The sequence below is a fragment of the Natrinema hispanicum genome (assembly GCF_004217335.1).
GTDB lineage: Archaea > Halobacteriota > Halobacteria > Halobacteriales > Natrialbaceae > Natrinema > Natrinema hispanicum.
Genome location: NZ_SHMP01000003.1, coordinates 1115013 through 1170763, shown reverse-complemented (window position 1 = coordinate 1170763; position 55751 = coordinate 1115013). Strand labels below are relative to the sequence as shown.

Below are 55751 nucleotides of genomic sequence, written 5' to 3'. Positions count from 1 at the left end.
CCGCCGAGTGGGCGATGGAGCGAACCGGAACTAACAGCGTGATGATCGACACGCAGGCGGGCACGCTGCGGGCCGACCGCGACGGCGAGAACGTCGTCGTGGAGATGACCGACCTCACGTTCGACCCCGACGAGGTACCGGTCGAGGCCGACGAACCGGTCCTCGAGGAGGAGATCGAAGGACTCGAGGTCTCGGTCGTCAACACCGGCGTCCCCCACGCCGTGAGTTTCGTCGACGACGTCGACGAGGTCGATCTCGAGGCGGTCGCGCCGCCGGTACGCCACGCCGACGTCTTCCCGGAGGGGACGAACGTCACGATCGCCAGCCCCGACGGCGATGGTGGCTTCGACCAGCGAACCTACGAGCGCGGCGTCGAGGGCGAGACCGACTCCTGTGGCACCGGTGCGGTCGCCATCGCCGTCGTGGCGCGCCGACTCGGGCTCACCGATGCCGATCCGGTCGACGTCCATCCGCCGGGCGGTGACCTGCAGGTGAGCTTCAACGAGCGCGGCCGGCCGACACTCGCCGGGCCAGTCGAGCACGAGTTCGACGGCGAAGTGACTCTCGAGTCGCCGGTCGAATCGTGACGGGCGACGAGTCTTCCGCCGACGCGTTCGATCCGGTCGCGTTTCTCGAGACTGCCGTTCAGCACGCGTCTCACGAAGACGTCGGGCCGATGCGGGAGTATCTCTGTGAGACGCTCGAGACCCACGGCGTCGATCCTCGCGTCGACGATGCCGGGAACGTGCTGGCGAGTCGCGGACAGCCAAGAGCCGAGGCCGAGACGCACGTCGTCTTGAATACCCACATCGACACGGTGTCACCGCACGTCCCGTTCGAACGCGACGGGGACGCTTCCGAAGCGAACGGTGGCGACGTGATCCGCGGCCGCGGCTCATGTGACGCGAAGGGACCGCTCGCGGCGCTGCTCGCTGCCTTCTTCGCGGTCGAGCCGACTGACAGCCGCGTCACGCTTGCAGTCACCCCCGACGAAGAGGTGCTCTCGACGGGAGCCTACGCGCTGGTCTCGGGCGACGACTCACCCACGCGCGATGCGGACGCGGTAATCGTTGGCGAGCCCACCGATATCGACGTCTGCACAGCGGCGAAAGGACGCTTCCAGGGGACGATCCACCTCTCGGGAGCAAACGCTCACGCCGCCGAACCCGAAACGGGCGTCAACGCGGTCGCGGCGCTCGAGGACGTCCTCGCGGCGATCCGAACCTTCGACGAGCGCGACGACGCACCGCCGACCCACCCGCAACTCGGTGCAGCGACGCTGACGCCGACCGTCGTCGAAGGCGGCGAGGCGACCAATCAGGTGCCAGCCGACTGCGCGCTGACGGTCGACCGGCGGAGCGTCCCGCCCGAAACCGCCGACGAGTTCCACGAGGCACTGACAGCCCATCTGCAGGCCGCAATCCCCGGCGATGTCGGTCTCGAGTTTCGCTTTACCGACCGGCCGACGCCGTTTCTCGAGGCCTGGGACACCGATCCCGACGCGGACGTGGCGAAGACGCTCGCGGACGCATCCGGCGGCGAGAGACGCCCGTTTACCGCAGCGACGGAAGCGTCGTATTTCGCGGCGGACGCCCCGACGGTCGTCTTCGGCCCCGGCGTCCTCGCCGACGACGAGGGAGCCGTCGCCCACGCGCCACGGGAGTACGTCCGGGTCGCGGCCGTCCGCGAGGCGGCGGGGACACTCGAGGAGACGCTCGCGGCGTTGCTCGAGTAAACGACCCACAGAGGACGGCCCTTTCAGTGTCCGATAGTGACTGGTTTCGCGCCGAGACGTACCGCTCGCGTGGTACACCGAACGATTTTGTCAACGGGAACCCAATTTAGTGTGGGTGAATGCCATGCAAAAGAACGTCGGCGGGATCGATCGTACCGGACGGATCGTCATTGGCGCGATCGCCGTGCTTGCTGGCATCGCCGCGCTGATGGGGTACTGGACCGTCGGCATCGTGACCGCGGTCATCGCACTCGTCATCGGCGCGATCTTGCTAGTGACCGGAACGACACAGAAGTGCCCGATCAACGACGCTGCTGGCGTCGATACGACGGAGTGATTGGGCCGACCGCGACGAGGATCACAGGGACATCAGCGCGATTGCCAGCACGCTCAGCGCGATGGCGGCAATTTTGCGCGGCGTGACGGTCTCCTCGAAGGCGACGATACCGACCAGCGAACTGACGACGATGAACAGCCCGTATATCGGCACGACGATGCTCACTGGTCCAAGCGCGAGCGCCCGGTAGTAGGTCAACAGTCCGATCGTCAGGAGGACGCCCATCGCGAGGATGTAGGGGGTGCGCGGATGCCAGAGGTATGGACGGACCGACAGGCCGCGAGCGCGGATCACGAGGCCGACTGTAAGGAACATCACCGAGTTCGAGAGGAACACTGCCAGCGTGCTGGGCAACTCGAGCATCGCGATCGAGAGCAACGGCGCAACCAGACTGTAGGACAGGAAGGCGAAGATCGACAGCCAGACGTACCGTCGCATCACGCCTCACCCCCCGCTGCGAGATAGATTGCAGCCGCCGCGACGACGATGCCGGCCGCGCGGGTCGCGGTCAACTCTTCGCCGAGAAAGACGATGCCGATGATCGAGCTCCCGACGATGAACAGGCCGTAGATCGGCACGACGACGCTGACCGGGCCGCGCTCGAGCGCCTGGTAGTACGCGAGGATGCCCGCGGAGAGAAACAGGCCGGCAACGTAGACGATCCCCGCCGACGGGCTGGAGACATCCGAGAGGCTGCCGGTTCCCGTGACGACGAGGACGACCGCCGTCAGGCAGGGAAAGATCGTCGTCGAGAGAAAGAGCGCGACAGCCGGCGGGACGTCTGACGTGACGACGCTCGTCAGCGGTGCCATCAACCCGTAGGCAACGAGCGCGACGATCACCCAGAGAAGATAGTCCATACACTCCCTCGAATGAGGGTGCCCAATACTGTCACGATCCCGGAATTGACGGCCGGAACTGAGACAGCGGATGTCGCCAGAATCGGTACTCGAAACGGAAGAAGAAAGCGCGAGGATTACTCGAGGTCGTCGACCAGTTCGCTCGCGACGCCGGTGTAGCCCGCCGGCGTCAGCGCGTGGAGTTCCTCGCGGACGTCCTCGTCGACGTCGAGGTCGTCGAACATCTCGCGGAAGTCCTCGATGGTGACGTCCTTCCCGCGGGTGACGGCCTTGACGCGCTCGTAGGCGTCGGCCTGGCCCTCGCGCCGGAGAATCGTCTGGACGGCCTCGCCGATGATCTCGGGGGTCGACTCGAGCTCGTCGCGCATCACGTGTTCGTTCGGGACGACCTTCGAGAGGCCGGCGGCGGTTTTGCCGTAGCCGATCAGACAGTGGGCGAAGGCACCGCCGATGTTGCGCTTGACGGTCGAATCGGAGAGGTCACGCTGAAGCCGGGAAGTAGTGACGTAGTCCGCGAGGAAGGTGAGATCCGAGTTCGCCTTCGAGAGGTTGCCCTCGCTGTTCTCGAAGTCGATCGGATTGACCTTGTGGGGCATCGTCGACGACCCCGTCTCACCCTCGACGGCCTCCTGACCGAGATAGCGGTCGGAGACGTAGAGCCACATGTCCAGATCGAGATCGAGCAGGACGTCGTTGGCACCGCGGAACGCGTCGAAGACCGCCGCGAGGTCGTCACATGGGTTGACCTGCGTCGTGAGTCCCTCGAACTCGAGGCCCAGATCCGTGACGAAGTCCCGCGCGAACGCCGGCCAGTCGACATCGGGGTAGGCGGCGACGTGGGCCGCGTAAGTGCCCGATGCACCGCCGAGTTTACCGCTGAGTTCGTCGGTCGCCTGTCGAATCCGGCCCGTCGCGCGGCCCAGCCGCGAGGCGTAGACGGCCATCTCCTTGCCGAAGGTCGTCGGCGTCGCGGGCTGGCCGTGGGTGCGCGCGAGCATCGGCAGGTCGCGGTACTCGCGGGCCATCTCGGCGAGCGTGTCCTGAACGTCGTACAGTTCGGGGAGCAACACTTCGTCGACGGCGTCGCGGACGAGCAGCCGGTGGGCGAGGTTGTTCACGTCCTCGCTGGTCAGTCCGAAGTGGATCCAGGCCGAGGCGTCGCTGTCCTCTGGCAGTCGGTGGCGGACGAAGTACTCGACGGCCTTGACGTCGTGGTTGGTCGCCTCGAAGTCGGCGTGGCCCTCCGTCTCGAGTTTCTTGATCAGGCGGGCGTCTTCCTCGGCGAAGTGGTTGTAGAGCCCGCGGAGGTGCTCGCGTTCCTCTCCGTCGAGTTCGAGCGGCGTCGCTTCGCAGTCTGCCAGTGCGATCAGGTACTCGACTTCGACGCGAACGCGGGCGCGCATTAATGCGGCCTCGCTCGCGTACGGCGACAACGGTGCGGTCCGGCCACCGTATCGGCCGTCCAGCGGCGAAACGGCATACAGGGCGTCGGTCTCGGTCATAGTGGCCGTTCGTCCAGCGGGTCGCAAAAGCGTATCGAAACCAGTGGCCGCTCGATGCCACGAGCGTGCATACCTCTGCCGATCGGGGGCGAAATACAGTCAGAATAATACACGAACGTGGATACCCCGGTGTTCGAGACCGCAACCACTTTGCCGCTTGCGGGCGCGGGTTCGACCATGACGCGAATCGCCGGGATGGCCGGCAACCGAGGGCGCAACCTGTTGAACATCGCCGACCGAAAGCCGGGCGGAGCCGAGTTCGCCGTAATTCTGACGAACACCGAGGACGCACCGGTACTCGAGGCCGCCGCGGAGCGCGGGATTCCGACCGAAGTCGTCCCGCTCGCCGAGGACATGAGCCGCCGCGAGCACGAGGAGGCCGTGCTCGAGGCACTCGAAGACTACGAGTTCGACCTCGTCTGTCTGGACGGCTACATGCGGATCCTCTCGGATACGTTCCTCTCCGAGACACCGACGACGCTGAACGTCCACCCCGCCTTGCTGCCATCGTTCCCTGGGATGGATGCCTGGGGCGACGCGCTCGAGGCCGGCGTGTCGGTGACCGGCTGTACGGTCCACGTCGTCACCGACGCGACCGACGAAGACGGCGACGTACTCGAGGACGAAGTCGACATGGGACCGATCGTCACTCAGGAGCCGATCCCCGTCTACGAGGGCGACGACGAAGACGACCTGAAAGAACACGTCCTCTACAAGGGCGAGTTCCGCGCGTACCCGCGGGCCGTGAAGTGGGTCGCCGAGGGAGCCGTCGACATCGATCTCGAGGCTGGTGAGGTCACGGTCGACGCCGATACGCCGACCGCACCTGACGCTGAGGGGCTGCCCGCCCGGCGACTTATCTCGAGCGACCGCGCTGACACGCTCCGTTACGGCGAGAACCCCCATCAGGACGCCGCCGTCTACGCCGACTACACCTGCGACGAGGCGAGCGTCGTCCACGCCGACCAGTTGAACGAGGGCGCGAAGGCCCTGTCCTACAACAACTACAACGACGCCGACGGCGCGCTCAACCTCATCAAGGAGTTCGACGAGCCCGCGGCGGCGGTCATCAAGCACACCAACCCCGCAGGCTGTGCGACCGCCGACTCGCTGGCCGAGGCCTACGAGAAGGCCCTCTCGACGGACCCGATGAGCGCCTTCGGCGGCATCGTCGCGCTCAATCGCGAGTGTGACGCTGCAACGGCCGAACAGATCATCGACTCGTTCAAAGAAGTCGTCGTCGCTCCCGGCTACACCGACGACGCACTCGAGGTACTCTGCGAGAAGGAGAACCTCCGTGTGCTCGACGTGGGCCGCGAGTCGCGTAGCGCCTCGGATGCGAGCGGCGATGAGCCGCGAGCGCTCGGCAAGCAGACCGAGCGCTTCACCGAAAAGGACCTCGTCGGCGGCCGACTGGTCCAGGAACGGGACCTGCAGTCGATCTCGGTCGACGATCTCGAGGTCGTCACCGAGCGCGAGCCGACCGAGGAGGAACTCGAGTCGATGGTCTTTGCGTGGCAGACGCTCAAGCACGTGAAATCGAACGGCATCCTCTTTGCGGACGGCACCGAGACGGTCGGCGTCGGCATGGGACAGGTTTCCCGCGTCGACGCGGTCCGGCTGGCAGCGATGAAAGCCGACGAGCACGCCGAAGGCAAAGACGCCGAGGGCGCGGTCATGGCCTCGGACGCGTTCTTCCCGTTCCCGGACGGCATCGAAGAGGCCGCGGAGGCGGGCATCGAGGCGGTCGTCCAGCCCGGCGGCTCGGTCAACGACGAGGACGTGATCGAGGCCGCGGACGAGCACGGCATGGCGATGGCGTTTACGGGGCAGCGGTCGTTCAAACACGATTAGGACCGCGAGCGATGCGCGGTTCGGAGCGAACATCGTGAGCGAGAACCGCGGAATGCGAACGGACACAACGTCCGTGAGCGAAGCGAGCGGCTTTTTGGCTCGAGATTTTTCACGGAGTGGTGAGTGAGCAGAGCGAACGAACCCGACGAGAAAAAGGTCGATGCCGCGATGGCGTTCACTGGTCAGCGGTCGTTCAAACACGATTAATGCCGTAAACGGGCAGCCGTGCCCGTGAGCGAATGGAAGTGCGCGAGCGGTTTTTGCTCGAGATTTCGATCGATACTGTCAACCGCCGATCACCGGCGTTCCGAGAGCCTGCTGCTGCAGCGATGTTATACTTGCCCACGAGGTTCTAATCCCGGAGAACAGAACGATGACCAACGTCAACTCGCAGACAGCGAACAAACTGAGCATCGTCTCGACGGTGATCGACAGCGCGCTGGCGTTTCGGCGTGGGCGACCAAAGAGTGGCCTGCTGTTGCTAGGCGCGGCCGTCCTCTCGTCTCGCGTTCCCGGCATCGGGACAGCAGTGTCAGTGCTCCTCCGGCTTGTCCGGCGGCTCCGATAATCGCCCACATACATGGTCGACGTCACCGGCCACCTCGGGATGGCGCTGCTGGTTGCTGCTCCAGCGTGGCTCGTCTGGGGCCAACGCGGTGCGCTGGGATTCACCGGCTTTGCGCTGGCGACTGCGATGCTCCCGGACATCGATCTCGTCCTTCAGCAGGTCCTCCCGATCACTCACCACGGCATCACTCACACCCTGGTGTTCGTGTCACTGATGAGCGTCCTCGCCGGCGCAGGTGCCGCGAAGTGGCTCACCGGCTGGTTCAACGCCAACCGCTTGATTCGAAGCACCACCATCTCGAACGAGACCGTCTTCGTCTTCGCGACCGCTGGGTTGGTCCTCGGCGGAACCAGTCACATCTTTGCGGATCTCCTCTCTGCTCCCGACATCGCTCCGCCGGTCAAGCCGTTCTGGCCGCTGTACGCGAAACCAGTGATCATCGACGTAATCTACTACAATTCGCCGATCTGGAATTTCGGGCTGTTCGTCGTCGCGATCGCGCTCCACGTGCTGCTTGCTTGGCACGAACGCGTCCCGTTCGAGAACCGCTACCGGATCGGTACCTAACGGGACTCGACTCCGCTCCGCACCTCCAACGACGCGTCTGTGATCCGCAATCGCCCGCGCGTCCCGTCCCACTCAGTCTCGTACTCGAGGTCGATCCGCCGATCCATATGCGGTCCATCCACAACCAGGGTCTCGAACTCGCCGCCCTCGCCCAGAATGTGGACGCCGTACTCCTCGTTGAGCGCCTCGAGTTCGTCGATCGCTTCGCTGTCAAGTGTTCGACCCAGCCACGACTCGTCGAGGCCGTGGGCTGCCACCTGGATGATCACGATCTCGAAGCCCGCCTCGAGCATCGCGTCGGCCAACTCGTGGGGATCTTCCTGCCACAGCGGGGCGAACAGCTTCACAGTCCCAGTCGGTCGCACATCCCCTGAATGCGGTTCGTCTGGAACTCGCTCTCGACGGCCCCGGCCGTAACACCGGCGATAGCCACCGGATAGCTCGCAGGTCGAGTTCCTCAAGGGCGGCCTCGAGTGGCTCGAGTTCGTCGTCGCCCTGTACGCTCGAGTCGGTCGCCGCGTCAGCCCCGAAGTCGTCGGGTTCGACATCGACAAGCTCGATCCCGATGCTTTCGGCCGCCAGCGCGGCCAGGTCGGTTGCGGGGACGTGATACATGTACGAGTCACCCGCAGGATGGACAGTGACGAGCCGTTCGACCGGGAAGCCGCGCTCGATGGCCTGGTACAGCGCCCACGCTGAGTCCTTGCCACCCGAAAAGAGACTCACCCACGCGCCGTCTGCGTCGCTCATGTGACGTGATCGGCAGGGATGGGTAAAGGGATACCGAGTTCGCGTTGGTATACTGTCGGACAACAGTCAATGAACACTCGATCGTGTCTCGCGTTCGATCGATGTGTGAGCCGTTTTGTCCGACAGTATTAGCGATCGCGGTCGGGATCGGCAGTCGTATTCGCACCGCCGTCCGTGAGTTCGGGATCGGACCGATCAGAACGTGCGCTAGTTCCCGCGTCGGTCGTCGCGTCGGCCCCGCCATCAGTTCGATCGCCGCCGTGTGACTCACTCAGCGACGACGCGACCTGCGCACCGACGAGGCTGACGACGAGCGCCGAGACGACAAACAGCGCGAGTCGTTCGCCGGCGACCATCACGAACCGCTCGTTCGAGAAGACACCGAACTCGTACGCCGAGACGACGAACGGCTCGATCACACCCTGTTGCTCGAGGAAGTATGCAGAGAAACCACGAATTACCAGCCCGACGGCGACGACAATAAACGGCAGGTTGAGGAACGACCGTCGGACTGGGTCATCGCCGATCACTTCGTCGAGCAGCCGACCGGCGCTTGCGGTCAGCGCGGCCATCGCCAGCCAGGGGATGCTATCGAAGGCAAACCGCGTCGCCGGAAGCACCACACCGGGCGTGTCACCGAGGCTCGAGACGCCGAGTGCGCCGGCAAACAGGCCGACGAAGGTCAAGCCGGCCGCGACCACGTAGGTAACGACGGACACCTGGCCGGAGTACAGCGATTCTCGCGTCTGATGGGCAAGGCGAGTCAGGAGTTCGTCGATGTTGAATCCCTTGTAGAGCAAGAAGAGGCCGATAACAGTCGTAATCGCGGCCGCTCCCTTCGCAGGACCGACGGTGGTCGCAAGCAACGGAAAGACGAGCATCGTCAGCCCGATCGGGACGAGGACAGTCTGGCGGAGTTCCTCGTCGGCGAGGAACTGTTTGAGCAAGTAGTACGTCGATTCGATGTCCCGGGCCTGGCGGACAACGACCCGATCGACGGAATCGACCCGGACGCGGCTCTCGACGATCGGGATCAGCCGTTCGTCCTCGGCGCTGTCGGTCACCACGACCGCCGAATCGGGGTCGTAGTCGGCGATGAGATCGTCGAGTTGTGTGGCGACCGCCCGATCTGCCGACACCATCGACTCGTGATCCCCCGAGACGACCGCGACGATGACCTCCTCGTTTTCGTCGCGTAAGTTCTGGGCGACCCGAAGCGACTCGAGAAGCGTGTTGACACTCGAGTCCTCCGGATCCGCGAGGCCGACGTCAGTCACGAGCGCGCGGACTGCCTCCCAGCCGACGACTGGCGAGTGGAGGCCGGTTTTGCGGCCCACGTCGTCGGTTCGGTCGAGGCAGACGACCAGCGTTGTCACGATAGGCGATGCATTCCGTGCAACGATAAAACCACTTACTCGTTCGAGCCAACCTGTCACGAGGTACCTAGTGACAGTCGCCTCGAGAACGTCGCTCCGTGATTAGCTACGCAGCCGGAACCCGCGGCCGTCGCCGAGGCCGGCGAGCCCAGCGCCGAAGGCGTACGCGACTTGCTGGGCACCCGCGCCGACGCGGGCCATCAGCGGCCGCTCGGGTTCGAACTCCTCGACGGTCACTTCGTCGGTGTCGAGCCGGTCGGCCAATTCGTCCTCGATCTCCCGGCGGGTGCCGAGGTGATCGACGAGATCCATGTCGTAGGCCTGTTCACCAAGGTAGATCCGGGCCTCAGTGTCGCGGACGAATCCCGGCTCCAAGTCGCGGCCGTCGCTGACCCGTTCGACGAAGGTATCGTAGTAGTCGTCGATCAACCCCTGCAAGTACTCGCGTTCGTCGTCATCCATCTCCTTGAGCGCCGTGCCGGCGTCTTTGTACTCACCGGCGGCAAAGCGTTCATAGGAGAGACCAACCTTTTCGGCGAGGTCGCTCGCATTGATCCGTGACCCGATGACACCGATCGAGCCGACGATCGAGCCCTCGCGGGCCCAGAGTTCGTCACAGCCGCTTGCGATCCAGTAGCCGCCGCTGGCACAGACATCGGTCGCGTAGGCAATCGTTGGCCCGTCGAAGCGCTTGGCTGCGAGTCGAATGTCGTCGCTCGGGACGACCTCACCACCAGGTGTATTCAATTTCAACAACAGCGCCCGGACGTTATCGTCGTCGTTCGCGCGATCGATCTGCTCGACGATGTCGTCGGCCGGCGTCGCGCCCGGTGTTGTGGGAAGGCGGCCGCCACCGCCGTCCCGGCTGATCGGTCCCTCGACGGCAACCTCGGCGACGTCGTAGTCCGGAAACAGCGAGCTGGCAGCGTTGCCCGCGAGCCGCACGCCGACGAGTGCGACCGCGAGCGCGAGTACCACACCCAGCAGGTCCGTCAGCGTCGCCGGGAAGATGATAAACAGGACGACGCCGATAATCGCGAACGCGAGGCCGCCACCGACGACGACCGCGAGTCGCCCGATACCCTCACTACTGACCACAGCAGTCACCTCGAGCCATACCGATAGCTGGGTGCGGTTCCCGTTAAGCGTTGGCGGTTAGACACGCAGACGACCCCATATCGATCAGTGCGATCGCCTACGAGTCCGGCGACTGGCCGCCGTCGGTCTGGGCCGACCGTGTCGACTCCTCGTCGGCCCCCGGCTTCGTCTCCGTCGGCTCCACGCCGTCGTCCGTCGACTCGGGCTCGAGGCTGGTTTCGGTCTGGTCCGGTATGCCGCCGTCGGATCGGCCGTCGAGCCACGCTTGCACGAGGTTGACGCCGTCCTGGAAAAACGGCACCGGATCGTCGAGCACCGCGTAATCGAACCGTGGGTGGGACACCAGTGACGTGGCGACCTCGCGTGCAGCCGTGCCGAGCGACGGCCGCTCGACGAGCGGGTACTCCTCGGTCGCGACGCTATGGAGGTAACTGAGTTCCCCTCGCAAGAGGTGCCCGCCCACCCCTACATCGTAGGTCGGCTCCGATGTGAGCTGTCCGTCGGTTGCCAGCTGCCAGTAGTAGTAGGGGAAATCCGCGCCGACACGAACTGAAAACGGCAGCGACGACCAGAATCGCGGATTGATCTCCATCAGCTTGAACTCACCGTCGGCCGGATCGCGCAGGAACTCGACCATCGCGAGCCCGTGCCACTCGAGTTCGTTGAGCAGGTCGCGTCCAGCAGTCTCGAGGTCGGGGATATGGACCGATTCCCGATAGGCGCTGGGGCCGCCGCAGTACTTCCAGCCGCGGCGCTGACAGTGCTGGAAGGTCGCGACCGGATCGCCGTGCTCATAAAGTGCAAAAAAGCCGAACTCTCTCGAGTCGGGGATCCGTTCCTGGACGAGCGGGACGTGGCCGCGCCGCTCGAGGGCAGCCTGGGGATCCGGCCGAGTCCCCGGTCGCTGGTACTCCGTCGAGCCGATCTCCGCGTCATCGAACCGCGCGCCGAGATAGGTGGTGGATGCGACGGTGTATCGTGGTTTGACGATCGTCTCCCGGTCCCAGTCGTCCCACTGATCGAGCAGCGCGGTCTCGGGAGCGGCGACTCCAGCCGCATCGGCGGCTGCAAAGAGCTCGACGCGGTCCTGGACCCGTCGAAGCGTCTCGAAGTCCGGCCACGGCGTCGCGATTACGTCCGCAAACGCGCCTTTTCGATCGGCAAGCACGTAGATATCCTCCTCGCGGACCGGGATGATCGTCTCGACGTCCGGCCGCTCGGCCAGCGAGAGCAAGGCGTCACCGTATGCAGCGAGGTCCGTCTCCGGGTCCGGCAGTCCGACGAACTCGTCGCGATAGACAGACGTGGCCGCCGGCGTCGACCGCGACTCCGAGCCGACGATCGTACGGATACCGCGCGGTCGAAGCGAGCGGAGACACGCGACGGTACTCGGCGCGTCGATCCCCGGCACGACCACGCCCGCGTCGTCCCTGTGTCGTTCCATAGGCGATGGCTGTGGGTCCCATTCCATTGTTATAGATCGAATACTACGCCCCATCGCGGTCGCCACCGAACGAGCCCCGACTGGACGGTCATAGGTACCGACTACTGACACTCGCGTGTCCACCCCTCACCAGCAGGACTCATCTGCGGTCGTCGCCTCACTCGAGCCCTGAGCCACCCGGATTCGGGTTATCGACCATCGGTCGTTCTATCGTAAGCCCTTGCTACACACTGCCGATCGTTCGAATAGTGACAGGCTACAACTAGATTGGCATGCAGTCTCGTCTGACGGACTCGAGCGTGGCCGACACACGAGACGCAGTGCTCGTCAGGAGGTCGGACGCACAACTGGCGTCCGCTCTCGACGTGACGACGCAGAAAACAGCGACACGCCCGCGTTCAAACCCCGAAAATCGGGAGAAAATCGCGGTAGACGGGATCGATCTAGAGCAGCCCCGTCTTCTGGAGCTTCATCAGGTCCTCGGTGTCGAGGGTCTCGCCTTCCTTGAACTTCTGATAGATTTCCTCGGCCTCTTCTTTGGCCTCTTCTTTCTTTTTGTCGCGCTCGGACTTGCGCTCTTCTTCCTCTTTCTTGTCCAGTTCGCGCAGGCGCTTCTGGACGCGGACGAAGTCCTCGTGGTGGCGGTCGGCGGCTTCCTGGGCCTCGACGAACTTCTCGTGCATCTCGTCGGCCTCATCACGGATGTCGTCGGCCTCGCGGTAGGCCTCGATCATCTGGTTGTGATGTTCCTGTGCCTTGTCCGCCAGCTCCGTCACCTTCTGGTGGTGCTGGGAGGCTTCTGATCGGACTTCCTCGGCTTCCTCGACGAGTTCCTCGAGATCCTCGTTTTGGTCGAGTTTCTGCTTGCGCTCTTCGTACTCCTCGCGCTTGGACTCGATCTTCTCGATCAGCTCTTTTTCGTCTTCACTCGAGAGAACCTCGGTCTGCTGTTTGAACTCGAGTTGCTCGATCTCTTCTTCGAGCTCCTCTAGGTCCTTGCCCTCGTCGAGTTCCATGTCCGACTTGAGCTGCTCGACCTTGTCGAACAGCTCGTTGGCTTCGGCGTTGAGCTCGTTGCGGCTTTCCTTGTGTTCCTGGACCTGCTCGTTGAGCTCGTCGCGTTTTTCGCGGTGCTCTTGGGCTTTGTCGACCTTTTCGCGAGTCTTCGCGTTCAGGTCGTCGCGCTTGGATGCGCGCTCGGACGCCATCTGGTTCAGGTCGTTTCGCCGGTCTCGGAGTTGACCGGCCATCTTGATGAGCTGTCCTTTCGATTTGTTTTCTAGGTCGTCCTCTGTCAGTTCGATGTTTTTCGATTCGTCTACCATGTTAGTCAAACCTCTGTGCCATACCCGCACCGGGGAACCAGTCGACCGACTGTGTAAGCGCTCGCCGACGGCTCGGCGAATGACTCACTGACTCTCGATCAACTGGTCGAAGCGGCTGCTCACGATCTGCGAAACCTCGGTGAATAAGATTTCCTGTCATCGATCGTCGAGCGATACGCGCCCCGGTGGCGTTCTGGTGACAGACAGTACTGTCGCCTATAATTTAAATGTACCGGTCACACAACCCCTGAAAACCGTTAGCAGGGGCGTCGTTCCCCCATGTTGGGCAATACCACGGCTCGTGAGTGACTTATAAATAAAACTGGGTGCGACGGAGCCGATCGGGCTCGGTCGGGTCGCCGTCGATTCGTGGAGTACTCGAGAGTGCGGTCCCGGTTAGAAAAGATCCTCGAGTCGGTCGTCGGCGAACGCATCCGCGTGGTCGGTCGATTCCGTTTCCTGAGCCTGCTTTGCCTCGCGGGCACGGTCCATGAACGCCTCGATCCGATCGGACCGTTCCGCCCCGCCGAGTAAGACCAGCGCGCCGAGGCGGTCGCTGTCCAGCGGGAAGTCGCCGCCGCGGACCTGCATGCTGCCGGTCTCGTCTTCGAGCCAGTGGCGCGCCTTCTCGACGCCCTTGCGCGGAATCGCGTCGGACTGGCCCGCGATGACGAGCAGTGCAGCCTCCGCAGTCGTCGCATCCGGCAGGCTCGTTCCCGTCAGCAGCGCCTGCCGGGAGACGCTCATCGTCGTTCTGATGTTCTCGGCGCTGTCCTCGCTTGCGACTTCGCTCGCGTAGCCGAGCGCCGCGACGCCGCCTGCACGCAGCGTGTTGATGACCTCGCTCGAGTCCACGACACTCTCGCCGACGCCTTCAACGGCCTCACCGGATGCGAACAGCAGGCCGACCCGCCGGGCGATCCGGTCGTTGATCGTCTCGAAGGCTCCTTCGACGCTCTCGCCCTGTTCGTGCCAGGCGTCGTTGTCGATCAATAGCGTCGCGTCGGCTTCCCGCAGCAGGGTCTTCAGCGACCGACCGGCGTTGGCCTGATAGAGCGCCCCTTCGTTGCGTCCCGGTAAGACGCCGAGCGCGTAGACGGGGACGTCATAGACCTGCTGGAGGTGGTGGACGAGGACGGGCGCACCACCGCTACCGGTGCCGCCGCCGAGACCGGCGACAACGAAGATCGCCTCCGCTTTCGAAGTGACACGGCCGTCGAGTGCGCCGAGGACCTGCTGGATGTCCGACTGCATAACCTCGGTACCGAGTTCGTTGTCACCACCGACGCCATGACCGTTGACGCGGTCGGCACCGATCAGCTGGGTGTCGACGAACTCGAGGGACTTGAGGTCGGGTTTCGCAGAATTGACGGCCAACGCGCCCTGAACGGCTCCAAATCCCATGTCTGCATCGAATCGGGCAAGCCGTTCAGTAATCTTCCCACCGGCCTGACCGACTCCGAGGAGGGCGACTTTCATACCACTTCCATATGCAAGCAGCCTGTTTAACGTTCCGGTGAGTTGATACACTCGGTGAGGCGACTGGTTGCACAGTAACTCCCCAGCAGTGATCGGGAGAGGTCACAATACCTTTCTGCTGTATCCCCGTCCGTTCGGATATGTTCTACGAACAGCGGATGACCGTTCCCGACTCGCCCGCTGCATTGCGGGCCGAGTACGAGGACGACCTCGCAACGATCGTCGACCAACACGGCCCAGCAGCCGTCGCGGCCGACACCGATCTCGAGCAAGACGTGCTCGAGGCGCTTGCAGCCGGCGACTCGCCCGATCTGACGCTCGAGGAAGCCGCCGAGATCCAGTCGCTCGCCGAGGGCGAACCGGACCCGGAGACGATCGTGACGATGGCGCTCGAGCACTTGCTGTTGGGAATGTCGACGGCGGTCCTCGACGTTGAGGCACTCGAGAGCTACATCGACCTCGACCTCGAGGCAAAGGAGATCCAGCAGAAGATCGAGGGGCGAGCGCCGATGTCGTTCGCGGAGTTCGTCCATGTGCAGTACGTGATCGCGGACGGTGCGCCGTAGGCGCGGCTGTATTTGTCACAGCCGTCATCGATGAGTGGTACCACGCCCCGTGATTTATCGCACTCGGTGGTGTGTGGCTCGTATGTCGAACTCGGAGCGCAGCAATACTCGGAACCGAGAAACCGACGCGATTCTGGATCGGAAACCCGGCACGGAGGCCGTCACTGATCTCGAGGACCGGTATCGGGTCGTGGGTGCCGCTGATCGGGAGACGTACGCGAACTGGCTCACGCCGATCGAGGAACACTACGTCTGTCACCGCAACGAGACCCTCGATCCCGAGGGTGCCGACTGGGAAGTCGAACTCACCGGCGCGGTCGATCAAGACGGCACGCTGGGAATGGACGACCTCCGCGAGGACTACCCAACGGTCGCGGTCGCACACACGATGGAGTGTGCCGGTAACGGCCGCGGCTACTTCGATCCCGAAACCGGCAGCGTCCAGTGGGAGTACGGGGCCGTCAGCACCGCCATCTGGACCGGGACACCGCTGACGTCGATCCTGGCCGACCACGGCGCGACGACCGACGACGGGATGTGGCTCACCGCGGTCGGCGGCGACCACCCCGAAGTCGAGGACGAAAACGACCGGTTCGCCCGGTCGATCCCGATGGCCAAGGTCCTCGAGGACTGCATCCTCGCCTACGAGATAAACGGCGAGCCGTTGCCGCCCGAGCACGGCCATCCGGTTCGGTTGCTCGTCCCCGGCTGGTACGGCGTCAACAGCGTCAAGTGGCTCACCGAGTTGCACGTCACGGAAACGATGGTCCACGGCCCGGAGTGGGCCGACCGCGACGGCGAGGATTTCACCCAGTGGCAGCAGTCGTCCTACCGCATTCACCCCGAGGGCGTCGAGCCCGACTCGAACGCGACGGTCTCGACGTTCGACACCTGGGACCAACTCGAGTCAGACGAGATCGACCACCCCTACACGTTCGACGAGAACGTCAAGTCCACGATCGGCCAGCCAGACGACGGCGCGACCGTCACCCCGGCTGCCGACGGCACGGTCGAGATCGTCGGCGTCGCCTGGGCCGGCGACGACGCGGTGACGGCAGTCGAGGTCTCGACCGACGGCGGCGATAGCTGGCAGGACGCGGACTTTTTCGGGCCGGACTACGACTGTGCGTGGCGGCTGTTTCGGTACCGCTGGGAGCCCACACCCGGCACGTACACGCTCGCCTCGCGCGCGACCGACGAACGCGGCCGCCGCCAGCCGGCACGGATCGCTGACGCGGATGAAGACGGCGACGACTACCCGTGGAACGAGGGCGGCTACGCCGAGAACGCGTGGCACCCACACGCGCTCGAGGTCACCGTCGAGTGATCGCCGCGAGCGGTGAACCTATGCTGATCCGGGCACGAACTCGCGTATGCGCGTTGCCATTCTCGGCTGTGGGTACGTCGGCCTCGAACTGGGTCGACAACTCGCGGCGGGAGATCACGACCCGATCGGCGTCCGCCGATCGGACGAGGGCGTTGCACGGATCGAAGACGCTGGCTTCGACGCCGTCCAGGCCGACGTCACCGACCGCGAGGCGCTCGCGGCGGTCCCGGACGTCGACGCGATCGTCTTCGCCGCGAGCAGCGGCGGCCGGGGAGCCGAAACCGCCCGCGACGTATACGTCGAGGGGTTGCGCACGGCGATCGAAACCTTCGGCGAGCGCGAGCACGCGCCCGACCGACTCGTCTACACCTCTTCGACGGGTGTCCACGGCGACCACGACGGCGACTGGGTCGACGAGACGACACCCCTCGAGCCGACGACCGACAAGACCGCGGTCCTCGCCGAGGCCGAACGGCTCGCCCTCGAGTTACCCGAACAATACGGGTTCGAGGGGACTGTCGCCCGCTTTGCCGGCCTCTACGGCCCCGGCCGGTATCGGCTCGAGCGCTATCTCGAGGGGCCTGTGACGGCGGGCTATCTGAACATGGTCCATCGGGACGACGCCGCCGGCGCGGTCCGGCACGTGCTCGAGGAAACCCTCGCACGTGGCGAGGTCGTCCAGGTGGTCGACGACGAGCCCGCCGAGAAGTGGGCGTTCGCGGACTGGCTGGCCGACGAGTGTGGCGTCGAGCAGCCGCCGAAGCGGACGAAAGCCGACCGGCTTGCCGACGACGACCTCTCCGAGGCAGGCCGACGCCGCATCCTGACGAGCAAGCGCTGTTCGAACGAAAAACTCCGCGAACTGGGCTACGAGTTCGCCTATCCGACCTTCCGTGAGGGGTATCGTGACGCGATCGAACGCTATCAGGCCGCCGCCACCAGCGATCGGTAGCCGCCGAACACGGGGAACCGGGGGAACACTCTTGATGGTTCGATTTGACATGGCAATATGAGCGCTTGGAGCGTCTCGACGGCCACGACGGCAGTCGGGACGAACCCGCTGATGGTCGAGTCGATCAGCGACTCGGTCCGTTCGCTCGAGCCGCTCCTACTGTCGCTGCTGGTTCTCGTCGTCGTCGCGCTCGTCCTCGGTGTCTGGTGGCTCGTTCGCTGGTTTCGACGACCGCCAGGGGCCCGGTTCCAGCGCCTCTTGGCAAACTACGACGACGTGACCGTGTTGATGCATCCAAATCCCGACCCCGACGCCATGTCGTGTGCCATGGGCGTCGAGCGGATCGCCGAATCGGTCGATACGGCCACGACGTTACAGTATGCAGGTGAGATCCGCCACCAGGAGAACCGGGCGTTCCGGACCGTCCTCGGGCTCGAGCTCGAGTCCATCGAGGCCAGTTCCCAGCTCGCGTCGGACGCGGTCGTCCTGGTCGACCACAACACGCCGCGGGGCTTTAGTGGTGCCCAGTCCGTCGAGCCGATCGCTGTCGTCGATCACCACCCCGGGAACGGAGCCGGCACGAAGTTCACCGACGTCCGAACGGCGTACGGGGCGGCGTCGACGATCCTCGTCGAATATCTCCTCGACATCGGCGCGACGATGGATACAGCGGACGACTCGAGCTCGCTTTCGGTATCGCCAGAGCTTGCAACAGGCCTTCTCTATGGGATCCAGTCCGATACGAACCATCTGACAAACGGCTGCTCGCGGGCAGAGTTCGACGCCGCCGCGGCCCTGTTCCCCGGAATCGACGAGGACCTGCTCGATCGGATCGCCAACCCGCAGGTCAGCGATGACGTGTTACAGGTCAAGGCGACGGCGATCACCGAAAAGCGGGTCGAAGGTCCCTTCGCTGTCTGCGACGTCGGCGAGATCAGCAACGTCGACGCCATCCCACAGGCCGCAGACGAACTCATGCACCTCGAGGGGATTACGGCGGTCGTCGTCTACGGCGAACACGACGGGACGCTTCATCTCTCCGGCCGGTCGCGTGACGATCGGGTTCACATGGGTGAGACGCTCCGCCACGCCATCAGTGATATTCCGATGGCAAGCGCGGGCGGGCACGCGCGTATGGGAGGCGGGCAACTCTCTGTCGATCACATGAACGGGATCGGTCCATCCGACGGGATCAGCCGCGACGAGTTCGAAGAACGGCTCTTTTCGGCACTCGCTGGCGAGCGCTAGCCGGTCGACTCCGCACACCACCGACCGCCGACAGGGCTAGCGGATCTCCTTCCACTCGGACGCGCAGTCAGGACAGATGCGAACCGTCTTGATCTCGTTTGGGTCGTTTTCGGTTTTGAGCGGCTTCTCGCAGTCACCACAGACGAGCCGATCGTAGGTGTCTTTATCGAGGTCGCCATCACGAAGTGCCTTCCGAACTGATTTCATATTCGCCTGTAAGAAGGTGGGATAGAAAAAGACCGGTGCTTTTTCTGATGTGAGTCGGCCGACAATCGAGGGGTCGACGCTAAACGATCGAGACACTGATCGCACAGTCCTCGTGCGATCGGGTATGCAGCAGTGGCTACGAATCTGGCCGGAGTCGTGGCCGTTTTACCCGTCCGCGTGAACAACCCATCGATGGAGTACTGCCAGGAGCGGATCGCGACGCTCCACGAGTTCGGCGAGGGAGACGGCGTCGGCGGTGCCCTCACCCGTGACGTCGCCGCCGCGGTCGCCGAAACGGCACTCGTCGTTCCGATGACCGCTCGCGAGTACAAGAGTCCTGCCACCGAACGCGTCCTCGAGGAAATGGAGCGCCTCGAGCCAACGCCAGCGGCCGTCTTCGTTCCCATCCGCGCTGAGCAAGCGCAGATCGAACCGTTTCGGGACTGGCTCGCCACGTTCGAACTTCCGACGCGGGTGCTCTGGTGTAACGCGCCCGAGGTCGACGCGTTGCTCGCCGACACGGGTTTGGCGGGCAACTGGGGGAAAGGGCGGGACGTCTGGCTCGCACTCGGGCCAGCAGCTGCGGCTGCCGACACGGTCGTCGTCCACGATGCCGACGCCAAAAGTTACGAGGCCGAACACGTCCAGCGGCTGCTCGCACCGCTGACGATGGATTTCGACTTTGCAAAAGGGTACTACGCCCGCATCGAGCGTGGCCGGCTCTACGGTCGGCTGTTCCGCCTGTTTTATGAACCGCTGCTTCGGGCGCTCGCGGACGCCCACGACGCCCCGATCGTCGACTACCTTGGGGCGTTCCGGTACGCGCTGGCCGGTGAATTCGCCGCGACCGCCGATCTCGCCCGCCGACTGCAAACGCCGCGGACGTGGGGGCTCGAGGTCGGCACGCTCGGTGACGCCTACGACGTCGCTGGCTTCGACGGGACTGCACAGGTCGACCTCGGCCGTCACGAACACGACCACCGCGTGGTCGACGGCGAGGCCGGCCTCGAGGGAATGAGCCGCGACGTTGCCGCCGCGCTCCTGTGTGTCCTCGAAGACCACGGCGTCGCCCCCGACTACGAGACGCTCCCCGATCGCTATCGGGCCGCCGGGACGGCGCTGATCGAACAGTACCGTGCCGACGCGGCGTTCAACGGACTCGAGTACGATCTCGAAGGCGAGCGAGCGCAGGTGACACGCTACGCCGAATCGATCGCGCCGCCCGACGCCACCACCGACATGCGCCTCCCGCGATGGGTCGACGCGCCGTTCGAACCGGCAGACGTGCTCGCGGCAACCCGTCCATGGCGACATCACCACGCTGGGTCGCGCTCACAAGACTAATCCCGATACCCGCCGTTAGGCCGCGTATGGACGCGACCGCCGACGAACTAGCCGGCGTGGTCGACCTCTTCGGCGGGTTGACCCGCGTGGAACTCGAGCGGGCGCTCGCCGAGGCCGCCTACCGCGCCGACGGACAAGCCGTCGAGGACGCGGCCCTCGAGACGGCGATCGACGAGGCGCTCGAGACGTTCGCGCTCGTTCGATACGACCCAGCCAACGAGGGCGATGGGGAGACGATCGCGGACAGCGAGGCGCTACTGGTTCCCGGGCCGACAGCGTTCCCAACGGTACCAGACCACGCCGAAGACGTCCCACACATTCTCGATGTCGACCGCCGACACCCCGATCGCGAGGCGCTGGGCGAGGCGACCCGCGAGCGATTCAGCAACGCCGTCGCCGAGGCCGTCACGGCCGACGAGACGGACCGACTGCGGACCCTGCTCGACATCAGCTACGATCTCGAAGCCTGGGCTCCGATCGACCTCGCGGACGAACGGCGGCGACTGGAGGACGCCCTCGAGGAATGACGACGAGACTGACCCTCGACCCGGTCGCAGCCTACGAAGCGACCGAAATCGACGATCAGGAGTACGACGCCGCCGTCCTCGCGCCGATCGTCGACCACGACGGCGAGGACCATCTACTGTTTACCCGGCGGGCCGATCATCTCGGTGAGCATCCCGGCCAGATGAGCTTTCCCGGTGGCGGGGCCGAACCCGAGGACGCGACGATCCTCGAGACTGCACTTCGGGAGGCAAACGAAGAGATCGGCCTCGAGCCAAGCGAGGCCGAGATCGTCGGCCAACTCGACGACATCCGGACGGTCACCGAATACGCCGTCACACCCTTCGTCGCCCACGTGCCGGATCGCGAATATATCCGCGACGACAACGAGGTCGCCGAGATCGTCGTCCTTCCAGTATCGGAACTGCTCGATCCCGAGAATTACGAGTACGAACGCCGCTCGCACCCCTACTACGGCGACATCGTCATCCACTACTTCCACGTCGACGGCTACACCGTCTGGGGCGCGACCGGCCGGATTCTGGTGCAACTGCTCGAGCTCGCGACGGCGTTTGAAGCACCCGAGAAAGTCGACCGATCGAGCGTCTGACGCCGGGCGTCAGTGTGACTGTTCGTCTCGGACCGACTCGAGTCGCATCAGGGGATAGCCATCTTCCATTTCCATACGGGTGACGACCTCACAGCCCTCGTAGTCGATGACGATCTCGACCTCGAGAAAGCGGCCGGTGAGTTCGGTGTAGTCGGCCGTCGCGTCGGCGAGTTCGGCCTCGAGTTCGTCGGTCAGCACGTCGACGGTCACCGCAGTGCAATGGGGCTGGTTTTCGATCGACTCCTCGATTGCGGACTCGAGGGTCGCGGCGCTGTCCGGTGAGACTGGCGTGCCGGCAAACTGGTGGTACAGCGAGCCGAACTTGATACCGGCCTCGAAGCAGGCGGCTTCCGCGTCCGTGGGTGTCGTGTCTGTGGGCATGTACAGGCCCTCGCGTGCGGTCGGGAAGGGGATTGCGATGCGAGTGGATCCGAGACTCGAGGCGTGGGTGGACACGGGGGATGCATGACACCACCGACCGCGCTGGGGCCGAATCGCATGGTACTTATCGACGCTGGCCCTCACACCGAACGAATGGCACAGTCAGTCCTGCTCACGGGGGCTGCGGGGCGGGTCGGAACGGCCATCCTCGGCGGCCTGTCGGATGACTACGAGTGGCGGTTGCTGGATCGCGATCCGCCAACGGGCGACCAGCCCGGCGAGTTCGTCGTCGCGGACATCACCGATGATGAGGCGGTCCGCGAGGCGATGGAGGGCATCGACGTCGTGATCCACCTCGCGGGCGATCCGCGACCGGAAGCGCCGTGGAACAGCGTCCTGACCAACAACATCGACGGCACACAGACGGTCTTCGAAGCCGCCGTCGACGCCGGCGTCGAAAAGGTCGCGTTCGCCTCGTCGAATCACGCCGTTGGCAACTACGAGACCGAGGAACGCACGCCCGAGATGTACCGGGCCCACGACGATTATCTTCTCGATGGCACCGAACTCCCGCGGCCGAGCAACCTCTATGGCGTCTCGAAAGCCGCCGGGGAAACCCTCGGGCGCTACTATCACGACGAATACGATCTCTCGGTCGTCTGTGTTCGCATCGGCAACCTTACCGAGGGCCATCCGCCGATCGATTACGAGCGCGGACAGGCGATGTGGCTCTCCTACCGTGACTGTGCACACCTGTTCGACCGCTGTATTCAGGCCGACTACGACTACGAGATCGTCTACGGTATCTCCGACAACGACCGCAAGTACTACTCGATCGAGCGCGCCCGCGACGTCCTCGACTACGACCCACAGGACAACTCCGCCCACTACGACGGCGACGAACGAGTCCTCGAGCCCGACGCCTGAACGGAGCCGACGCTCGCCTCCGTCAATTCGGTCCAAATAACCCGTCGACGTCTTTCTCTCGAGCCTGCCGTCGGCCGACGTGTTCGGTGAGCCGCTGGAAAACGATTCCCCGATGCTCGTCCTCGCGAACGAAATCGAACAGCAATGTAATGAACTGGCTGGCGTCGTCACCGGCCTCGAGATCGCGCCGCGCGTACGCTCGTGCCTGCGCGATTGGGGCCTCATCGTAGCCGAACTCCTCAGCGAGGACGACCGCCGCGACCGCCGTCGGCCCGATGTCGAGGTCCGATAGCGTCGGCGCTGTCCCCTCGTGTTCGAGCACCACCGGCAGTCGTCGTTCGATACGTTCCGGATCGGCCGCAAGTCTCCCGAGGAACGATCGAACAGGATCGAGGTGGAGTCCGCGATACGCGGCAGGCAACCCCGCGAGGTACTCCTGTGCACTCTCGGCGAGTCCGACGGCACCCGCCCAGTTGCGCTCGCGAGCGTGGTACACCGCGCCGCTGTACTGGATGAGACCGTGCAGCAGGCGTTCGTCGTCACTGCCCGCATCGAGGTCGAGCCAGTGATCCTCCCAGGCGTCGTGGGCGGCATGATAGTGGCCATCGTTGAAGATCGCGACGCCGGCCCGGAGGTGATCGCGCATAGTCTCAGTTAGGTCTCGAGACTCGAGAGCATGACGAAACCGTCGAGTGCCGGTTCTCCTGTCGACAGCGATCCCACTGGTGTCGATACCAAGGTGTCGACAGCTATCAGGTCGGCAGAACAAGAACTGACATGTGGACTCATCGGTAGGCGTATGCAATCATTTCGATCTAGTGACGTGTATCCACTTTCTCGTATGCAGTTCGTACTGTTCGCCGCCGCTCGAGCGACACTCACACCGCCCGCCGAGTGGGCCCATGGCTGCTCAACCGTCGAACCCTGATTCGAATCGGAACGTCCCGTTGCGCTGGACAACCGTTCCGTCAATCTCGAGCCGGGACGCTTCGCTGACGTCGGTGATCAGATCGACGTGGACCGCCGAGTCGTTGCCGGACTCGCCGTTGGGGAGACAGGCATCGTAGGCCCGGCCAAGCGCGAGATGGACGGTGTCGCCCATCTTCTCGTCGAAGAGGATGTTGTCCGTATACCGGTCGATCCCGCGATTCATCCCGATCCCGAGCTCGCCGAGTCTGCGCGCACCCTCGTCCGTCTCGAGGATGTCGCCGATGACGTCCGCACCCTGGTCGGCATCGTAGTCGACGACCTCGCCGGCGTCGAACTCGAGGCGAACGTTCCGGACAGACTCGCCCCGTAGGGTCATCGGCACGTCGAAGGTTACCGTCCCCTCGGTCCCAGCGGGTGCCGTAAAGACCTCGCCGCTTGGCAGGTTATGCGAGTCGTACGCGACCGAGGCAGCGCTGTTGACCGCCGTGCGGTCATCGATTCGCATGGTCAGGTCGGTCCCCTCCGAGACGAGACGTACCTCGTTGCCGTCATCGAGGAGGGTCTTGAGCTGGGCCATCTCCTCGGCGAGCGACTCCCAGTCCCGAAGGATCGCATCGTAGGCGAAGTCTTGGTACTCCTCATAGGCCATGTTCGCCTGCTGGGCCAGCGACCGCGTCGGGTGGACTGTCGACACCCAGCGAGTATCCAGTCGCGCCTCGCGGATCTCACGTCTGGTGCTGTTGTACGCCTGCCGCTGCTCACCTGGAACGTCGGCCGTCGCGCTCGTATTTCGGCCACCGCCAAGCGAGAGATAGACGTCGGCGCTCTCGAGCAGCGCGAGTTCGTGTGCTGGGTTCATATCGAAATCGCCATCGTGAGCACGGAGATACGCCCGCGTGATCTCGCCCGAACTGTAGGTCGCAAGCAGGTTCGCCCCGCGACTGCCGAGTTCTTCTGCGACGGCAACCGCCAGCTCGTGGGCGTCCGGGCCGACCGACAGGACAACGTTGTCGCCCGCTTCGACGCGAGCGCTCCAGCCGACCAGTACCGCGGCGTGTTCGCGTACGCGTTCATCCATAGGTATGGCTCTCGAGCAGGCTACTAAACGGTCCCCGTTCGATCTGGCCTACCGCACTCACCATCATCGGCGACTCAGACGGAATGCGTGTCGTTGGTGCTGGCACCCTCACGCGAGCGCACGACAGAGACGATCGCATAGACGACCGGCGTATCGAGGAGGGCAATCACGAATTTTAGCAGGTACTGGCCGATCATCAACGAGAGCACAACGTTGGTCGGAAGCACAGTGCCGACACCGAGGACCGCTGGCGCGATGGCGAAGGCAACCGAGACGAAAATGACAGTATCGATCGCTTGGCTGCTCGCCGTCGAGGCGATGTTGCGGAGCCAGAGCTTCTCGGAACCGGTGTACTCCCGAATCCGGTGAAAAACGAGCACGTCCCAGTTCTGGCTGACGATATACGCGAGCAGACTGCCGAGAACGATGTTCGTCGACGCACCAAGCACCGTCGCGAACTGTCCAGCAGTGCTCGGGTCGGCCGCCGGTGCGGCGATCGTCGACCAGACGAGCACGAGGACGACGAAATTCAGGACGAACCCAACGTTGACGACGATCTGGGCCGCACGCCGGCCGTACAATTCGGTATAACAGTCGCTCGCGAGGAAGGTGAGTGCATACGCGAGTGCCGCCCCGGGCAACGCGAGTTGGGACCCCGTTACCGGCAGCGACATGGGGAGTTCGAACGCCAGTACCTTCGACGCGGTCACCTGTGCAGTCACGAGCGCCGTGACGAAGAGCCCAATCAATCCCACTTGCGCGACTGTCGGCGCTCCCTGCATCCGTGTCTTGCTCATACCGATGGTAGCAAGTGAGCCACCCTAAGCGGTGCTATCTAAGAGCGCCAGCAGCAATGTCACCGCTCCCACGGCCCTACTCGCGTCTCAATCTGTCGGCAAACCTAGGCTCGACTGACCCACTCGCGACTGACTCGGCCCCGTTTCTGGACGATCACCGGATTCGTGCTCAGGAGGACCCGACGAGAGTGGCCTGCAATCGCTGGTTTCCGTCTCCAAACGAGGGGGCCGCTCCAGCAGTACATCGGGTTCCGCGCCGTCTCGAATGGCCGATAAGTCGGTTTCTCGAGTAACGATTCTATCGGCGAGTGAGAATAGTTGGATCCGCTGTTTCTCAGACATTCATCCTGTGATCGTTGGGTACAGGGAGTTATTATTTTTGTTCCGACATACATACTGTAACACAACTGTTATACGTATCGGGGGTCTCTCTTGAATTGCAATGGCGAAAGGAAACGTTGATTTCTTCAACGACACAGGCGGCTACGGTTTCATTTCGACGGACGACGCGGACGATGACGTTTTCTTCCACATGGAAGACGTTGGCGGTCCGGACCTCGAAGAAGGCACAGACATCGAATTCGATATCGAACAGGCCCCCAAGGGCCCCCGCGCCACCAACGTCACCCGCCTGTAACACGGCTTTCACGTTCGGTAACGGGTTTTCACAGTCGACTTTCGTTCTTTCGCGCTTTACCGCTGCCAGCAACTGCTGATAGGCATGTTTGTGACGAGTAGAACTACTCACATATTTAAGCAGTTATGAATGGAAAAGTGAGTGTAATTGTAAACAAACTGTATTCTTTATAGATAGTCCCTTTGTAGTGTCAATGCCGTATATTGACCTGTTTATGTAGCTGTATTGCCGAGTTTAAGTCGTTATTACTGAATGAAACAGGAGTAAGGAATACGATTGCCATAGTTAGCTTCGCTAAACGTGGTCGGAACAGTTGATACGAAATCGATAACAAATAGCCAGGTTTCCGTTCGTCCACTCAAGGATACACAATGGACGATCTGACAGGGTTTCAACGAGACCTCCTCTACGTAATTGCAGGTGCCGATCAGCCGTCCGGTCAGGATGTAAAGGACGAGATTGAAACATATTACAGCAGTGAAATCAATCACGGCCGGTTATATCCAAATCTCGATACCCTCGTCAACAAGGATCTCGTCGAGAAGGGACAACTCGATCGGCGAACCAACTACTACGAGATCAGTAATCGTGGGCAGCAAGCGATCGAAGAGCGTCGGCAATGGGAACAACAATATCTCAACAATTAATACAGCTGCCCTTGCAACAGCTCTCGCTCCCGTATCAAGTCGTATCTCTAGTCGACCTATTGCGGTAGGATTTCGCTGTGGATCGGATCGATCATAAGTGCCGATCCGAGTTCAATATTGAAATTGGAACCACACAGCGGTAGCTGCGTGGTAATAATATGAATGATAGCGGCGAATCGACGTTCCCAGAGGGTCGCCCACTCCAGTACTTGCCGATACGCAGGCGAGCTTATCTTCCGTGTTCGGGATGGGTACGGGAGGCACCTCGCCGCTATGGCCGCTGTAATGCCGATCGGCGGAATCGAACCGCCGTCAGACCACGATCGGTGAATGATGACCGTATTGGTCGATATGAGTGGAGGCGGCGAATCGACGTTCCCAGAGGGTCGCCCACTCCAGTACTTGCCGATACGCAGGCGAGCTTATCTTCCGTGTTCGGGATGGGTACGGGAGGCACCTCGCCGCTGTGGCCGCCGTAACGCCGACCGACGGACTCGAACCGTCGTCAAACCGTAATCGGTGGTGTGTCCAAGACCGTCATGTACGTGTAGTCCAGTTTGCGTCCGGACCCGTTCACCGCGTCACGGATCCAATGCGTTATAGTTGTAGTTATGAGTGTGTGGCTTGGCCGATTAGTGCTCGCGGACTCAACACCTCGTTGCCTTGGTGCGTACATCCCGAGTCTATCGATCTCGTCTTCTACGAGTGGCCTCAGTGGTATCTCTTTTCCAGGTGGGTTTCGAGCTTAGATGCGTTCAGCTCTTACCCCGTGGTGCGTGGCTGCCCAGCACGTGCCCTCTCGGACAGCTGGTACACCAGTGGCACCCATTCGTAGTTCCTCTCGTACTATACGAACGTTCCCGTCAGATACCGTAACACCCCCAATAGATAGCAGCCGACCTGTCTCACGACGGTCTAAACCCAGCTCACGACCTCCTTTAATAGGCGAACAACCTCACCCTTGCCCGCTTCTGCACGGGCAGGATGGAGGGAACCGACATCGAGGTAGCAAGCCACCCGGTCGATATGTGCTCTTGCGGGTGACGACTCTGTTATCCCTAAGGTAGCTTTTCTGTCAGCAATTGGCCGCATCAAGCAGCCTAATTGGTTCGCTAGACCACGCTTTCGCGTCAGCGTCCGTCGTTGTGCCGGACACTGTCAGACTTCCGTATGCTCTTGCGCTCTTTCCCGCGTCTCCGACGCGGGTGAGGAAATCTTGGGGCGCGCTCGATATCTTTTCAAGCGCGTACCGCCCCAGTCAAACTGCCCGGCTACCAGTGTCCTCCGCCAGGAGTGAGAGTCGCAGTCACCATCGGGTAGTATTTCAATGCTGCCTCGGTGGCCCGCTAGCGCGGGTACCTGTGTACCGGCTCCTACCTATGCTGCACAATGGCGACCACGTCTCAGTGACAGCCTGCAGTAAAGCTCTATAGGGTCTTCGCTTCCCCTTGGGGGTCTCCAGACTCCGCACTGGAACGTACAGTTCACCGGGCCCAACGTTGGGACAGTGGCGCTCTCGTTGATCCATTCATGCAAGCCGCTACTGAAGCGGCAAGGTACTACGCTACCTTAAGAGGGTCATAGTTACCCCCGCCGTTAACAGGTCCTTCGTCCCCTTGTACGGGGTGTTCAGATACCTGCACTGGGCAGGATTCAGTGACCGTACGAGTCCTTGCGGATTTGCGGTCACCTATGTTGTTACTAGACAGTCGGAGCGCCCGAGTCACTGCGACCTGCCCCTAACAGGGCAGGCATCCCTTATTGCGAACGTACGGGACTAACTTGCCGAATTCCCTAACGTCGGTTGCTCCCGACAGACCTTGGCTTTCGCCGCCACGAGTACCTGTGTCGGATCTCGGTACGGACAGTGTGCTCACCTTTTCACGGGCTCTCGGTTGACCTGACTTGCGCTATCCTGCCATTCGGTCGCTTCGTGCCATTACGGCTTCCACGAACTTCGACAGTTCGACTGGGCGAAAGCCCAGCTCAGGCGGCCCCAAAGCGTCGGCTTTGAGTGCACACTGGCATAGGAATATTAACCTATTTCCCTGTTGTCAGCTTCGACTTACGGGCTGACTTAGGACCGGCTAACCCTCAGCTGATCAGCAGTGCTGAGGAACCCTTACTCGTTCGGCCGTCGGGGGTCTCACCCGACTCACGCTGCTACTATGACCAGGATTTTCGTTACTGAACGGTCCACACGATCTCTCGACCGTGCTTCCACCCGAACAGAACGCCAACCTACGGGATCACCTTGTGACAGGTGCCGCTAGGTCTCGGTGGTGGATTTGAGCCCCGATCATTTTGGGCGCCTCAAACCTCGGCCGGTAAGCTGTTACGCTTTTCTTAGAGGGTAGCTGCTTCTAAGCTCACCTCCCGGCTGTCTAGGGCTTGAGACCACCTTCGATCGCACTTAATCCACACTTGGGGACCTTAACCCAGCTCTGGGTTGTCTCCCTCACGGTACACAGGCTTACCCCGTGCACCGGACTCCCTGCGTCAAACGACGTTCGTAGGTTCGGAGTTGGACAGGGGGGCGCACTCCTCTCGGAGTGCGGTCCCCCAATCCGTCGCTCTACCCCACGAACTATCTCGGCAGAGGTGATGCTTCGACATCTTTCGGTTGGAACCAGCTGTTTCCGGACTCGATGGGCCTTTCACCCCTAGACGTAGATCACGAGAGGGTATTGTAGGACACCAACTCTAACAGGCCTCCACGTGCCTTTCGGCACGCTTCACCTTGTCCACGCCTAGATCGTCCGGTTTCGGGTCGTGCCCGTTTGACTCCCCGCGCTTGAACACGGCGGCCCTCGCAATGCTGCGGCCATGTCGGTTTCCCTACGCCTTCCCAGATGATCTGGTTAGACTCGTCAAACAGGCACACTCCCTGGTTCGTTTTTCAAAACGTACGACAGAACACCGGCTTCCCAAACTTCCTACTAGCAGCTCGCGCTGCGGTCGTTTTGTCCGGGACCTTGTGTGCTCTGTCGCTCCATCGCCAACTGATTTCACGCCCTATTGCACCTCCCTTCTTGGGGTGCTTTTCAGCGTTCGCTCACGCTACTTGTTCGCTATCGGTCTTGAGGAGTGTTTAGTCTTCGCGGTCGATGCCCGCGATCTTCACGAGGGATATCCAACCCCCGATACTCTGGAACTGACGCGTTCCGTACTCGACGACATTACGGGACTGTCACCCTGTTTCGTGCTCTGTTCCAAGAGACTTCGTGTCGCGTTTCGAGAAGTGAAAGTCAGTCCGAACACCACATTGCCCGAAGGCTTCGGTTTGGACTGTATCGCGTTCATTCGCCATTACTAACGACATCGCGTTTGCTTTCTTTTCCTGTCGATACTAAGATGTTTCAATTCTCGACGTTCCCCATTGCGCGAAGCAATTGCGGTGGGGATTCCCATTCGGAGATCCTAGGTTCTTTGCCTCCGTGCGGCTCCCCTAGGCTTATCGCAGCTTGGCACGTCCTTCTTCAGCTCTCAAGCCGAGCGATCCACCAGCTGGCACAGTAGCCACGTTCATCGGATCGGCGTTGCGACAGAGTCGCAACGTTGAGTGACCCGGGAACGGGTCCAGTGGACGCCTGGACTACACGTACACACGGTCTCATCTGCACGCCAGTAGACAGCTGGCCTGCATTAACCCTTCCCAGCCACACTTACGCGGGCTGGTGCATCGGTTCGGTCGTACTCCATCATCAAGCCGTCTCCCACTTAAGGGGCACGATTCGATTAGCAGTACGAAGCATGGACCCACAGGGATTCGAACCCTGGGCATCCTCCTTGCAAAGGAGGCACTCTCCCACTGAGCTATGGGCCCACGTCCACCCCTAAGAGAGGGTGGACAGAGAGATTGTGTTAGCCTTGGTAGTTCTAAGGTGCCCGATCGGCCACTCGGTGGTCGATCGAACGTGCGGAATACCGCTAAGGTGGGCTGGGGCAACGCCCCAGTCCCGGTCTGTGGAGGTGATCCAGCCGCAGATTCCCCTACGGCTACCTTGTTACGACTTAAGCCCCCTTGCGGAGCCCAGATTCGACCTCGGAATCGAGGCCTCATCCGGACCCCACTCGGGTGCTTTGACGGGCGGTGTGTGCAAGGAGCAGGGACGTATTCACCGCGCCCTTCTGAGGCGCGATTACTACCGAATCCAGCTTCATGAGGGCGAGTTTCAGCCCTCAATCCGAACTACGACCACGTTTCGGAGATTAGCGTCCCCTTTCGGGGTTGCATCCCACTGTCGTGGCCATTGTAGCCCGCGTGTCGCCCAGCACATTCGGGGCATACTGACCTACCGTTGCCCGTTCCTTCCTCCAGTTTGGCACTGGCAGTCCTCCTAATGTACCCAACCACCACAAGGGTGTTGCTGGCAATTAGGAGTGCGGGTCTCGCTCGTTGCCTGACTTAACAGGACGCCTCACGGTACGAGCTGACGGCGGCCATGCACCTCCTCTCAATGGCTCCAGTAAGGTCATCAACCTGACTTTCACTGCACATTGTCGATGCTGGTGAGATGTCCGGCGTTGAGTCCAATTAAACCGCAGGCTCCTCCGGTTGTAGTGCTCCCCCGCCAATTCCTTTAAGTTTCATCCTTGCGGACGTACTTCCCAGGCGGTCTGCTTCACGGCTTCCCTACGGCACACCACAGGCTCGTAGCCTGTGGCACACCTAGCAGACATCGTTTACAGCTCGGACTACCCGGGTATCTAATCCGGTTCGTGACCCGAGCTTTCGTCCCTCACCGTCGGATCCGTCTTTCCAGAGCGCTTTCGCCACCGGTGGTCCGTCCAGGATTACGGGATTTCACTCCTACCCCAGACGTACCCTCTGGATCTTCCGGTCCCAAGCCACGCAGTTTCCACCGGACGCCCGCGCGTTGAGCGCGCGGATTTCCCGATAGACTTGCGTGGCCAGCTACGGACGCTTTAGGCCCAATAAGAGCGGTCATCACTCGTGCTGCCGGTATTACCGCGGCGGCTGGCACCGGTCTTGCCCAGCACTTATTCTACCACCTCCTTACGGTGGTGAAAAGCGAGGACTATATGCCCTCGCACTTGGAGTCCCCTTATCGCACTTTCGTGCAGTGTAAAGGTTTCGCGCCTGCTGCGCCCCGTAGGGCCCGGTATCTTGTCTCAGATACCGTCTCCGGGCTCTTGCTCTCACAACCCGTACCGATTATGGGCACGGTGGGCCGTTACCCCACCGTCTACCTAATCGGCCGCAGCCACATCCTATGGCGCCGGAGCGTTTCTGACTCTCGCCACTTCCAGGCTGAGAGCCGTATTCCGGATTAGCCTCAGTTTCCCGAGGTTGTCCGGATCCATAGGGTAGTTTGGCCACGTGTTACTGAGCTATCTGCTACGAGTCTAAACTCGTACAACTAGCATGGCTAAATCGGACTCCAATAGCAATGACCTCCGGCAGGATCAACCGGAATGAAATGCTCTTCCCCAGCAAAACTGGGGGTGTTGGCGGTGAATGTAAATACACTCACACATGGGTCCACACGTTCGGTGACACGATCGAACGACCGATCGGGCGTCACCGAACTACCAAGGCTAACATCAGATCCCATCTATACGGCGGACCGCAGGGGTAGGATCCTCATTTCCTTCCGGACGTATTCATAAGCCATCGGGAGTACATAACCCCTTCGAACCTGAATCGTCCGAGCCGACGGCGTGTGTCGTCCACGCCGCCTCCTTCTTCGTATATAATCACAATCGCCGATCACTACTTAAGGCCTACGAACCGAGACTTCAAAGAGAGAGAATACCATACAGAATGAATGGACAATATTCAGTTCTGATTGTCGGTAATTCGATAATTCGTTCGGTCTGTATCGATCGAGGGCAGGCATGCAGTCTACCGATTGGTGTCTACTATCGATAGCTGAGGACCGAGCCACTGGCTAACGTGGCTATTGATTTCCGTTTCGACAGGTTCCGTCACGGAACGTCTTTACCCCAGGCGGGCGCGTGCAGAGATATGAACGTCGATATCGGTAATGCGCTTGCATCCGTCGCATCGCCGGGCGTCTCGAGAGAGTCCCTCGAGCGACTGGACGAGCAGGTCGCAGCGGCCCACGAGCGCATCGAGCACGGAATGGAAAATCGAGAACACGGCTACGAGGCGCTGAATCTCCCGCAGCGAACCGATCCCGATGAAATCCAGGCGGCGGTCGAGCCGATCGCCGACGCCGATGTTCTGTTCACTGTCGGCATTGGTGGGAGTTCGCTCGGCGCAGCGACGATCACGAACGCACTCGAGTCGGAGACCGAGACGATTTTTCTGGACAACGTCGACCCCGAGTGGATTACGAGCCACCTCGAGCGCGTCTCGCTCGAGAACGCGGCGGTCAACGTGGTCTCGCGGTCGGGGACGACGGCTGAGACGCTCGCGAACTTCCTCGTCGTGCGTGAGGCCTTCGAGTCGGCAGGTGTCGACTGGACCGAGCGGACGATCGTCACGACTGGGGAGGCCGGGCCGCTTCGCGAACTGGCTGACCGCCACGATCTCCCCGCACTGAAGGTTCCCGATGGCGTACCGGGGCGGTTTTCAGCGCTTTCAGCCGTTGGTATGGTCGCCGCAGCCGTCTGTGGCCACGATCTCGAAGCGCTGCTTGCCGGTGCGGCCGCCGAAGCCGAGACCCTGTCGGGATCGCTGTTCGAGTGTCCAGCCTACGCCTACGGCGCGACCGCGTATGCGCTAGACGAGCGTGGCGCGGGCGTGAACGCGATGATGCCCTATGCAGAGTCGCTCGAGACCTCCGCCGAGTGGTTCGCCCAGTTGTGGGCCGAGAGCCTCGGCAAGGACGACCTCGGACAGACGCCGGTTCGAGCGCTCGGCGTCACCGATCAGCACTCACAGCTACAACTCTATCGCGCGGGCCCGCGTGACAAAGTCGTTACCTTCGTCACGACACAGGAGGGAACCGACCGACAGATTCCGGATACCGACGTCGCGGAGCTGTCGTATCTGGGTGATGCGACGCTTGGCGAGTTGCTCGCAGCCGAGCTCGAAGCCACGGAAGCGAGTCTCGCGGCTGCCGGTCGACCAAACGTCCGTATCGAGATCGAACGCGTCGACGAATACGAACTCGGCAGCTTGCTCTATGGACTGGAAGCCGCCTGTGTGCTCGCGGGCGAGCTCTACGGCGTCAACACCTTCGAGCAGCCGGCCGTCGAGTGGGCCAAGAAGGCGACGCGAGGATTGCTCGGCGGAGGGGAGTTCGAAGAGGCCGAGGCGGTTGCTGACAAGACCGAACTGCGAGTCGAACGATAATCAACCGCGGGAGTCGCTTGCCGCCTGTCGTCCGGTTGCGGTGGGCCTATGGGTCCTCGCACGAATACTACGGTATGACCGAAACCGCACGGACCGACGATGCCGGGCAGCTCACGTCCGGCGTGGTTCCCGGGCTCGGGACCGCCCTCGCGGGGATCACGATGGTCGCGATGCTCGTTCCCGTTCGCCGCGGTGTCGCCGACCCAGTCATCTGGGCGGGCACCGGGTTCGCTGCCGCTGCTGTCCTCGCTTTTCTCGTCCGTCGTCACGGTGGGATCGAGCGAACGATCGCTGGTCCGATCGCCGCCGGCTCGAGCATCGGCGTCGTCTTGCTTACCGGCTATGCCTTGAATCAAGGGACGACAGCACCGGTATCTGTCCCGGCACTTTCGTCGTCGATACCGGTCGTCTTCGTCGCCTTCGTGACCGCAGGATTGACTGCCGGCGTCGGCGTCGCAGACTACTTCGGGATCGGCGTGGGCGGACTGAAACAGCGAGGACAGCAAGTGGTCGTACTCACCGGCGTCGGCTTCGCTGGCCTCTTTTCCCCCTATCTGACGACGCCAGTGATCGCAATTCCGGTGTTGCCGTTTCTCGACTCGTTTTCGGAGGTCCAGCGGACCCTCGCTAATCAGGTCGTCGGCCAGGTCGGCATGGCACTGGGGACGGTGCTCGTGGTCGGTGCCTTTCTCAAGGTAACGGATCGTGACCTGTCGTTCATCGATCTTCGGCGGCCAACGCTGCGAGATCTCGTCTGGATTGTCGGCGGTATCGTCGTCCTCTTCGGGGTGCTCTACGCGATTTCGCTGTCCATGCAGGCGACCGGTGTCGAAAGCGCAGACCATGCGACGACCCAGAATGCCCAGGACGCCCCGGAAATGTTGCTGGTGTTGATCCCGCTTGCCATTCTGATCATCGGCCCGTTCGAGGAGTTGCTCTATCGGAACGTGATCCAGAAGTCGCTGTACGGGACGTTCTCGCGGGCCGGTGCCGTCGTCGTGGCTAGCGTCATCTTCGCTGCCGTTCACGTCCTTGCATACAGCACTGCAGGATTAGGTGCGGTGATCGCGAGTCTCGGTACCATCTTCGGCCTTTCGATCGTTCTCGGCGTGATCTACGAGCGAACGGACAATCTGGTGATGCCGGCGCTGGTCCACGGGATCTACAACGCGGTCGTCTTTACGAATCTCTACTTTCTGGTCGGCTAAGAACAGTAAGCCGGTTACGAGGGGTTCTTTCGGGCCAGTTCAGACCCGCAGATCGGACAGCGATCCTTCTCTTCGTCGAACTCGCGGCCACAGCCCTGACACTGGAACGTCCAGTGGCGCTGTTCGTCGATCCCCTCACGGGCGATCACTTCGACGTCGACGTTGAGTTTCTCCGCGACGTTTTGCATCGCGTAGTCGTCAGTCACGAGGACGCCGTCGAGTTCGAAACTCGCCGCGATGAGCCGAACGTCGGTTTCCGAAAGCACGTCGAGATCACCGGACTCACGGGCCGCACGCTGGACCTTCTCGGTGGTATCGTCGTTTGGAATGTGGATGTGCATCCCGGAGCCTTCCATCGCGTCGTAGCGATAGGCACTCTCGTCTTTGAGTTCCTCGCGGACGAGCGGGATCGTCGCAGTCTGTTCTGTCGTATGGAAGTCGTGGATAAAAGCCGAGGAGTCGAGAACGTACATACCGTTAGCGCTGGACAACAATGTAGTCTTTGACCGCTTGGACGCGGTTGACGGGAACGAGGAAGTGACCGGCGTCGTCGAGGTCGAAATCGACGGCGCGCCGAGAGATTTCCTCGTCAGGCTCGATGACGAGATCGTTCAGTTTCCCTGATTTGAGATCCATCGTAATGTTGTAGAGCAATCCGAGCTCGGTGCCGTCGGTACCCATGACGGACTTCCCCGAGAGGTTTTCAGCGAGTATATCGCTCATGCATACCTGTACTTACTAATCGGTATTAAAACCATGGAGACGGCCCGAAACAGGGCCATCTCCCAACGGAGAGCCATCAACCATCGAACAGGCGGGTGGCCATCAGCGACCCACTCGAGTGGGATAGCTCGATGCGACCGGCACACCGGACAACTGCCCAGCAGCGACGGCCACGACTGTCGGAACGGCGATGACGATGGGTTTAACTACGGCGATACGGACGATTTAGGTAAGACCTTCTTGGGTGGTTCATCATGTCGGACACGGATACACGCGACCCCACATCCCTCAGAACGCCGATCGTCGCCGTCCTCGGACACGTCGATCACGGCAAGACAAGTCTCCTCGATAAGATCCGCGGCTCCGCGGTCATCGAGGGCGAAGCAGGCGCGATCACCCAGCATATCGGCGCGACCGCCGTCCCGCTGGATATCATCTCGACGATCGCGGGCGATCTCGTCGACCCGGACGATTTCGACCTCCCTGGCCTCCTCTTTATCGACACGCCGGGGCACCACTCCTTTACCACGCTTCGATCCCGTGGGGGCGCGCTGGCCGACATTGCCATCCTCGTCGTCGACGTCAACGACGGCTTCCAGCCCCAAACGCTCGAGGCCTTAGACATCCTCAAACGCTCGCAGACTCCCTTCATCGTCGCGGCGAACAAGATCGACACCGTTCCGGGCTGGAACGCCCACGAGGACACGCCGATCAACGACACCTACGAGAGCCAGTCCGATCGCGTGCGCGAGCGCTTAGACGAGAGTCTCTACGAGATCATCGGCAACCTCTCGGACGAGGGCTTTTCGGCGGATCTGTACTGGCGGGTCCAGAACTTCCAGCGCAACGTCGGCGTCGTCCCCGTCTCGGCGATGACCGGCGAGGGGGTCCCTGACCTCCTGACGGTCATGATGGGGCTGTCCCAGCGCTACATGAAAGAGGAAATGGAGATCGACGTCGCCGGCCCCGGTGTCGGCACCGTCCTCGAGGTCAAAGAGGAGAAAGGCTTCGGGACGACGATCGACACGGTCCTCTATGACGGCACGATCCGAGCGGACGACCAGATCGTCGTCGGCGGAATGAACGAACCGATCGTCACTGACGTCCGCGCGTTGCTCCAGCCCCGTCCCCTCGCGGAGATCCGCACCGAGAGCCGCTTCGAGAAAGTCGACGAAGTCTCGGCCGCCTCGGGGATCAAGGTCGCCGCACCGGAACTCGCAGACGCGATGGCCGGCGCACCAGTCCGCGTCGTCCGCGATCGTGACCTCGATCAGGTCATCGACGAAGTACAGGCCGAACTCGCCGACATCGCCGTCGACACCGCCGAGGAAGGAGTCGTCGTCAAAGCCGACACGCTCGGCAGCCTCGAGGCGATGGCCGACGCCTTGGATGAGGCGGAGGTCCCGATCGTCCGCGCGGAGGTCGGCGATGTCGCCCCGCGGGACGTCTCGGTCGCCTCGACGGCCGAAGACGGCAAACAGAAGGCCATTCTCGGGTTCAACGTCGACGTGCTCGATGACGCCGAACAGCGCGCGGAGATCGAGGACGTAACGATCTTCACCGACGAAGTCATCTACCAGTTGATCGAGGAGTACGAGGAGTACGTCGAAGGAATCGAGAAGGCCCAACAGGACACCATCCTCGAGAACATCACGCGACCGGCCCGGTTCCGGATCCTGCTCGACCATACCTTCCGCCAGAACGACCCCGCAGTCGTCGGCGTCGAGGTCAATTCGGGGACGATCCAGAACAACGCGAACGTCGTCAAGTTCGAGGGCAACGAACCCAACCGCGTCGGCCAGGTCAAAGGGATTCAGGAACAGGGCGAGGATGTCGACGAGGCCCGCGCGGGCAACCGCGTCTCGGTTGCCATCGACGGCCCGACCGTCGGCCGCCAGATAGAGGAGGGCGACGAGCTCTGGATCGAGATCCCAGAGAAACACGCGAAGATCTTAGAACAGGAACTCGCAAGCGAGATCCCCGGCGACGAACTCGAGGCGCTGAACATGTACCTCGACAAGCAGCGCAGCCGGGATCCCTTCTGGGGCAAGTAGTCGACTGGTCGCCACCCTCTGTTTTGCACGTGAGTCGGGCGCTCACTCGGCAATCCGCTCGAGTCGAACCCGCGCCCCACCCTCGACCTCGGCAAGCGGCCCGGTATCGGTGACGCGTGCGACAATATTCACAGGCGAGGTGGCCCGTGGCTCGTCGTCCTCGCTGGCGGGCGTCGGTCCCCAGAACAGACACAGCACGTTCCCGGTCGGCCAGTAGGCGATCGAACCCTCGGGAACGACTGCGCGGGCGTTTTCTGCTGGCACATCGATCGGCACGTCAAAATAGAGTTCGTCGCCCCAGCGAGTCGCATCGCCCGCGACAGGGAGTGCGTCCACGAGTGCAGCCTTCGTTTCGGGTGCGTCGTCGGTCCAGTTTGCTTCAAGTTCATGGCCGTCGACGGTGACGTGGAGATCGGTCATAGCGGCCCAACGAACGGGGTGTACTTCTACCCATCTCTCGAGACCCTGTGCGCAGACGTATCCACCTCGAGTTCCCACCCGGCACCTGCCCCGAGAAGCGTTAACCACAGTGGTCGGTCTAGCACGGCCATGCTCGCACAGCTTCGCCAGTACAAATACGAGGAAGTACAGTTCGACGACAACCGGACGACAGGCGAGTCACAAACCGAAGACACGGTCAACCCGAACGCGGAAGATTACTTCGGCCAGGAGATGGACGACCTCGACATCGAGACGTGGGATACGGTCGAGTACGAGGGCGATCCGATTCAGTGCCGCGCTCTCACGATCGACGGCGTCACCGCTGTCTCGGTCCCGGACGACTCGCTCGAGGAAGACGAGTCGGCCCTGCCCGGCCACACGATTCAGATTCGGACTGTGGGCGACATCGAGACGATCGCGAACGCCGAGATCGTCGAAATTCAGGACGAGCACGCATAAGCAGCGACGGCCACGAAGGCCTATATGGCGCTGACTGGCCGGAGTCGTCGCCGACTGCGGAGCGCAAGCCGTCGTCTGGGAGCACCACTGGCGAGGGATGATAACCTCTGTCGGTGGCGGTTCGCTCCCGAAATCGTTTTCAAGCGGTCGCGCTCACACTCGGTATGCCGACGGAATCGGACACTCATTATGACCCCTCGCTGGGGAACAAGTTCATCTTCGTCACCGGCGGCGTCATGTCGGGACTCGGAAAGGGGATTACGGCTGCGAGCACCGGCCGACTCCTCAAAAACGCCGGGTTCGACGTCACCGCGGTGAAGATCGACCCGTACCTGAACGTCGACGCGGGGACGATGAACCCCTATCAGCACGGGGAAGTCTACGTCCTGGAGGATGGAGGCGAGGTCGACCTCGACCTGGGGAACTACGAACGGTTCCTCGATATCGACATGACCTCGGACCACAACATCACCACCGGGAAGACCTACCAGCACGTCATCGAGAAAGAGCGTGCCGGCGACTATCTCGGGAAGACGGTCCAGATCATTCCCCACATCACCGACGACATCAAACGGCGCATCCGCGAGGCCGCCGAAGGCACCGACGTCTGTATCATCGAAGTCGGTGGCACGGTCGGCGACATTGAGGGCATGCCCTACCTCGAGGCCTTACGGCAGTTCGCCCACGAGGAACCCGAAGAGAACGTCCTCTTTACGCACGTCACCCTCGTTCCCTACTCGAAAAACGGCGAGCAAAAGACGAAACCGACCCAACACAGCGTCAAGGAGGTCCGCTCGATCGGCCTTCAGCCAGACATCATCGTCGGCCGCTGTGAGGACCGGCTCGACCCCGAGACGAAAGAGAAGATCGCGCTGTTCTGTGACATCCCGACCGAGGCGGTGTTCTCGAACCCGGACGTCGAAGACGTCTATCACGTCCCGCTGATGGTCGAGGAGGAAGGCTTAGATCAGTACGTCTTAGAGCACTTCGGACTCGCCGACGAGGCGCTGCCGGAGGGCGAGCGCGCAAACGAGTGGCGTGAGATCGTCACGACCGACAAAGAAGACGAAGTCGACGTCGCGCTGGTCGGCAAGTACGACCTGGAAGACGCGTACATGTCGATCCACGAGTCGCTCAAACACGCCGGCTTCGAACTCGGTGCCGACGTAAACGTCCACTGGGTATCGGCCGACGAGATGGCCGACGGTCACGACGGCCAACTCACCGACGTCGACGGGATCATCGTTCCCGGCGGCTTCGGCATGCGTGGCTCCGAGGGCAAGATCGAAGCCGTTCGCTACGCCCGCGAAAACGACGTGCCGTTCCTGGGACTCTGTCTTGGCTTCCAGATGGCCGTCGTCGAGTACGCCCGGCACGTCCTGGGGCTCGAAGATGCCCACTCGGCAGAGATGGTCGAAGACACCCCACATCCGGTCATCGATATCCTGCCCGAACAGTACGAAGTCGAAGATATGGGCGGCACGATGCGTCTCGGCGAGCACACGACCGTCATCGAACCCGAGACGCTGGCCTACGACCTCTATGAGGATACATCCTGTACCGAGCGCCACCGCCACCGCTACGAGGTCAACCCCGAGTACTTCGAGCAGTTCGAAGACGAGCCGCTGACGTTCTCGGGCACGGCGGGCAATCGGATGGAGATCTTAGAACACGAGGACCACCCGTTCTTCCTCGGGACGCAGTTCCACCCCGAATACACGTCCCGCCCCGGACAGCCGAGCCCGCCATTTGTCGGACTGGTCGAGGCCGTCCTCGAGCAGGCCGGTGAGAGTGAGGCCGACGAGGCAGAGACAGACACCGACACTGAAACAGAGGTAACCCACTGATGGTAGACACTGAGACGTTCGTTCCGGACGCAGTTGCAGAGATCGAAGACGAAATCGGCGACGCACACGCTGTCATCGCCCTCTCGGGCGGTGTCGACTCGTCGGTCGCCGCCGCGCTGGCCTACGAGTCAATCGGCGACCAGCTCACGCCGGTCTACGTCGACACCGGCCTGATGCGGAAAGGCGAGACCGAGCAGATCCGCGAGACGTTCGACTACATGGAGTCGCTGCGGATCGTCGACGCGAAAGACCGATTCCTCGAGGCCCTTGCGGGCGTCACTGACCCCGAAGAAAAGCGTGAGATCATCGGCGAGCAGTTCATCCGCGAGTTCGAACGCGAAGCCAAAGACGCCGACGCCGACTACCTCGTCCAGGGGACGATCTACCCAGACCGCATCGAGAGCGAAGGCGGAATCAAGTCCCACCACAACGTCGGTGGCCTCCCCGAAGTCGTCGACTTCGAGGGCATCGTCGAACCCGTCCGTGACCTCTACAAAGACGAGGTCCGCGAGGTCGCCCGCCACCTCGGCTTAGACGAGATCGTCGCCGAGCGGATGCCGTTCCCCGGCCCCGGTCTCGCCGTGCGCGTCATCGGCGAAGTCACCGAGGAGAAACTCGAGGTCGCCCGCCACGCCTGCTACGTCGTCGAGGAGGAACTCGAGGAGTACGAGCCCTGGCAGGCGCTCGCGGCCGTCATCGGCAAAGCGACGGGTGTCAAAGGCGACAACCGCGTCCACGGCTGGGTCGTCTCCGTACGCTCGGTCGAGTCCCGTGACGGCATGACTGCCCGCGCCCAGGAGATCGACTGGGACACCCTCCAGCGCATCCAATCTCGGATCACCGGCCAGAACGAGAACGTCGCCCGCGTCGTCTACGACGTGACCCACAAACCGCCCGCGACCATCGAGTACGAATGAGCACGACGACTGCGATCGTTGCCGGCCCCGACGACGACGCCATCGCTCCCGCGCTCGAGGCCGCGGGCGTCGACGTGACCCGTCTTGACGGCGTCATCACGCGACCCCAACTCGAGGAGGCAGGCATCGTCGCGGCCGAGCTGTACGTCCTGACCGATGTCGGCCAGGCGACGACCATCCCGATCGCCTGCGATCTCAACGACGAGCTTCGAACCGTCGTCTACGCTCGCGACACGATCCCGGAGTTCATCAAGGGACAACTCGACATCGCCATCGATCCACAGCTGATGGACGCGAGCGTCGTCGCCGACGAACTGATCGATTAACGCCCACTACCCTGTGCTGGCGACGCACAGATACGACCGATACCGACCATCCCTCTGTTTCTTGGTCGAATTCAGATTTACCGGGGATAAACGGTCTCGAAGCCGAGAGAGCCAGTCTAAATCCGATTTGAATTCGGCGGAACTCGGCGTAAGATCGGTATACCATCACCCCCGTTCAAGTGGGAGTCGCTGGTAGCCGTGTGTGGAGGTCGACGGGCAGACCCCACCGATGGCACCCACCACCTGTTCCCGCGACTTCCAGCAACCCCACCACAGCACCCTTCCCCACCACTGCCAATCGATTCTTGCTGACGCGGGCCCACCCCACCGGCTCGCGTCACACCCTGCGTTTCTCTGATTCGAACGCGAGGAGAGGCGAGTCGATGCCGATCGTCCGTCCTACTGACCGACAGTGAGACTGAGACGAGCGTGCGAGCTGACGGGTATCAAGTGTCTTCCTCGAGTCGCCGTAGCACCGGAATTTCGTCGCGTCGCTCGTCATCGAGCAGGTCCCAGTCGAGGCCCGCTGGCTGGTCGCTGCCCTCGGGTCGTATCACCCGCTCGGGCGTGACGACGAGATCCATCGCGACGTCGTGGGCTGCAAGCGTGACGGCCTCGTCGATGAGCTGCCGGTCGTGGATTGTCGTCGCAACCGGCGTCTCCTCGTCGACCAGTCCGAGTTCCCGGAGGACGGCGTACTCGAGGTCACTGTACCCTTCGCCCTTGCCGATGCGACCGCCGTCCTTTGTGACCGCGACGCTACCGGAGACGATCAGGTCGACGCGGTCGATCTCGTCCGGGCCGAGCTGCTCGCCGTGTGTCGACGACCCCGAGACCGTCGTCGCCGCGTCGTAGTCCTCGAGTTCGTCGGGATCGAGTTTCAGGAAGCACTTCTCGTCACGGAGCCGTGGCACCGCCATGTAGACCGTCTTTCCATCACGCAACGCGCGCCGTCTCACGGGGAGTTGTGGCGCGTCGGGATTTGCTTTGATCGTCGTCGCCGACTCCCACTCCGGTTGTGCGGCCAATCGGTCGGCAGCCTCGCTCGCCCCGGCGAAGTTCGGAATCCGGCCGTGGGGCGGAAACGGAAAGCGGGCGACGCCGCTTTCTTCGAGATCGTCCCACACGCGTTCGCGAAGCGCCTGTTTTTCCATGTTCTTCCCGTGGTGGCTCGACCCTATAGTAGCAACTGAAAGGAATGACACACCCCTCTCGCACAGCTCTCGCAGCCAAGTGCGCACCGACGGGCAGCGGCTACGATAGCATCACCCGTCGTCGGCGACGGTCACTCCTCGTCGGTGTCGGTCTCCCCGTTTGCGAGCGTTGCAAGTCGCTGTGCCTCGGGGACGATGATCGACTCACAAGCGATCCGTATGGCCTCACGGTCATTGGGGAGACAGAAGATCGGGACTCCCTCGGAGATGCCCCCTAGGGCACGACTTGAGACGATGCCGGTCCCCCGCTCGTCGTAGGAGAGGGCATGAAAGAGATCGAGAAACGCCGGGAGGTCTTTGTCGAGCAACGGCCGAACTGCCTCGAGGGTCGCATCCCGCGGTTCGACACCCGTGCCGCCGGTTGTGACGACGATGTCCGCATCGTCGCGGTCGACGAGCCGCGACACTTTCGACTGAACGTTGTCGTGGTCCCGCTGGATCAGTTCCCGCGTCACGATCTCGTGGCCTGCCGTCTCAAAGGCTGCCACGATCGCTTCGCCCGCGTCGTCCTCCTCAATCGAGGAGTCCGACGAGACCGTGACGACAGCCGCGCCGACCACACCGGGCTCGTCCGTCGAGTCACTCATGAGTCGTGGTTGGGTCGCTGACGGGAAAAACGGTCCCCAGTCGCATACAGCCGTCAGTCGGCGGTCGGATCAGTTCAATCGCACCCACCGTATTTCGTCAATTGACGTACTCTGGTTCGACGTGCTTGCCCCTTCCATCACGATTTTATATAGCCTGTTCGTTGGGAGCACTATGCAAGCAGTCAAGATCACGGAACACGGCGACAGGGATGTCATCGAATACGGCGAGTATCCGGACCCGGAGATCGACCGGGACGAGGTACTGGTCGACATCAAGGCGGCCGCGCTCAACCATCTGGACATCTGGACCCGCCGTGGCATGCCGGGAATCGACCTCGAGATGCCCCACATTCCAGGCAGTGACGGGGCCGGTGTCGTCGAAGAAGTCGGTGAGGACGTCACCCGGTTCGAGGAAGGCGACCACGTCGCAGTCTCGGCCGGTGTCGGTGATCTCCGGATGGACGACCCGACGCTCGATCCAGGCTTCCACATCATCGGCGAGCACGTCACCGGCGTCCACTCCGAGTACGCCGCGGTCCCCGAGGACAACCTGATTCCCGTCCCCGAGCACGTCGATTGGGAGATCGCCGGCTCGGCCTCGCTAGTCTTCCAGACCGCCTGGCGGATGCTCATCGAGCGTGCCGAGCTCAAGGCAGGCGAATCGGTACTCGTCCTCGGAGCCAGCGGCGGGGTCGGCCACGCTGCCCTCCAGATCGCCGACTACGCGGGCGCGGAAGTGTACGCGACCGGCAGCAGCGAAGAAAAGCTCGAGTACGCCGAAGAACACGGCGCGGACTACGTCTGTAACTACGAAGAGGAGAACTTCGCGGACTGGGTCCGCTCGGAGACCGGCGGCCGCGGGGTCGACGTCGTCGTCGAACACGTCGGCGCGCCCACCTGGCAGGACTCGCTGAAGAGCCTGACCAAGGGCGGCCGACTCGTCACCTGCGGTGGCACCGGCGGTGGCAACCCCGAGACGGACATTCCGCGCATCTTCTGGAACCAACTCGAGATCATCGGCTCGACGATGGCCACGCCCGACCAGGTCGACGACGTGCTAGAACTCGTCTGGGACGGTACGTTCGAGCCCGCGATCCGCGAGGTCCTGCCGATGAGCGAGACCGCCCGCGCCCACGAGATCATCGAGAACCGGGAAGGGTTCGGCAAGGTGGTCGTCCGACCGGACAGCGAGCTGTAACCGATCACGGGTCGGCCACGCCCGGGTGCCGGAACCGTGAGGGCTTTCACGACGCGCTCGATACGTCCGGTCGTGAGCTCGAGCGACGACGGCGGCTACGTCCACGATCCAGCGGCGTTCGACGCAAACGGTGAAGAGGGGACCGAAGAGCCGGCCGGCGGGGGCGGGGGTCTCGAGCCGACCCACCCCGATGCGGTCGACCGGGAGTTCGACTGGCGCGGCTGGCTTCTCGTCGGCGTTATCGTCTTTGCATTTGTCATCGCTCCAGTCGCGATCTATCTGGTCCCACCCGGTGGAGAGGGATACCGATTCGCGTTGCTGATTCTGCCGCTTGCGCCAGCCGCTTTGCTTGCGATTACGGCCGTCTGGGCGACGACTCGACCCTGAACGGCGACGGCTCGCTGGCGCTGTACGATCGACTGCAAAAAAACCGACCCGTGACCGTCTAGTCAGTCAGTACGAACGTCCTCGAGTCGCGCAAGCACGGTCGTGGCGTCGCTGACGTCCCTTGGTGGTGTCTCCTCACGGTCGACGTACGTCGCCAGCGTGTCATAGAGCCGGTCGGCTTGCGACCCGGTGAGCCGCTCCGTGTCGCCGTCGGCTTCGATCGTCTCGAGTACCTCGATCGTCCATTCAGGTGGTTTCTCGTCGGCATCGAGCGCAGCGTCGAGGCGGTTCGAGAGCGCGTGATGGGCGACCCATTGCTCGTCTCTGGAGAGCGTGACTTCGTACGTCTCGGTTTCCGGTGGTGAGGAGCTCATTTCGTCACACGGGACCTGTTTCGTCGGTCCTCAGACAACGCTACGAACAGGAACCTAATAAGCCTTGTTACCGTACCCCATAGTTGCAGCGTGATCGTATTTTCACCGGTCCACACCAGCAGTCGCTGCAGAGACACGGCGTTTCGAGGCCCATGTCGGGGACGATCAAGCCACTCGGTACGCTCGCAAGCGCGCGACCGACCGACCGACGATACCTACCGGACGTCCCGGCGCATGGCGATCTCGAACCACGGACAGAGTCGGAGCTGTCGGTACCACTCCGGATGCGAGTGGAGTCGTTCGTAGGGAACCCACATCAGTCCGGCAACCTCGTCTTCGTCGGGCTCGAGGCTGCGATCAGTCAGTGTCAGCTGCAACACGGCACAGACCTCGTGTTCGACGCCCTCGTTTTCGAAGTAGCGTTTGTACTCGAAGCGATCGGTCAGCCGCAGGTCGTCGTACTGGTCGGGCGTGATTCCGAGCTCTTCCTCGAGTCGCTGTCGGGTCGCTTCCTCCTGGCTCTGGCCCTCGACGGGATGGGAGGCGACAGTGCCGTCCCAGTAGGTCCCCCAGAGGCGTTTCTCCGGCGCTCGCTGGGCGAGCAAGATGTTGCCCTCGCCATCGAAGACCAGCGAGGTGAACGCGCGGTGGCGGATCCCATCGCCCGTATGGGCGTCCAGCCGGTTGACGAGCTCGAGTGGGTTGTCGTCGGCGTCGACGGCGATCACGTCTTGTCCGGCGTTCTCGTGTTGGACATCCTCCTGTGGCGTGCTCATAGAACCACAATTACGTCGACTCGTAAAACCAGTATCGCCTCATACGGTCTGCTGTAACGATGTACCGGTGCAACCGCAGTGCGGGTCGCGGTTGCACCGGAAATTACGTACAGTAGTCCGTATCATAGGGTATCAGTTCACCTCGAGACGCGAACGCACCGCAACTGCTCGAGGGTCACACAGTCCAAACGATGACAAAAAGCCACGTCCGGTCACCGACAGTTAGACGAACCCCATATTCGGATCGGGTTGATACTCATCGCCGACAGCGACCTGAAGTGTCCCTGGGATCGTCTCGAGGCAAAGCGAGTGGGCCTCGAGCATCTCACCGTCCAGGCTGTATTTGATCGCGTCCTGATTGCTCTCGATCACGAGCGACGGGGCACGCCGGCGAACGACGTATTTGCTATCACGTCCCAACAGCCGCTGGAGGGCCGCATCGCTGAGCAGGTTCATCGCCGCGGCGTCCTCGACGATCGTTACCTCGAGCAGGCCATCCTCGACGTTGGCCTGTGCCGTTCGAGCGCCAGTGAACCGTCGGCAGTTCCCGATGAGGACGAACATGGCCCGACCGTCCCAGGCTCGTGTTCGGTTCCCGTTCGGTCCTGAAGCCGTCTCCACCCGGAGCGGCAGCGAGTCGAACGACCCCATCGTCGCAAACATACTTTTGACATATGCGAGCACGCCCAGGTTCGCCTTGCTCGCTGGCTCCGTCTTGCTGCTTGCTTCGGCGGTAATGCCGCCGACACAGGAGTTGACGAAGATCCGATCGTTCGCACTGGCGAGATCGATCCGTCGCCGTCGTCCCGCCTCGATCACTGCAAACGCGTGCTCGATCCCCTGGATCCCGATGTTCGTCGCGAAGTTGTTGCCCGTCCCTGCGGGGACGACAGCGACTGTCGTCGTCTCGAATTCGTTCGCAGCAGCGATCCCGTTAACCACTTTGTTCACCGTGCCATCGCCGCCGCCTGCCGCGATAAGGTCGGCATCGGGTGCAGCGTCGCGGGCTAACCGTTTCGCGTCGCCGCTTTTCTCGGTTTTTCGGACGTCGAAGCCATGTTCGGTCCCCAGTTCGACCACAGTGTCGACATGGGATTGACTGCCGCTGACAGGATTGAGGATGAGCACGCGGTCATCACCGCGACCGCCGGCTGTCCCCTCCGGGCACATGATCTGGAACACGCCAGCCGAGGGCAAAAGGGCCTCGCTGGCGTATGCGTTCCCGTGTATACCGTCGATTTGCACGCACACACGCGATTCTTTCATGGCTATCGGGGGCTCGGCGATCGGTTCGACCCGCTGGGCGTCCGTCTACTCACCGGAATGGCTGACCGGCGCGGCCTCGACGGGGTCGCGACAACGAATCACGATTACTACACGCCATTGACGCCGACTGGAGCCGTCGAACTCATCCCGGGGATCGAAATCACGACCGACCGCGGCCACGTCCTCGTCGTCGGCCCCGACCCGCCCGCGGAGACGGAGCCGGGGGTGCTCTCTCCGGCGGACGCAGTCGCACTGGCACACGACCGCGGCTGTGCCGCGATCGTCGCGCACCCGTTTCGAAACAGTTCCGTCCGAGAACTCGAGGAGATCCCGTTCGACGCGATCGAAGTCAACGGGAAACATCCCCGTTCGCGGCCACTCGTCGAGGAGCTCGCAGACGACCGTGGACTGCCGCTGATCGGTGGGAGCGACGCCCACTACCCGTTCGAGGTGGGCCGAGCGTACACGGTTATCGAAGCCGAGCAGCTCACGCCGGCAGCAGTCGTTGCTGCGATCCGTGACGGACGAGTCCGTGCACGCGTTTGTCGGACGGGCTTCGACCGGCTCCTCCGACGGGGATATCGGAAGCTCCATCGCCGAAAAGAGGTGCTCGACACGCTCGAGGAGCCGACGCCCGGTGTCGGGAGCCCACCGGATGAGAACTGACGCCAGTCGACCCCGCCAGTTGGCCGTTACTGCTGGCGTTCCCGCGGCTCCGTCCATTGCGCTACGTCGTGGCTGCTGGGACACGGATCGTGACGATACTCCCCCGCGGATCGTTGTCCGTGATCCGCATCTCGCCGCCGAAGCTCTTGGCGATCCAGTAGATGTGCCACAGCTCGAGGCCGGTTCCGTGAACGAGTTGTGTCTCGGCTTCGCGTTCGACCATCGGTCGTTCCTGTGGCGGGATCCCCGGCCCGTTGTCGGCGATGGAAACATCGACCCAGTCGCCCATCGCGGGACCATCGGCTGGGGTCGCGCTGACGGTGATCTCGGGGACTGGCCGATCGGTGTGGGTGACGGCGTTGTCGACGGCCGTCCGGATCGCCGTCTCGAGTCGGTCGTCGGCCTGGGCCGTGACGTGCTCGGGTGCGGTCACCGTGATGTCTGCGTCCGGATAGTCGTCGTCGAAGTCGGTCGCCAGCCGCGAGAGCATCGAACCGACATCACAGGTGGCGTCGGGATGGCGGTCACGCTGGAACAGGTCCCGCACGGCCGCGGCGTTGTCACTGATCTTGCACAACTCGGCGGCTTGTTCTTCGATCGCGGTCAGCGCCTCGTCTCGCTCGTCGCCGGTGAGATTTCGGAGCCGTGTTGCGTTCCCTTGGATGACGTTCATCCCGTTTCGGATGTTGTGTCGCAAGATCCGGTTGAGGACGCTGAGTCGCTGTCCGCGCAGTCGTTGGTCGGTCACGTCGGATTCGATCGCGACGAAGTGTGTGATCTCCTCGTCGTCGGTAATCGGCGCGATCGTCTGCTCGACGTGGTACAGTTCCCCGGATTTCCGGCGGTTGATGAGTTCGTGTTCCCAGACCTCGCCCGAGCAGATCGTCTCCCAGAGCCGCTCGTAGAACGCTTGGTCGTGTTTGCCCGATTTGACCAGCCGCGGGTTTCGCCCGACAGCTTCCGTGTGGGTATACCCGCTGTCTCGCTCGTAGGCCGGGTTGACGTACTCGATCGTTCCCTCGCGATCCGTGATCACGATCCCGTGGCCCGCCTGTTCGACCGCCTGCTGAAAGAGCTGGAGCTCCTGTTCGCGTTCCTTTCGCGCCGTTACGTCTCTGATTGCGCCGCGTAACGCGACGACTTCACCGCCGTCGACGACTGGCTCGCCGACGGTGTGAACCCATCGTTCGTTCCCCGCAGCGGTGACGATTCGCAGTACCACGTCGTATGGCTCCCCGCCGTCCCGACACGTCTCGACGAACGAGCGAATTCGATCCCGGTCGGCAGGGTGATAGAACTCGAGTGCCGCAGACAGCGTCGGCTCGTAGTCGGCACCGACCTCGAAGATCTCGCGTGTCCCGTCGGTCCACCGGAGGTCGTCCGACCGCAGATCGAGTTCCCACCCACCGACGGCTGCGAGCTGCTCGGCTTTCTCGAGGAGTGCCCGATTCCGTTCGAGCTCACACCCCTTTCGTTTTTGCTCGGTGACGTCACGAACGATCCCGACGAGCTGGTCGACCGTACCGTTTCCGACGGTCGGTGTCAGTTTCGTCTCGAGCGTGCGTTCGCCGGCAGGAAGCGACAGCGTCGTCTCGTCGTCGATCGTCGCCGCCTGTTCGACGCATGCGTCGTATCGCTCGGTGACGGCAGCCGCCGTTTCCGCGCTGAAGATTTCGGCCGGTGTCCGTCCACGAATCTCCGTGCCGGTCAGGCCGGTGATCGTCTCGTATGCGGGATTGACGCGTCGATATCGGTACGTGCGACCGTCAGCCGTTCGATCGACATCGAGGAGAAAAACGGCGTCCTCGACGGCGTCGAATATCTTTTCGTACTCCTCGAGCGTCGTCAAACATTCCTGATCCGACCGTGTCCCGCGATCGGAGGACACTGCCGAGTCAGGTTGCTCGGCAGGCGTCTCCCCAGTAGTCATTATCTGTGACTATAAAACCAACTCGAAAAAGGAATCGAGGTTTTCCAACGCACTGAGAATACCGACGGCATCCGGACCCCAGACTCCTGGCCAGCAGTCACGACGAAGCCGGACGCAGACATGTGGCCATCGCCTGTGTGGAGACGGCCGCGAATTCGCGACCGGCGTCATGTCGTTCTGTCCGACAGTATCAGGTCGCTCGAGCCGACCCCAGACCACGCTTACCCGAGTTCTTCGTCTAAGATCAATCGTGTCTTCGTGCTGACAACCTCGTCCTGATCGCGGGCCTTCGTAATGAGATCGTTGACCCCGCGCGTGTCCGCGGCGTCGACGACGAGGACGATGTCCTGCTCGCCCGAGACCATCCAGACGAAGTCGACCTCGTCCCACTCCGCCATCCGCTCGGAGACTCCCTTGGTATCGACGTCGACCGCGACGCTGATCTCGAGCATCGCTTGGACGTTCCCCGTCCGAGTCGAGATGGTAAAGCGCTCGATGACGTCGTCGTCCATCATTCGTTCGACACGGTTGCGCACGGTCCCCTCGCTCGTCCCAACCTCGTCTGCGATCTCAGTATACGGCGTTCGGGCGTCACGCCGGAGGATATCGAGGATCTGTCGGTCCAGGTCGTCCATAGAGATACGTACCTACAGCCGACCCGCACTTACCGATTACGAAAATCGTAACTGAGCTTCGAAGACAACACTTATCAACATCCATCCGATACGTAGATCGTAATGACGGAAGCCTACGTCGCACTGGAAGGCGGCCACGTACTCGAGGGACGTGGTCGTGCGTCAGGTACGGCCCGCGGTGAACTCGTTTTCACAACAGCATATACAGGCTACGAGGAGAGTCTGACCGACCCCTCCTACGAGGAGCAGGTCCTGACCTTCTCGTACCCGCTGATCGGTAACTACGGCGTCCGCGAGGAGCGCTTCGAGTCCGACCGCGTCCATCCGCGTGCGGTGCTTGCAAAGGAACTCACCGAGGACGTCGCCGAGTGGCTCGAAAGCGAGGACGTCCCGGCTGTCGACCACCTCGACACGCGTGATGTGGTTACCGACATTCGTGACGGCGGCGCGATGAAATGCGGTATCGCCGTCGGCGAGGACGTCACCGAGGAAGACGCACTGGCCGAACTCGAACAGTGCAAGGCCATGAGCGACCACACCGACATCGGCGCACAGGTCAGCGTCGACGACCCGGTCGTCCACGGCGAAGATAACGACGGCCCCGACGTGGCGCTGATCGACTGTGGCGCGAAAGGCTCGATCGTCGACTCGCTGCTCGCACGCGACGCGACCGTCCACGTGTTCCCCTACAACGCGACCGTCGACGACGTCGCGGCCGTCGAGCCCGATGTCCTTTTCATCTCGAACGGTCCCGGCGACCCGGTCAACTTCGAGCAGGCCATCACGCTCGTCGAGGAGTTCGTCGAGGACACGCCCGTCGCCGGCATCTGTCTCGGCCAGCAGATCGTCGCCGAAGCCCTCGGCGGCTCGACCGAGAAAATGGACTTCGGCCACCGCGGCGTCAACCAGCCCGTGCTCGATCTCGAGTCCGGGCAAGTCGTCATGACCACCCAGAACCACGGCTACACGGTCGCCGACCCCGGCGAACACCTCGAGGTCACCCAGATCAACGTCAACGACGATACGCCCGAGGGAATCGACGGCGTCGAGTACGACGTGATCACCCGCCAGTACCACCCCGAAGCGAACCCCGGTCCCGAAGACACCCTCGACTTCTTCGACGACGTGCTCGCCATGGCTTCCGGGCGAGCTGACTCGCGAGCGGTTCCAGCTGACGACTAACGACGACTGCTGACTGAGCGTTTCGTCTTTCGTCCGTCACCCACGCAGTGACAACTGTTTCTCGGCGACTGCTCGGCGTGTCCGACAGCAGAAAACGAAGGTAATGGCTTCTTTCGGGCGGTGATCTGATCACATGTCGGCTGTGCTGTCCAGATCGCTGTCAGCCGGCCCCACGCCGGTTACGCCCCAAAGGCGTACGTGACCGTCACGCTGGCGCTCACGCGAACCGGCTCCGTCCCGATTTCAGTCTGCGGTGCCCCGCCGCTTGCCGCGTCAGCGCTCGTCATGGCTTCGGCTTCGAGATGGACCGGGTGAACCCGTACGTCACCGGTCGAAACGGCCGTCGTCCCCTCGAGTGTGACGCCACGGTTGTCCGCGATGTGGGACGCCTCCTCGTCGGCGTTTGCCAGTGCGTCGTCGATCGCGTCGTTTCGCAGTTCGGATCGCGTCTCCTCACGGAGCGTAAAGCGAACGTGACCCACGTCGTCCGCACCGGCTTCGGTCACTGCATCGATAATCTCGCCGACGCGGTCGACGTCGGTGACCGTCACCTCGAAGGAGTGTGCCCCCTCATAGCCGGTTGCGGTTCGACCGTGTGCTTGATGAACCCGATATCGTCCATCCTCGATGTTCTCCTCGGGGATCCCGAGGTCGTCGAACGTCGTCCGCAACTCGGCAGCGCCGGTCGAGAGCTCTTCGGTGACGGCGGCTGCGCTTTCGCCGGACGCCTCCACACCGACATCGATGACCGCCTGATCCGGCTCGGTTTCGACTTCTCCGCTGGCGCTGACCGTGATCTCACCGTCTCGTGCTTTCATGTCCGATTCTGCTCCGGGGTCGGCACCGGGGCCCGATTCGGGATCGTCACTACTGAGCGGACTGCCCAGACAGCCCGCCGCCGCTGCTGTGAGTCCGCTGCTCGAGGCCGCCAGAAACTGTCGTCGATCCATACCTCATCGACGGTCGGGGACGGGGATAAAAGTACCTTAGACTGAAATGTTCATTTGACGTATCCCAACAGACGAAGACGGTCAGGAAAACTGATCGGTAGCGTGAGTGTCCTCGAATACACTACCAGATTGCCCGTGCGATCGTCGATGCCGCTAACTGGGTTGGCGCGCTCGAGTGTCGCTTTTGAGGCCGTCAGTTACCGCCAGTCGTAGACCTGCACTGCGCGATCGTGTCGCTGTGAGAGCCCGTTGGGGTTACGGCGAGGCGAGCGATCACGGTAGCGGGCTCGGACGCCATCCCACAGGCCGCGTGTGACGTTCCTGACGACATCGGTCCCATCAGAGAGCCAGCTCGTTGGTGTCGCCTCGCCGGCCGCCAGCCGGCACACGCCAGTAGCCCCTTCTCGAATTGCGCTCCCGGCAGTCCGAGCGAAGACGCCCGGCCGCAGCCCATAGTTTTTCGCCAGCCGGTACGACAGCGACCGATAGGTCGCCCCCCAGTCAGGACCGGTGCGGCCACCGTCAGAACGAAGCTCCGACGAAGATTCCCGCGAGTCGATCACCGCGCCGCAATCGGTTCCGACCTCACAGCGAGCGGCCATCGCCGCGTTCCACGACACCTCGAAATCGAGGCTCGCGATCCGATGTGCACAGTCGCGCTCACCCGCCGCTGTGAGATATTCGTCGAAGCCATCCAGTGCATCGAGGACGGATCGATCGAAGGCGGCGTTGTCTCCGTGGAAATGGGTTACAGTCCGGCCAGCGACGGCGTCGGACGACTGACCGGCGTGAAGGGGATGACCGGTCACGGGACCGGTGACGACATCGGTCCCATCAGCCATTGACTCGTCGATGGCTGAATACCAGCTATGGTCGATCGCGTACTCGCCGTCGATGAAGGCGACGACCTCGCCCGTCGCGAGCTCGAGGCCGGCGTTGCGGGAGACGTTCGGATTGCGCTCGGAGATTTCGACGAGCACGTCGATGTCGTCGCGGTCACGGACGACGCCAGTCGTGCCGTCCGAGGAGGGGCCGTTGACGACGATGCACTCGGTTTCAGTCGGCGTTCGCTCGGCGAGCGCATCGAGACACGACACTAATCGCTCTCGGTCGTTGAGCGTCGAGACGACCACCGAGAGCTCCATACCCACCTATAGGAGACCCTCGTAGTAAATAGGTTGGATTTCAGTCGGGTCAGCGAACACGTGCGTTCCAGTACGAGACCGATGCGACGTGGTCGGTGGTCGGCAACTCACCGATCGCCTTGTCCAGCGCCCGAAGCGGAGACGCGAGGGAGTTAGGGATCGACCGATAGAGCCCGTAGGGAAGGAGGAAATCGTCCTCGACGTCGACGAGTGTTAGATCCGTCTTCGCGAGCAGGACCGCGATTTCGCTTTTCGAGTAGAGCCGCGACCCCATCGGAAGCGCCCAGTTGTAGATGCTGCGAGCCGAAAAGCGGTTGAACGTATCGAAGACGATCTGATCACGGGAAACGCGGCGCATCTCCTCTAAGAACGCCTCCGGATCGTCCGCAAGGTGGAAAAACCGCATCGCGATGACGGTATCGAAGTGATCGTCCGGAAACGGCAGTCGGCCCGCATCGCCCCGGAGAAACTCGAGCGTTCCCGCGAGATCGGTGTCCTGCGCTTTTCGTCGTCCCTGCTGTAACATCGCTGCCGAGATGTCCAGTCCCACGACATCGGCTCCCTGATGTGCGAGCATGACGGTAAACCGCCCGGTACCACAGGCGATTTCGAGGACCTTCTGATCCTCGACTGGCATGATCGCCTCGAGGACGGCTTCTTTCTCCCGACGGTCGATCAGCTGTCCGCCCCGGGAGAAGCGCTTGTCGTCGTATTCCTCGGCGACGTCGTCGGCCTGGTACCACTCCTGTCCTTTCACACTGGGCGAATCTACTGTCGTGCTGGGATAAAACGATACTGGAGTCCAGCCGACGAACCCGGCTCTGTACTGCTATCTTGCGTGACCATCGTTGTCGAAACCCGAACTATATGCCTGTGTTAATATCTTACTTATATGCCTTATACAAACTTCAGTATCCGTATCCACATATAGGGAAGCTTTACCACCGACGACGCCGCTGGCTCGAGTATGAGCATGAGTACAGCCGAAGACCGTGCTACCGCAGCCGAGGAACTCCTCTCAGAGGAGGAATACCGTGACCGCCTCCGTGACCTGCCACCGAGTGCGAAGCTCGTCGCGAAAGTGTTAGAGACCGACTCGCCGCTCTCGCAGGGCCAACTCGCCGAGGA

54 protein-coding genes, 1 tRNA gene, 4 rRNA genes and 1 pseudogene (2 of these 60 cut by a window edge) are annotated in these 55751 nt (G+C 62.5%); 28 read left to right on the top strand and 32 right to left on the bottom strand.

Annotated elements, in window-relative coordinates; translation table 11 throughout:
* The 3 genes from dapF to BDK88_RS06655 form a co-directional block, all read left to right on the top strand.
* Positions 1-587, top strand: the 3' portion of a protein-coding gene (gene dapF, locus BDK88_RS06665; protein WP_130499700.1) for a diaminopimelate epimerase. The gene continues 244 nt to the left of window position 1, outside the view; the window shows 587 of its 831 coding nt (coding positions 245-831); the start codon falls outside the window, past its left edge; its stop codon occupies positions 585-587.
* Positions 584-1735 (top strand): M20 family metallopeptidase, encoded by a 1152-nt coding sequence (locus BDK88_RS06660; RefSeq protein WP_130499699.1) that lies wholly within the window; start codon positions 584-586, stop codon positions 1733-1735. The genes dapF and BDK88_RS06660 overlap by 4 nt, the downstream gene beginning before the upstream one ends.
* Before the next feature lie 124 nt (positions 1736-1859).
* On the top strand, positions 1860-2072 hold the full coding sequence (locus BDK88_RS06655; RefSeq protein WP_130499698.1) for a YgaP family membrane protein: 213 nt from the start codon (positions 1860-1862) through the stop codon (positions 2070-2072).
* Positions 2073-2093: 21 nt separating this feature from the next.
* On the opposite strand, the gene BDK88_RS06650 is transcribed toward BDK88_RS06655, so the two are convergent.
* The 3 genes from BDK88_RS06650 to purB form a co-directional block, all read right to left on the bottom strand.
* Positions 2094-2510 carry an EamA family transporter gene (locus tag BDK88_RS06650; RefSeq protein WP_130499697.1) on the bottom strand — a complete coding sequence of 139 codons (417 nt, stop codon included), beginning with the start codon at positions 2508-2510 and terminating at the stop codon, positions 2094-2096.
* Complete coding sequence (locus BDK88_RS06645) at positions 2510-2932, bottom strand: EamA family transporter (RefSeq protein WP_130499696.1); 423 nt, start codon at positions 2930-2932, stop codon at positions 2510-2512. Before BDK88_RS06645 ends, BDK88_RS06650 begins: the two co-directional genes overlap by 1 nt.
* A gap of 116 nt (positions 2933-3048) precedes the next feature.
* Positions 3049-4434: an adenylosuccinate lyase gene (gene purB, locus BDK88_RS06640; RefSeq protein WP_130499695.1), complete on the bottom strand. Its 1386-nt coding sequence runs from the start codon at positions 4432-4434 to the stop codon at positions 3049-3051.
* Between the two features lie 177 nt (positions 4435-4611).
* On the opposite strand from purB, the gene purH reads away from it, so the two are divergent.
* The 3 genes from purH (at position 4612) to BDK88_RS06625 (ending at position 7423) form a co-directional block, all read left to right on the top strand.
* The gene (purH, locus tag BDK88_RS06635) at positions 4612-6288 is read left to right on the top strand and encodes a bifunctional phosphoribosylaminoimidazolecarboxamide formyltransferase/IMP cyclohydrolase (protein WP_130499694.1); all 1677 of its coding nucleotides are present in this window, start codon (positions 4612-4614) and stop codon (positions 6286-6288) included.
* A 373-nt stretch (positions 6289-6661) separates the two neighbouring features.
* Positions 6662-6856, top strand: a complete 195-nt coding sequence (locus tag BDK88_RS06630; protein ID WP_130499693.1) for a hypothetical protein — start codon at positions 6662-6664, stop codon at positions 6854-6856.
* A 12-nt stretch (positions 6857-6868) separates the two neighbouring features.
* Entirely contained in the window at positions 6869-7423 is a 555-nt protein-coding gene (locus BDK88_RS06625) for a metal-dependent hydrolase (protein ID WP_130499692.1), read from the top strand.
* Here the strand turns inward: BDK88_RS06625 and BDK88_RS06620 are convergent.
* The 6 genes and pseudogenes from BDK88_RS06620 to BDK88_RS06595 form a co-directional block, all read right to left on the bottom strand.
* A pseudogene (locus tag BDK88_RS06620) lies at positions 7420-8173 on the bottom strand (diphthine--ammonia ligase). The gene BDK88_RS06625 and the pseudogene BDK88_RS06620 sit on opposite strands and share 4 nt — an antisense overlap.
* 128 nt (positions 8174-8301) lie before the next feature.
* Positions 8302-9549: a DUF373 family protein gene (locus tag BDK88_RS06615; protein WP_130499691.1), complete on the bottom strand. Its 1248-nt coding sequence runs from the start codon at positions 9547-9549 to the stop codon at positions 8302-8304.
* A 102-nt stretch (positions 9550-9651) separates the two neighbouring features.
* Positions 9652-10647, bottom strand: coding sequence for a signal peptide peptidase SppA (sppA, locus tag BDK88_RS06610; protein WP_130499690.1), 996 nt, complete (start codon positions 10645-10647; stop codon positions 9652-9654).
* Positions 10648-10744: 97 nt separating this feature from the next.
* Positions 10745-12091, bottom strand: coding sequence for a carboxylate--amine ligase (locus BDK88_RS06605; RefSeq protein WP_130499689.1), 1347 nt, complete (start codon positions 12089-12091; stop codon positions 10745-10747).
* 443 nt (positions 12092-12534) lie between these two features.
* Entirely contained in the window at positions 12535-13416 is an 882-nt protein-coding gene (locus BDK88_RS06600) for a coiled-coil protein (RefSeq protein WP_130499688.1), read from the bottom strand.
* A gap of 396 nt (positions 13417-13812) precedes the next feature.
* Entirely contained in the window at positions 13813-14895 is a 1083-nt protein-coding gene (locus BDK88_RS06595; RefSeq protein WP_130499687.1) for a tubulin/FtsZ family protein, read from the bottom strand.
* Positions 14896-15035: 140 nt separating this feature from the next.
* On the opposite strand from BDK88_RS06595, the gene BDK88_RS06590 reads away from it, so the two are divergent.
* The 4 genes from BDK88_RS06590 (at position 15036) to BDK88_RS06575 (ending at position 18988) form a co-directional block, all read left to right on the top strand.
* A complete protein-coding gene (locus BDK88_RS06590; protein WP_130499686.1) occupies positions 15036-15461 on the top strand; it encodes a DUF5791 family protein in 426 nt (141 codons plus the stop codon).
* A gap of 82 nt (positions 15462-15543) precedes the next feature.
* Entirely contained in the window at positions 15544-16788 is a 1245-nt protein-coding gene (locus BDK88_RS06585; protein WP_130499685.1) for a sulfite oxidase, read from the top strand.
* Positions 16789-16834: 46 nt separating this feature from the next.
* Positions 16835-17740 carry an SDR family oxidoreductase gene (locus tag BDK88_RS06580; RefSeq protein ID WP_130499684.1) on the top strand — a complete coding sequence of 302 codons (906 nt, stop codon included), beginning with the start codon at positions 16835-16837 and terminating at the stop codon, positions 17738-17740.
* A 57-nt stretch (positions 17741-17797) separates the two neighbouring features.
* A complete protein-coding gene (locus tag BDK88_RS06575) occupies positions 17798-18988 on the top strand; it encodes a DHH family phosphoesterase (protein WP_130499683.1) in 1191 nt (396 codons plus the stop codon).
* A gap of 36 nt (positions 18989-19024) precedes the next feature.
* On the opposite strand, the gene BDK88_RS21090 is transcribed toward BDK88_RS06575, so the two are convergent.
* Positions 19025-19195, bottom strand: a complete 171-nt coding sequence (locus BDK88_RS21090) for an HVO_0758 family zinc finger protein (RefSeq protein WP_008009139.1) — start codon at positions 19193-19195, stop codon at positions 19025-19027.
* 192 nt (positions 19196-19387) lie between these two features.
* On the opposite strand from BDK88_RS21090, the gene BDK88_RS06570 reads away from it, so the two are divergent.
* From BDK88_RS06570 to BDK88_RS06560, 3 genes are read left to right on the top strand one after another with little or no spacing between them, the layout of a single operon-like run.
* Positions 19388-20539, top strand: coding sequence for a glycosyltransferase family protein (locus BDK88_RS06570; protein WP_130499682.1), 1152 nt, complete (start codon positions 19388-19390; stop codon positions 20537-20539).
* A gap of 26 nt (positions 20540-20565) precedes the next feature.
* Positions 20566-21066: a DUF7109 family protein gene (locus BDK88_RS06565; RefSeq protein WP_130499681.1), complete on the top strand. Its 501-nt coding sequence runs from the start codon at positions 20566-20568 to the stop codon at positions 21064-21066.
* The gene (locus BDK88_RS06560) at positions 21063-21653 is read left to right on the top strand and encodes an NUDIX hydrolase (RefSeq protein WP_130499680.1); all 591 of its coding nucleotides are present in this window, start codon (positions 21063-21065) and stop codon (positions 21651-21653) included. Before BDK88_RS06565 ends, BDK88_RS06560 begins: the two co-directional genes overlap by 4 nt.
* Before the next feature lie 9 nt (positions 21654-21662).
* Here the strand turns inward: BDK88_RS06560 and BDK88_RS06555 are convergent, their stop codons facing one another.
* Positions 21663-22034 (bottom strand): dihydroneopterin aldolase family protein, encoded by a 372-nt coding sequence (locus tag BDK88_RS06555; RefSeq protein WP_130499679.1) that lies wholly within the window; start codon positions 22032-22034, stop codon positions 21663-21665.
* A gap of 153 nt (positions 22035-22187) precedes the next feature.
* On the opposite strand from BDK88_RS06555, the gene azf reads away from it, so the two are divergent.
* Positions 22188-22961: an NAD-dependent glucose-6-phosphate dehydrogenase Azf gene (azf, locus tag BDK88_RS06550; protein ID WP_130499678.1), complete on the top strand. Its 774-nt coding sequence runs from the start codon at positions 22188-22190 to the stop codon at positions 22959-22961.
* Positions 22962-22983: 22 nt separating this feature from the next.
* Here azf and BDK88_RS06545 read toward each other — a convergent pair whose 3' ends face one another.
* The 3 genes from BDK88_RS06545 to BDK88_RS06535 all read right to left on the bottom strand — a co-directional run bounded on the left by BDK88_RS06545 (position 22984) and on the right by BDK88_RS06535 (position 25766).
* The gene (locus BDK88_RS06545) at positions 22984-23607 is read right to left on the bottom strand and encodes a DUF309 domain-containing protein (protein WP_130499677.1); all 624 of its coding nucleotides are present in this window, start codon (positions 23605-23607) and stop codon (positions 22984-22986) included.
* A gap of 264 nt (positions 23608-23871) precedes the next feature.
* Positions 23872-24969, bottom strand: a complete 1098-nt coding sequence (locus BDK88_RS06540) for an aminopeptidase (protein WP_130499676.1) — start codon at positions 24967-24969, stop codon at positions 23872-23874.
* Between the two features lie 74 nt (positions 24970-25043).
* A complete protein-coding gene (locus tag BDK88_RS06535; protein WP_130499675.1) occupies positions 25044-25766 on the bottom strand; it encodes a queuosine precursor transporter in 723 nt (240 codons plus the stop codon).
* Positions 25767-26208: 442 nt separating this feature from the next.
* On the opposite strand from BDK88_RS06535, the gene BDK88_RS06530 reads away from it, so the two are divergent.
* Together BDK88_RS06530 and BDK88_RS06525 are read left to right on the top strand one after the other, a co-directional pair.
* Positions 26209-26403, top strand: coding sequence for a cold-shock protein (locus BDK88_RS06530; protein ID WP_006087767.1), 195 nt, complete (start codon positions 26209-26211; stop codon positions 26401-26403).
* 371 nt (positions 26404-26774) lie between these two features.
* Positions 26775-27050 carry a PadR family transcriptional regulator gene (locus BDK88_RS06525; protein ID WP_008009117.1) on the top strand — a complete coding sequence of 92 codons (276 nt, stop codon included), beginning with the start codon at positions 26775-26777 and terminating at the stop codon, positions 27048-27050.
* 163 nt (positions 27051-27213) lie between these two features.
* Here the strand turns inward: BDK88_RS06525 and rrf (BDK88_RS06520) are convergent.
* From rrf (BDK88_RS06520) to BDK88_RS06500, 5 genes are all read right to left on the bottom strand, one after another.
* Positions 27214-27335 (bottom strand): 5S ribosomal RNA (gene rrf / locus BDK88_RS06520).
* A gap of 71 nt (positions 27336-27406) precedes the next feature.
* Positions 27407-27528 (bottom strand): 5S ribosomal RNA (gene rrf, locus BDK88_RS06515).
* 136 nt (positions 27529-27664) lie between these two features.
* Positions 27665-30578: ribosomal RNA gene (locus tag BDK88_RS06510) — 23S ribosomal RNA — on the bottom strand.
* A 226-nt stretch (positions 30579-30804) separates the two neighbouring features.
* A tRNA-Ala gene (locus BDK88_RS06505) sits at positions 30805-30876 on the bottom strand.
* Between the two features lie 141 nt (positions 30877-31017).
* A 16S ribosomal RNA gene (locus BDK88_RS06500) occupies positions 31018-32491 on the bottom strand.
* The 16S, 23S and 5S rRNA genes sit together here with 1 tRNA gene alongside, the layout of an rRNA operon.
* Positions 32492-33042: 551 nt before the next feature.
* Between BDK88_RS06500 and BDK88_RS06495 the strand changes: the two genes are divergently transcribed.
* Both BDK88_RS06495 and BDK88_RS06490 read left to right on the top strand, forming a co-directional pair.
* Positions 33043-34338 carry a glucose-6-phosphate isomerase gene (locus tag BDK88_RS06495; RefSeq protein ID WP_130499674.1) on the top strand — a complete coding sequence of 432 codons (1296 nt, stop codon included), beginning with the start codon at positions 33043-33045 and terminating at the stop codon, positions 34336-34338.
* Between the two features lie 74 nt (positions 34339-34412).
* Positions 34413-35546, top strand: a complete 1134-nt coding sequence (locus BDK88_RS06490) for a CPBP family intramembrane glutamic endopeptidase (RefSeq protein ID WP_130499673.1) — start codon at positions 34413-34415, stop codon at positions 35544-35546.
* 14 nt (positions 35547-35560) lie between these two features.
* On the opposite strand, the gene BDK88_RS06485 is transcribed toward BDK88_RS06490, so the two are convergent.
* Together BDK88_RS06485 and BDK88_RS06480 are read right to left on the bottom strand one after the other, a co-directional pair.
* Positions 35561-36019, bottom strand: a complete 459-nt coding sequence (locus BDK88_RS06485; RefSeq protein WP_008009094.1) for an NOB1 family endonuclease — start codon at positions 36017-36019, stop codon at positions 35561-35563.
* Between the two features lie 4 nt (positions 36020-36023).
* Positions 36024-36269 (bottom strand): PRC-barrel domain-containing protein, encoded by a 246-nt coding sequence (locus tag BDK88_RS06480; protein WP_008009093.1) that lies wholly within the window; start codon positions 36267-36269, stop codon positions 36024-36026.
* A gap of 254 nt (positions 36270-36523) precedes the next feature.
* Here BDK88_RS06480 and infB point away from each other — a divergent pair, with 254 nt between their 5' ends.
* The gene (gene infB, locus BDK88_RS06475; RefSeq protein ID WP_130499672.1) at positions 36524-38323 is read left to right on the top strand and encodes a translation initiation factor IF-2; all 1800 of its coding nucleotides are present in this window, start codon (positions 36524-36526) and stop codon (positions 38321-38323) included.
* Between the two features lie 42 nt (positions 38324-38365).
* On the opposite strand, the gene BDK88_RS06470 is transcribed toward infB, so the two are convergent.
* Positions 38366-38743 (bottom strand): cyclophilin-like fold protein, encoded by a 378-nt coding sequence (locus BDK88_RS06470; protein WP_130499671.1) that lies wholly within the window; start codon positions 38741-38743, stop codon positions 38366-38368.
* Positions 38744-38872: 129 nt separating this feature from the next.
* Here BDK88_RS06470 and BDK88_RS06465 point away from each other — a divergent pair, with 129 nt between their 5' ends.
* From BDK88_RS06465 to BDK88_RS06450, 4 genes are all read left to right on the top strand, one after another.
* Complete coding sequence (locus tag BDK88_RS06465; RefSeq protein WP_130499670.1) at positions 38873-39223, top strand: hypothetical protein; 351 nt, start codon at positions 38873-38875, stop codon at positions 39221-39223.
* Positions 39224-39387: 164 nt separating this feature from the next.
* The gene (pyrG, locus tag BDK88_RS06460; RefSeq protein WP_130499669.1) at positions 39388-41070 is read left to right on the top strand and encodes a glutamine hydrolyzing CTP synthase; all 1683 of its coding nucleotides are present in this window, start codon (positions 39388-39390) and stop codon (positions 41068-41070) included.
* A complete protein-coding gene (gene guaA / locus BDK88_RS06455) occupies positions 41070-41987 on the top strand; it encodes a glutamine-hydrolyzing GMP synthase (protein WP_130499668.1) in 918 nt (305 codons plus the stop codon). Before pyrG ends, guaA begins: the two co-directional genes overlap by 1 nt.
* Entirely contained in the window at positions 41984-42313 is a 330-nt protein-coding gene (locus BDK88_RS06450) for a DUF7126 family protein (protein WP_130499667.1), read from the top strand. The genes guaA and BDK88_RS06450 overlap by 4 nt, the downstream gene beginning before the upstream one ends.
* A gap of 446 nt (positions 42314-42759) precedes the next feature.
* Here the strand turns inward: BDK88_RS06450 and BDK88_RS06445 are convergent, their stop codons facing one another.
* Both BDK88_RS06445 and BDK88_RS06440 read right to left on the bottom strand, forming a co-directional pair.
* Positions 42760-43467 carry a 5-formyltetrahydrofolate cyclo-ligase gene (locus BDK88_RS06445; protein ID WP_130499666.1) on the bottom strand — a complete coding sequence of 236 codons (708 nt, stop codon included), beginning with the start codon at positions 43465-43467 and terminating at the stop codon, positions 42760-42762.
* A 131-nt stretch (positions 43468-43598) separates the two neighbouring features.
* Positions 43599-44114 carry a MogA/MoaB family molybdenum cofactor biosynthesis protein gene (locus tag BDK88_RS06440; protein WP_130499665.1) on the bottom strand — a complete coding sequence of 172 codons (516 nt, stop codon included), beginning with the start codon at positions 44112-44114 and terminating at the stop codon, positions 43599-43601.
* A 172-nt stretch (positions 44115-44286) separates the two neighbouring features.
* Here BDK88_RS06440 and BDK88_RS06435 point away from each other — a divergent pair, with 172 nt between their 5' ends.
* Positions 44287-45312 carry a zinc-binding dehydrogenase gene (locus tag BDK88_RS06435; RefSeq protein WP_130499664.1) on the top strand — a complete coding sequence of 342 codons (1026 nt, stop codon included), beginning with the start codon at positions 44287-44289 and terminating at the stop codon, positions 45310-45312.
* A 72-nt stretch (positions 45313-45384) separates the two neighbouring features.
* Complete coding sequence (locus tag BDK88_RS06430; protein WP_130499663.1) at positions 45385-45699, top strand: hypothetical protein; 315 nt, start codon at positions 45385-45387, stop codon at positions 45697-45699.
* Between the two features lie 62 nt (positions 45700-45761).
* On the opposite strand, the gene BDK88_RS06425 is transcribed toward BDK88_RS06430, so the two are convergent.
* From BDK88_RS06425 to BDK88_RS06415, 3 genes are all read right to left on the bottom strand, one after another.
* Positions 45762-46073, bottom strand: coding sequence for a DUF7853 family protein (locus tag BDK88_RS06425; protein ID WP_130499662.1), 312 nt, complete (start codon positions 46071-46073; stop codon positions 45762-45764).
* Between the two features lie 215 nt (positions 46074-46288).
* A complete protein-coding gene (locus tag BDK88_RS06420) occupies positions 46289-46849 on the bottom strand; it encodes an NUDIX hydrolase (RefSeq protein ID WP_008009076.1) in 561 nt (186 codons plus the stop codon).
* Positions 46850-47071: 222 nt separating this feature from the next.
* A complete protein-coding gene (locus BDK88_RS06415; RefSeq protein ID WP_130499814.1) occupies positions 47072-48019 on the bottom strand; it encodes a diacylglycerol/lipid kinase family protein in 948 nt (315 codons plus the stop codon).
* A gap of 54 nt (positions 48020-48073) precedes the next feature.
* Here BDK88_RS06415 and BDK88_RS06410 point away from each other — a divergent pair, with 54 nt between their 5' ends.
* On the top strand, positions 48074-48781 hold the full coding sequence (locus BDK88_RS06410; RefSeq protein WP_130499661.1) for a PHP domain-containing protein: 708 nt from the start codon (positions 48074-48076) through the stop codon (positions 48779-48781).
* A gap of 61 nt (positions 48782-48842) precedes the next feature.
* Here the strand turns inward: BDK88_RS06410 and BDK88_RS06405 are convergent, their stop codons facing one another.
* Together BDK88_RS06405 and BDK88_RS06400 are read right to left on the bottom strand one after the other, a co-directional pair.
* Entirely contained in the window at positions 48843-50711 is a 1869-nt protein-coding gene (locus BDK88_RS06405; protein WP_130499660.1) for a PAS domain-containing protein, read from the bottom strand.
* A 221-nt stretch (positions 50712-50932) separates the two neighbouring features.
* Entirely contained in the window at positions 50933-51346 is a 414-nt protein-coding gene (locus BDK88_RS06400) for an Lrp/AsnC family transcriptional regulator (protein WP_008009069.1), read from the bottom strand.
* Between the two features lie 102 nt (positions 51347-51448).
* Here BDK88_RS06400 and carA point away from each other — a divergent pair, with 102 nt between their 5' ends.
* Positions 51449-52528, top strand: a complete 1080-nt coding sequence (gene carA / locus BDK88_RS06395) for a glutamine-hydrolyzing carbamoyl-phosphate synthase small subunit (protein WP_130499659.1) — start codon at positions 51449-51451, stop codon at positions 52526-52528.
* Between the two features lie 179 nt (positions 52529-52707).
* Here the strand turns inward: carA and BDK88_RS06390 are convergent, their stop codons facing one another.
* The 3 genes from BDK88_RS06390 to BDK88_RS06380 all read right to left on the bottom strand — a co-directional run bounded on the left by BDK88_RS06390 (position 52708) and on the right by BDK88_RS06380 (position 55380).
* On the bottom strand, positions 52708-53478 hold the full coding sequence (locus BDK88_RS06390; RefSeq protein ID WP_130499658.1) for an SIMPL domain-containing protein: 771 nt from the start codon (positions 53476-53478) through the stop codon (positions 52708-52710).
* Between the two features lie 197 nt (positions 53479-53675).
* Positions 53676-54623, bottom strand: coding sequence for a glycosyltransferase family 2 protein (locus BDK88_RS06385; protein WP_130499657.1), 948 nt, complete (start codon positions 54621-54623; stop codon positions 53676-53678).
* A gap of 49 nt (positions 54624-54672) precedes the next feature.
* Positions 54673-55380, bottom strand: a complete 708-nt coding sequence (locus BDK88_RS06380) for a class I SAM-dependent methyltransferase (protein WP_130499656.1) — start codon at positions 55378-55380, stop codon at positions 54673-54675.
* 210 nt (positions 55381-55590) lie between these two features.
* Here BDK88_RS06380 and BDK88_RS06375 point away from each other — a divergent pair, with 210 nt between their 5' ends.
* A protein-coding gene (locus BDK88_RS06375; protein WP_130499655.1) for a MarR family transcriptional regulator crosses the window boundary here: on the top strand, positions 55591-55751 show its 5' portion. The gene runs 121 nt beyond the window's last position; the window shows 161 of its 282 coding nt (coding positions 1-161); its start codon is at positions 55591-55593; the stop codon falls past the right edge of the window.

Coding starts and splice junctions, on each gene's coding strand:
- BDK88_RS06655 (WP_130499698.1), top strand. CDS start 1,860: ATGCAAAAGAACGTCGGCGGGATCGATCGTACCGGACGGATCGTCATT.
- BDK88_RS06650 (WP_130499697.1), bottom strand. CDS start 2,510: ATGCGACGGTACGTCTGGCTGTCGATCTTCGCCTTCCTGTCCTACAGT.
- BDK88_RS06645 (WP_130499696.1), bottom strand. CDS start 2,932: ATGGACTATCTTCTCTGGGTGATCGTCGCGCTCGTTGCCTACGGGTTG.
- purB (WP_130499695.1), bottom strand. CDS start 4,434: ATGACCGAGACCGACGCCCTGTATGCCGTTTCGCCGCTGGACGGCCGA.
- purH (WP_130499694.1), top strand. CDS start 4,612: ATGACGCGAATCGCCGGGATGGCCGGCAACCGAGGGCGCAACCTGTTG.
- BDK88_RS06630 (WP_130499693.1), top strand. CDS start 6,662: ATGACCAACGTCAACTCGCAGACAGCGAACAAACTGAGCATCGTCTCG.
- BDK88_RS06625 (WP_130499692.1), top strand. CDS start 6,869: ATGGTCGACGTCACCGGCCACCTCGGGATGGCGCTGCTGGTTGCTGCT.
- BDK88_RS06605 (WP_130499689.1), bottom strand. CDS start 12,091: ATGGAACGACACAGGGACGACGCGGGCGTGGTCGTGCCGGGGATCGAC.
- BDK88_RS06600 (WP_130499688.1), bottom strand. CDS start 13,416: ATGGTAGACGAATCGAAAAACATCGAACTGACAGAGGACGACCTAGAA.
- BDK88_RS06595 (WP_130499687.1), bottom strand. CDS start 14,895: ATGAAAGTCGCCCTCCTCGGAGTCGGTCAGGCCGGTGGGAAGATTACT.
- BDK88_RS06590 (WP_130499686.1), top strand. CDS start 15,036: ATGTTCTACGAACAGCGGATGACCGTTCCCGACTCGCCCGCTGCATTG.
- BDK88_RS06585 (WP_130499685.1), top strand. CDS start 15,544: ATGTCGAACTCGGAGCGCAGCAATACTCGGAACCGAGAAACCGACGCG.
- BDK88_RS06580 (WP_130499684.1), top strand. CDS start 16,835: ATGCGCGTTGCCATTCTCGGCTGTGGGTACGTCGGCCTCGAACTGGGT.
- BDK88_RS06575 (WP_130499683.1), top strand. CDS start 17,798: ATGAGCGCTTGGAGCGTCTCGACGGCCACGACGGCAGTCGGGACGAAC.
- BDK88_RS21090 (WP_008009139.1), bottom strand. CDS start 19,195: ATGAAATCAGTTCGGAAGGCACTTCGTGATGGCGACCTCGATAAAGAC.
- BDK88_RS06570 (WP_130499682.1), top strand. CDS start 19,388: ATGGAGTACTGCCAGGAGCGGATCGCGACGCTCCACGAGTTCGGCGAG.
- BDK88_RS06565 (WP_130499681.1), top strand. CDS start 20,566: ATGGACGCGACCGCCGACGAACTAGCCGGCGTGGTCGACCTCTTCGGC.
- BDK88_RS06560 (WP_130499680.1), top strand. CDS start 21,063: ATGACGACGAGACTGACCCTCGACCCGGTCGCAGCCTACGAAGCGACC.
- BDK88_RS06555 (WP_130499679.1), bottom strand. CDS start 22,034: ATGCCCACAGACACGACACCCACGGACGCGGAAGCCGCCTGCTTCGAG.
- azf (WP_130499678.1), top strand. CDS start 22,188: ATGGCACAGTCAGTCCTGCTCACGGGGGCTGCGGGGCGGGTCGGAACG.
- BDK88_RS06545 (WP_130499677.1), bottom strand. CDS start 23,607: ATGCGCGATCACCTCCGGGCCGGCGTCGCGATCTTCAACGATGGCCAC.
- BDK88_RS06540 (WP_130499676.1), bottom strand. CDS start 24,969: ATGGATGAACGCGTACGCGAACACGCCGCGGTACTGGTCGGCTGGAGC.
- BDK88_RS06535 (WP_130499675.1), bottom strand. CDS start 25,766: ATGAGCAAGACACGGATGCAGGGAGCGCCGACAGTCGCGCAAGTGGGA.
- BDK88_RS06530 (WP_006087767.1), top strand. CDS start 26,209: ATGGCGAAAGGAAACGTTGATTTCTTCAACGACACAGGCGGCTACGGT.
- BDK88_RS06525 (WP_008009117.1), top strand. CDS start 26,775: ATGGACGATCTGACAGGGTTTCAACGAGACCTCCTCTACGTAATTGCA.
- BDK88_RS06495 (WP_130499674.1), top strand. CDS start 33,043: ATGAACGTCGATATCGGTAATGCGCTTGCATCCGTCGCATCGCCGGGC.
- BDK88_RS06490 (WP_130499673.1), top strand. CDS start 34,413: ATGACCGAAACCGCACGGACCGACGATGCCGGGCAGCTCACGTCCGGC.
- BDK88_RS06485 (WP_008009094.1), bottom strand. CDS start 36,019: ATGTACGTTCTCGACTCCTCGGCTTTTATCCACGACTTCCATACGACA.
- BDK88_RS06480 (WP_008009093.1), bottom strand. CDS start 36,269: ATGAGCGATATACTCGCTGAAAACCTCTCGGGGAAGTCCGTCATGGGT.
- infB (WP_130499672.1), top strand. CDS start 36,524: ATGTCGGACACGGATACACGCGACCCCACATCCCTCAGAACGCCGATC.
- BDK88_RS06470 (WP_130499671.1), bottom strand. CDS start 38,743: ATGACCGATCTCCACGTCACCGTCGACGGCCATGAACTTGAAGCAAAC.
- BDK88_RS06465 (WP_130499670.1), top strand. CDS start 38,873: ATGCTCGCACAGCTTCGCCAGTACAAATACGAGGAAGTACAGTTCGAC.
- pyrG (WP_130499669.1), top strand. CDS start 39,388: ATGCCGACGGAATCGGACACTCATTATGACCCCTCGCTGGGGAACAAG.
- guaA (WP_130499668.1), top strand. CDS start 41,070: ATGGTAGACACTGAGACGTTCGTTCCGGACGCAGTTGCAGAGATCGAA.
- BDK88_RS06450 (WP_130499667.1), top strand. CDS start 41,984: ATGAGCACGACGACTGCGATCGTTGCCGGCCCCGACGACGACGCCATC.
- BDK88_RS06445 (WP_130499666.1), bottom strand. CDS start 43,467: ATGGAAAAACAGGCGCTTCGCGAACGCGTGTGGGACGATCTCGAAGAA.
- BDK88_RS06440 (WP_130499665.1), bottom strand. CDS start 44,114: ATGAGTGACTCGACGGACGAGCCCGGTGTGGTCGGCGCGGCTGTCGTC.
- BDK88_RS06435 (WP_130499664.1), top strand. CDS start 44,287: ATGCAAGCAGTCAAGATCACGGAACACGGCGACAGGGATGTCATCGAA.
- BDK88_RS06425 (WP_130499662.1), bottom strand. CDS start 46,073: ATGAGCTCCTCACCACCGGAAACCGAGACGTACGAAGTCACGCTCTCC.
- BDK88_RS06420 (WP_008009076.1), bottom strand. CDS start 46,849: ATGAGCACGCCACAGGAGGATGTCCAACACGAGAACGCCGGACAAGAC.
- BDK88_RS06415 (WP_130499814.1), bottom strand. CDS start 48,019: ATGTGCCCGGAGGGGACAGCCGGCGGTCGCGGTGATGACCGCGTGCTC.
- BDK88_RS06405 (WP_130499660.1), bottom strand. CDS start 50,711: ATGACTACTGGGGAGACGCCTGCCGAGCAACCTGACTCGGCAGTGTCC.
- BDK88_RS06400 (WP_008009069.1), bottom strand. CDS start 51,346: ATGGACGACCTGGACCGACAGATCCTCGATATCCTCCGGCGTGACGCC.
- carA (WP_130499659.1), top strand. CDS start 51,449: ATGACGGAAGCCTACGTCGCACTGGAAGGCGGCCACGTACTCGAGGGA.
- BDK88_RS06390 (WP_130499658.1), bottom strand. CDS start 53,478: ATGGATCGACGACAGTTTCTGGCGGCCTCGAGCAGCGGACTCACAGCA.
- BDK88_RS06385 (WP_130499657.1), bottom strand. CDS start 54,623: ATGGAGCTCTCGGTGGTCGTCTCGACGCTCAACGACCGAGAGCGATTA.